Genomic DNA, 56,651 nt, shown 5'->3' with positions numbered 1-56,651 from the left:
CGCCGAGAGCGTCGCCATCAGCCGCTCCAGGGATCCGCCCAGTCCCCAGCGGGCCGCCAGCGCCTCCAGTGCCGCCGGGTCGCGCGGGGTACGCGGCAGCGCCGTGGAAACGTCGGGCAGGGGTACGTCGTCCGCGACCTTGACAACCTTCGGTGCGACCGCCAGATAGGGACGCGCCTCGTCCAGGCGCCTGCGCTGGGTCGGCGTCAACTTCGACCCCCGGTCCTCGATCGCCGCCATGATCCCGGCCAGGTCCCCGAACTCGGCCAGCAGCTTGGCGGCTGTCTTCTCGCCGATGCCCGGCACGCCCGGCAGGCCGTCGCTCGGGTCGCCGCGCAGCAGGGCCAGATCCGCGTACCCGCTGCCGTCGACCCCATACTTCTCACGCAGCACCGCCTCATCGGTGTGCTGCAGCGTGCCCACGCCCTTCAGCGGGTACAGCACGCGCACCCCGCGTGCGTCGTCGACCAGTTGGTACAGGTCGCGGTCGCCTGTGACGATGTCGACCGGGCCCTTCGCCCTGGCGGTGAACGTGCCGATCACGTCGTCCGCCTCGTACCCGGCGACACCCACGCGCGCGATGCCCACCGCGTCCAGCACCGCCTCGATGACCGGCACCTGCGGCGACAGCGTGTCGGGCACCTCCTCCTCGTCCGGGCCGACCGCGTGCTCCTCGGCGACGCGGTGCGCCTTGTAGGAGGGGATCAGGTCCACCCGCCACTGCGGCCGCCAGTCGGCGTCCATGCAGGCCACCAGGAGGTCCGGCCGGTGGTCCTTGACCAGGCGGTCGATGAAGTCGAGCAGTCCGCGCACGGCGTTCACCGGCGTGCCGTCCGGGGCCCGGACCGAGTCCGGGACGCCGAAGTAGGCGCGGAAGTACAGGGAGGCGGTGTCGAGGAGCATCAGTCGTCCGGTCACGCCACGCATCATGCCGTACGCCGCCGACAGCGACTCGCCGCAGCGCAACGCGTTGCGTCCTGCGCGTTCTGTGTGAAGCGCCCCACTTTCGAGTTTGCTGCCGGGGATCGGGGGGAGGCGCCGCCCCGGAGCGAGGCTGGTTGCGCATTTCAACTGTTTGCGCCCTGTCCTCGCTCTGTTCTGTTGCCGTCGAAATAGAGGTGCACGTGTCAGCAACGCTCGAGGCCGAGAGCCTCTACAAAGTGTTCGGCAGAAGACCGGACCGAGCGGTCGAGCGGCTCCGTGAGGGAGCCGACCGTGAGGAATTGCGGGCCGAGGGCACGACCGCCGCCGTGATCGACGCGTCCTTCACCGTGGAGCCCGGCCAGATCTTCGTCGTCATGGGCCTGTCCGGCTCCGGCAAGTCCACCCTGTTGCGCATGCTGAACGGCCTGCTCGAGCCGACCGCCGGGCATGTGCGCTTCGACGGCCAGGACCTGACCACGCTCGGCGCCCGCGAACTGCGCGAGGTCCGCTCCAAGAAGATCAGCATGGTGTTCCAGCACTTCGCGCTCTTCCCGCACCGCAGCGTGCGCGAGAACGCCGCCTACGGTCTGGAAGTGCAGGGCGTGCCCCGCGCCGAGCGCGCACGCCGCGCCGACGAGGCGCTCGCCCTGTGCGGCCTGGCCGGCTGGGAGAAGTCCTGGCCCGACGAGCTGTCCGGCGGCATGCAGCAGCGCGTCGGCCTCGCCCGCGCGCTCGCCACCGACGCCGACCTGCTGCTGATGGACGAGTCCTTCAGCGCCCTGGACCCGCTGATCCGCCGTGACATGCAGGACCAGCTGCTGGAACTCCAGCAGAAACTCAAGAAGACGATCGTCTTCATCACCCACGACCTGAACGAGGCCATGCGCCTCGGCGACCGCATCGCCGTCATGCGCGACGGCCGCATCGTCCAGATCGGCACCGCCCAGGACATCCTGCTGCGGCCGGAGAACGACTACGTCGCCTCCTTCACCCAGGACGTCGACCGCTCCCGCGTCCTGACCGCGGGCGAGCTCATGGACACCTCGGTCACCGCCGACGACCCCGGCTGCCACTGCGAGACCGCCACGCCCGACACCCCCTTCACGGAGCTGTGCGCCATCAGCGCCCGGCTCACCCACCCGGTCTCGGTCGTGGACAAGGACAACAGGCAGATCGGCGTCGTCCCCCGGCAGCGCCTGGTCGGCTTCCTCGGCGACGAGCAGGACGCCACCCCGGAGCCCTGCGACTCCCCGCGGGACAAGGGCGGAGAGAAGGTGACCGCCCGTGCCTAGGATTCAGCTCGGCACCTGGGTCAACGACGCGGTCGACTGGCTCACCACCCACATGGCGTGGCTGTTCGACTTCTGCAAGACCGTCTTCCTCGGCCTGTACGACGGCATCAACGCCGTCCTCCAGGCCCCCGAACCGCTGCTCCTCGCCGGCATCTTCGCCGTGATCGCCTTCTGGCTGCGCGGCACCCTCGCCGGTGTCCTCACCTTCGCCGGATTCGCGTTCATCGACTCCCTCGAACTGTGGGAGAACGCGATGATCACCCTGGCGCTCGTCCTCGTGGCGACCGTCATCGCGCTGGTGATCTCCATACCCGTGGGCATCTGGGCGGCCCGCTCGGACCGCGTCAGCGGTCTGGTCCGGCCCGTCCTGGACTTCATGCAGACGCTGCCCGCGATGATCTACCTCATCCCGGCGATCCTGTTCTTCGGCACCGGCGCCCCCGCGGGCATCGTCGCCACCCTGATCTTCGCGCTCGCCCCGGGCGTGCGCATGACCGAGCTGGGCATCCGGCAGGTCGACAAGGAACTGGTCGAGGCGGCCGAGGCGTTCGGCACCTCGCCCCGCAACACGCTGCTGCGCGTCCAGCTCCCGCTGGCCCTGCCCACCGTCATGGCCGGCATCAACCAGGTCATCATGCTCGGCCTGTCCATGGCCGCGATCGCCGGCATGGTCGGCACCGGCGGCCTGGGCGGCGACGTCAACGAGGCCATCGGCCAGCTCAACGTGGGCCTCGGCTCCGAGGCCGGTGTGGCGATCGTGATCCTCGCGATCTACCTGGACCGCATGACCAGCGCCCTGGGGACCCAGGTCTCCCCGCTCGGCCGCCGCGCCGCCGCCAAGCTGCGCGCCGCCCAGGGGCTGAAGATCTGGTCGTACCGGCCCCGCCCGGTCGTCGCCGTGATCGGCGTCGTCGTCCTCGCGCTCACCGCGGGCGGCATGGGCGCCTTCGGCGGCGGCACCGGCACCGAGGCCGTGGCGGACGGCAAGAACGTCGGCCAGGGCAAGAAGATCACCATCGGCTACATCCCCTGGGACGAGGGCGTCGCCTCCACCTTCCTGTGGAAGGAGGTCCTGGAGCAGCGCGGCTACGAGGTCGAGGCCAAGCAGTTCGACGCCGGCCCGCTCTACACCTCCCTCGCCCAGGGCGACATCGACTTCCAGACGGACGCCTGGCTGCCCACCACGCACGCCCAGTACTGGAAGAAGTACGGCAAGCAGCTCGACGACCTCGGCGCCTGGTACGACAAGACGTCCCTGGAGCTCACCGTGCCCGCCTACATGAAGGGCATCGACTCCCTGGCGGACCTCAAGGGCAAGGCCTCCCAGTTCGGCGGCAAGATCACCGGCATCGAGTCCAGCGCCGGCGAGATGGCCCTGCTGAAGAGCAAGGTCCTCAAGGAGTACGGCCTCGACAAGGAGTACGAGGTCGTCGACAGCTCCACGCCCGCCATGCTGGCCGAGCTGAAGCGTGCCTACGCCCAGAAGAAGCCGATCGTCACCACGCTCTGGTCGCCGCACTGGGCGTACAACGACTACGACCTCAAGAAGCTCAAGGACCCGAAGGGTGCCTGGGGCGAGGGCGACGGCGTGCACACCCTGTCCCGCAAGGGCTTCGCCGGCGACGACCCCACGGTCGCCAAGTGGCTGAAGAACTTCAAGATGAGCGAGAAGCAGCTCACCAGCCTCGAAGCCGAGATCAACAAGGCGGGCAAGGGCAACCAGCAGGACGCCGTCCGCGCCTGGCTGAAGCAGAACCCGGGTGTGGTCGACAAGATGGCCCCGGTGCAGAACGCCGGGGGCGGCCCGCCCGCCGAGGCCGAGCAGCCCCTGGACGTCGCCTGGTTCCCCTGGGACGAGGACATCGCCGTCACCTACCTGTGGAAGAACGTCCTGGAGCGGCGCGGCTACAAGCTGAACCTGAAGCAGATGGACGTCGGCCCGGTCTACACCGGTCTGGCCTCGGGCGATCTCGACCTCAACTTCGACGCCTGGCTGCCCTATGCCCAGAAGAACTACTGGGACAAGAACAAGGACCGGCTCAAGGACCTCGGCACCTGGTACGAACCGACCTCCCTGGAGCTCGCCGTACCGTCCTACGTGAAGGGCGTCGACTCCCTGGAGGACCTCAAGGGCAAGTCCTCCACCTTCAAGGGGAAGATCATCGGCATCGAGCCGGGCACCGGCGAGATGGACCTGCTGAAGAACAAGGTCCTGCCCGGCTACGGCCTGGACAAGGAGTACGAGGTCGTCGACGGCTCCACGCCCGCGATGCTGGCCGAGCTGAAGCGCGCGTACGCCAAGAAGGAACCGATCGCCGTCACCCTCTGGTCGCCGCACTGGGCGTACAGCGACTACGAGCTGACCAAGCTGAAGGACCCCAAGAAGGCCTTCGGTGAGGGCAACACGATCCGCACCATCTCCAACGAGAAGTTCCCCGAGGAGTACCCGCAGCTCACGAAGTGGATCAAGAACTTCAAGATGAGCGAGGACGAGCTCGGCACGCTGGAGAGCGAGATCAAGGACCGCGGCCAGGGCCATGAGGAAGAGGCCGTGGCCGAGTGGCTCGAGCAGCACCCGGACATGGTGCAGCGCATGACACCGCAGTAGGGTTCCGGGGTGGGACGCGCGACACGCCGCGCCCCACCCCGCCCCCGATCCCACGAGCGGGATCCGGACAACCACAGAGCGCTACGCGACCCCCTGACCCCTCTCTCCCCGCCTGTTCCTCCCGCGGGAGGAACACCCGCCCGCCCCCTTCGGCGGCGGATCCCCTGGCGCGAAGTGTGAGGTCGTGCACCGTCCCGTATGACGTCGATGTGACGGGCGCATGAAACGGTTTGCCGAACGTGCGTAGGGTGCAGACAACTCAACAGGAGCAGTGCGCCGGGACACCGCCGCACGGGGAGCGGATCGACGGGCGAAGGAGGGAGCCGGAGCGATGGGCGACCACAAAGAGCAACCCCTGCGGGTGGGCGCGGCCGTGCGCCGGCGGCGCCGCGCTCTGGAGCTCACCCTTGCCGTCGTGGCCGCGCGCAGCGGCCTGTCCGTCCCGTTCCTGAGCCAGATCGAGAACGACAGGGCGAGACCCAGCACCAGCTCCCTGGAGAAGGTCGCCGACGCCCTGCGCACCACCGCCGTGGAGCTCCTCGCCGCGGCCGACCCGGCGTGCAGCGTGGACGTCGTCCGCGCCGACGGCACCGATCCCCAGCCTCAGCCCCGGACCCGCTCCCTGGTCCGCGGCCACCACCAGATGCACGCCTCCGAGTTCACCGGCGACCATGACGCGGGCCGTGAATTCCAGTACCGCAACGACCAGTTGATGTACGTCGCCGACGGCGCGGTGGAGATCGAGGCGGAGGGCCGCGCCTACCGCCTGGGCCGCGGCGACACGCTGTACCTGACCGGTGGCGTACGGCACCGCTGGCGGGCGACCGAGTCGGACACCCGCGTGGTCGTCGTCGCCGTGGCGGAGCACATCGAGGCGGTCCGGGACCGGCCTCGCCGGTGAGAGTCGTCTCGCTGGTCCCCTCGCTGACCGAGGCCGTGGCCCGCTCCGCGCCCGGAGTCCTCGTCGGCGCCACCGACTGGTGCACGCACCCCTCCGGCCTGGACGTCGTCCGCGTCGGCGGCACCAAGAACCCCGAGACCGACCTGATCCTCTCCCTGGCGCCCGACCTGGTGATCGCCAACGAGGAGGAGAACCGCGCACCCGACCTCGCGGCCCTGCGGGCGGCGGGCGCCGAGGTCCTGGTGACGGAGATCCGCGACGTGCCGCAGGCCTTCCGTGAACTGACCCGGGTGCTGGAGGCCTGCGGGGTGACGGCGCGTCCGCGCTGGCTGGACGAGGCGGAGCGGACCTGGTCGTCCCTGCCGGAGCCCGGGACGCGCCGCACGGCGGTCGTGCCGATCTGGCGCAGGCCGTGGATGGTCCTGGGCCGCGACACCTTCGCCGGCGACGTCCTCGCCCGCCTCGGCGTCGACCACGTGCACGCGACGCACCCCGACCGCTATCCGCGCGTCCCGCTCGAGGAACTGCGCGCCTCGGCACCGGACGTGGTGGTCTTGCCGGACGAGCCGTACCGCTTCACCGCCGACGACGGCCCCGAGGCCTTCCCCGGCCTGCCCTGCGCGCTCGTCAGCGGACGGCACTTGACGTGGTACGGGCCGTCACTGGCCGAGGCGCCGCGGGTGCTGGGCGAGGCGCTGCGAGCAGCTCGCCCCTGAGCAGCCCGCGCACGGTGCCGACGACGGCCGTGCCCCACGCCGCGACCAGCACCGCGTAGAGCAGGACCGCCGGGCCCGCGTAGGCGACGAGCCCGGTGTGCCGGGCCAGCGCCTCGGCGCCCGTGACACAGGTGCCGACCGGGAAGGTGAACGACCACCAGGTCATCGAGAACCGCATCCCGTGCCGCCGCGCGCGGACGACATGGGCGCTCGCCAGGCAGAACCAGAGCAGCGCGAACCCCATCACGGGCACGCCGTAGAGCACGGCGAGGGCACCGAAGCCCTCGCTGTACGGCGCCGGCACGACCCCGGGCGCCACGTCCGCGAAGGCGCCGACGGCCGTGGTGGACTGCCCGAGCGGGCCGAGCACCAGGAACAGCGTCGGGGTGAGGGCGAGGGGCAGGGGGCCGCCGGTGAGCGACCGGGCGAAGACCAGGGGCAACATGACCAGGGTCGCGAGCAGGCTGAGCCCGAACAGCGCGAAGCAGCCGAGCAGCAGCGTCTGACGGGCCTGACCGGGCGGCAGGTGCGGCACCAGCAGCGGCCCGACGGCGGCCGACACCATGGGCGCGACGAGCGGCAGCAGCCAGACGGGCGTGGCCTGCCCTGGCTCCACCCGATGCCGTACGGCCATCAGATACGGCACCACGACCGCCGCCGCGAGCCCGAGAGCCGTGCCGGCGGTGAACAGCACCGCGTCGAGCGCCACGGCCGTCCGCAGCCCGATCCAGTCCCGGCCGACGGTGAGGGCACCGCCGCCCACGGCGAGCAGGGCCATGGCGAGGCAGCCGTAGAAGGGCGCCGCCGCCGGGTCGAGGAAGTGGGCGCGGGCCTGGTCCCGGTGCCGTCTCCAGTGCACGGCCCGCGCGCCGAGCAGGGTCACCAGCAGCGCGAGCGACAGCGCCCAGACGGCCGCGAGCACGCCGCGCAGCCCCGGGACGTGCGGTGCCAGGGAGCCCCCGGCGGTGGCGACTACGGCGGTGCCCATGACGGTGGCGTACCAGTTGGGTCCGAGATGACGGACGGAGAGCGGATACGCGGGGGGCCGGGCTGCGGTGACCATGACTCCACGGTCGGGCCGGGGGAGACCCACCACCAGGGATCATGCCTCTATGGCGGCATAAGCTGGGTTTATGAGCAACGCGGATGAGCAGACCGGGCCGGCCGTCACCGGCTCCGTGGCGCACCGGGTGCCGGATCTGGGCGCCCTGGAGCTGCTGCTGGCTGTGGCGCGACTGGGCAGCCTCGGTGGCGCGGCGCGGGAGCTCGGCATCACCCAGCCCGCGGCCAGCAGCCGGATCCGGTCGATGGAGCGGCAGCTCGGTGTCGCGCTGGTCGACCGGTCACCCCGCGGGTCCCGGCTGACGGACGCCGGGGCGCTGGTGACGGACTGGGCGCGGCGGATCGTGGAGGCGGCGGAGGCGTTCGACGTGGGGGCGCAGGCGCTGCGCGACCGGCGCGACTCCCGGTTGCGGGTCGCCGCCAGCATGACCATCGCCGAGTATCTGCTGCCGGGCTGGCTCCTCGCGCTGCGCGCGCAGCGGCCCGACACGGCGGTGTCGCTGCACGCGGGGAACTCGGCGGCGGTGGCGGAGCGGCTGCTGTCGGACGAGGCGGATCTGGGGTTCGTGGAGGGGCTGTCGGTGCCGGCCGGTCTCGACTCGGCGGTCATCGCCCATGACCGGCTGATAGTGGTGACCGCGCCGGGGCATGCGTGGGCCAGGAGGCGGCGGTCGCTGGCGGCGGAGGAACTGGCGTCGACGCCGTTGATCCTCCGCGAGAAGGGATCGGGGACGCGGCAGGTGCTGGACGCGGCGCTCGGCGGACTGGCCCGGCCGCTGATCGAGCTGTCCTCGACGACGGCGGTGAAGGCGGCGGTGGTGAGCGGGGCGGGTCCGGCGGTGCTCAGTGAGCTGGCGGTGGGGGAGGAGCTGGCGATGCGGCGGCTGGTGTCGGTGCCGGTGGAGGGGGTGGCCCTGGCGCGGGACCTGAGGGCGGTCTGGCCGACGGGGCACCGCCCGACGGGCCCGGCGCGGGACCTGCTGTCGCTGACGAGGGGGTAGGTTTTTCGCCCCCGCCGCCCATACCCGTAGGAGCGCGGCCCCGCCCTCACCCGTCCAGTCCCAAGGGGCGCTGCCCCCCTTCGGGTAAGGGCGGCGGGGGCTGCGCCCCCAGACCCGCTTCGGCCCGGACGGCCTCGTCCTCAAGCGCCGGACGGGCTGACTCCGCCGGTGCTCGCCGCCTCCATCAGCGCCCTCATCACCCGCACGTCCTCGCCCATCTCCGGATGCCACTGCACGCCCAGCACCCAGTCGGCAGAGGGCAGTTCCACCGCCTCCACCGTGCCGTCCGCCGCGTACGCCGAGGGGACCAGGCCCTCGCCCAGGCGGTCCACGGCCTGGTGGTGGTACGTCGGTACGAACGTCTCCTCCGGGACGACACCGGCGTACAGACTCCCCGGCACCGGCTTGACGGCATGCCCGCCGAAGACGCCCACGGCCTCGGCGTGCCCGTCGATGTGCTGCACGAGCGTCCCCCCGAGAGCGACGTTCAGCAGCTGCATGCCCCGGCAGATCCCCAGCAGCGGCACCCGGGCCGCCAGCGCCGCCTCGATCAGCGCCAGCTCCCAGGCGTCCCGCTCCGGCGCCGGCGGCCCCGTCCGCGGCTCGCGCTCCGCCCCGTAGCGCACCGGCTCGACATCCGGTCCGCCCGCGATGACCAGCCCGTCCAGCCGGGCCACGGCCTCCGCGGCGTACCGCGTGTCGTCCGGCGGCAGCATCGCGGCCAGGCCGCCGGCCCGCTGGATCAACCGGGGGTAGCCGACCGGCAGCAGGGCGGCCTCCAGCTCCCACACGCCCCAGCGCGCACCGGACTCCAGGTAGGTGCTGACCCCGATCAACGGCCTGCCCACGACAACTCCCTCACGGTCGAACCACTCAGTCCCTTGCCAACTCTGCCTCGGCCGCCGCCAGCGCCGCGAACTCCTCCTCCGGCGCCGTCGCCACCAGCCGCTTGCGGCTGTACAGGCCGAAGTACCCGAGCGCCACGACGTACACCGCGAGGGCGATCAGTGCCGCCGTCACGTCCACCAGGAACGTGGCGACCAGCGCCGCGCAGGCCAGCACCAGGGCGACCGAGGAGGTCAGCACCCCACCCGGCGTCCGGTACGGCCGCTCCAGCTCGGGCTCCCTGCGGCGCAGCACGATGTGCGACAGGGACATCAGCGCGTAGGAGATGGTCGCGCCGAAGACGGCGATGTTCAGCATCCGTGCGCCGTTGCCCGAGATCGCCGCCAGCAGGAAGCCGATCGTGCCGGGGACCAGCAGGCCCAGGTACGGCGCCTTGCGGCCGCTGGTGAGCGACAGGAAGCGGGGCAGGTAGCCCGCGCGGGACAGGGCGAACAGCTGGCGCGAGCCCGCGTAGATCAGGGAGAAGAAGGACGCCACCAGGCCGGCGAGCCCCGCGTAGTTGACGATCCGGCTCAGGGTCGTCGCCTTGCCGTTCGGCTGGAGCGCCTCGACCAGCGGGTTGCCCGCCTCCTGGATCGCGGCGGAACCGCGTGCCCCGGCCGCCGCGAAGAACGTGACCACCGCCAGCACCACCAGGATGCCCATCGACCAGCGGATGGCCTTCGGCAGCGTACGGGCGGGGTCCTTGGTCTCCTCGGCCGCCAGCGGCACGCCCTCGACGCCGAGGAAGAACCACATGCCGAAGGGGAACGCCGCCCAGATGCCGAGCAGGCCGAACGGCAGCCAGGAGTTCGAGCCCGCGGCGGCGGTGTCGACCGGGATGTCGTCCAGCGACGCGAAGGAGAAGTCGGGCAGCGCCGCCAGCGCGAACACGATCAGCGCGGCCACGGCTATGCCGGTGACGACGAAGCTGAAGCGCAGCGCCTCGCCGACGCCCCACAGGTGGATGCCGAGGAAGATCGCGAAGCAGACCAGATACATCGGCCAGCCGGACTCCAGGCCGAACAGGCCCAGCGACTCGACGTAGTCGCCGATGAAGATGACGATGGCGGCGGGCGCGAGGACGTACTCGATGAGGATCGCCGTGCCGGTCAGGAACCCGCCCCAGGGGCCGAGCGCCCGCCGGGCGAAGCCGTAGCCGCCGCCCGCGGTGGGCAGGATCGAGGACAGCTCGGCGAGGGCGAAGACCATGCACGCGTACATCGCGCCCATGAGCACCATGGCGATCGCCAGGCCTCCGAAACCGCCCTCGGCCAGGCCGAAGTTCCAGCCCGAATAGTCGCCGGAGACGACGTAGGCGACGCCGAGGCCGGTCAGCAGCACCCAGCCGGCGCTACCGCGGCGCAGCGCTCTGCGTTCGAGATAGTCCTCGCCCTCCGGGGCGGCGGGTGTGAGAGTGGGTTCCTGGGACATAAGCAGACTCCCGACGGGGCGGCGGCGGTCACGGGGGCGAGCGGGCTCCGACTCAATGGAATGGAGCCATACCTTTGCGGTGCCGACCCGGGAAGGCAATACCCCTGCGTTAATCGCCCGTAAATCCTCACCGCGCACACCGCGCCCGGCTCAGCCGAGGAACCCCCGCAGCAGCGCCGCCGTGCCCCCGCAGTGCTCGCGCATGATCTCCCGCGCCTGATCGGCCTCGCCCTCGATCACCGCCTCCACCAGGGCGGTGTGCTGCCGCTGGGAGTGCTCAAGGTTGCGCACCAGCAGCGGGATGCAGTCCAGCAGGTCGTTGACCCTCGCGCGGACGGCCGCGTACTGGGCGGTGAGCGTGGGGGAGCCGGACAGTTCGGCGATCGTGAGGTGCAGCAGCGTGTCCAGGCGGCGGTACTCGGTGAGCGGCGCGTCGTGCGTGCGCGCCAGGGCCTCGCGCAGCCGGTCCGCCTGCTTCTCCTCCAGCCCGTGCGCCGCGCACAGCCCGGCCGCGCCCACCTCCAGCACCTCCCGGAACCGCAGCACGTCCTCTATGTCGACCTCGGCGACCCGGCGCCGCAGCTCGTCCTCGCCGACGGCCTCGGCGCGCGGCAGCACGAACGTCCCGCCGTACCGGCCGCGCCGCGACTCCACGAGCCCCTGGTCCTGGAGCACCTTCAGCACCTCGCGCAGCGTCACCCGGCTGATCCCCAGCCGCTCCGCCAGCTCCCGCTCGGCCGGCAGCCGCTCTCCCCCCGGCACCAGACCCAGCCGTACGACCTGGAGGATCTGCTCCAGCGCCTCCTCGAAGCCGTTGCCCGCGCGCACCGGCCGCAGCACCGGCGTCAGCCCGTCCCGCACCTCACCGCCACCCGCTTCCTCCGACATGTGGCCGCACCCCCTTCCCAAGCAATGGTTCTCGGCAATACCTTATGGCTCCCGGCGGATCCAAGGCAGCGGATCCAAGGAGCCTAGGAGGCCTTCCCGTGGCAGACCGCACAGCCCCGCTGAGCGTCGAGGAACTGCACACCCTCGTCGCCGGCGGTGAGATCGACACTGTCGTCCTGGCCTTCCCCGACATGCAAGGGCGGCTCCAGGGCAAGCGGTTCGCCGCACGCTTCTTCCTCGACGAGGTCCTCCAGCACGGCACCGAGGGCTGCAACTACCTGCTCGCCGTCGACACCGAGATGAACACGGTCGACGGCTACGCCATGTCCTCGTGGGACCGCGGCTACGGCGACTTCGCCATGCACCCCGACCTCACCACCCTGCGCCGCGTCCCCTGGAACGCGGGCACGGCCATGCTCCACGCCGACCTCGCCTGGAGCGACGGCTCCCCGGTCGTCGCCGCCCCCCGCCAGATCCTGCGCCGCCAGCTGGAGCGCCTCGCCGAACTCGGCTACACCGCCCAGGTCGGCACCGAGCTGGAGTTCATCGTCTTCAAGGACACCTACGAACAGGCCTGGGACGCCGGCTACAAGGGCCTGACCCCGGCCAACCAGTACAACATCGACTACTCGGTCCTCGGCACCGGCCGCATCGAGCCCCTGCTGCGCCGCATCCGCAACGAGATGGCCGGCGCCGGCCTCACCGTCGAGTCCGCCAAGGGCGAGTGCAACCCCGGCCAGCACGAGATCGCCTTCCGCTACGACGAGGCCCTGGTCACCTGCGACCAGCACTCCGTCTACAAGACCGGCGCCAAGGAGATCGCCGCCCAGGAGGGCATGTCGATCACCTTCATGGCCAAGTACAACGAGCGCGAGGGCAACTCCTGCCACATCCACCTCTCGCTCGCCGACGCCGACGGCACCAACGCCATGGCCGGCGACCTCGAAGGCGGCATGTCCGAGGTCATGCGGCACTTCCTCGCCGGCCAGCTGGCGGCCCTGCGCGACTTCTCCCTCCTCTACGCCCCCAACATCAACTCCTACAAGCGCTTCCAGCCCGGCTCCTTCGCCCCGACCGCCGTCGCCTGGGGCCAGGACAACCGCACCTGCGCGCTGCGCGTGGTCGGCCACGGCCGCTCCCTGCGCTTCGAGAACCGCCTGCCCGGCGGCGACGTCAACCCCTACCTCGCCGTCGCCGGACTGGTCGCGGCCGGACTGCACGGCATCGAGCAGAAGCTGGAACTGCCCGAGCCCTGCCCCGGCAACGCCTACGCCGCCGACCTCGACCACGTCCCCACCACCCTGCGCGAGGCCGCCGAGCTCTGGGAGAACAGCACCGTCGCCCGGGCCGCCTTCGGCGACGAGGTCGTCGCGCACTACCGCAACATGGCGCGTGTCGAACTGGACGCCTTCGACGCCGCGGTGACCGACTGGGAGCTGCGCCGCTCCTTCGAACGCATGTGAGGTCCTTTGTGTCTTCCGAGCACCTTCTGGAAGTACTGAACCCCGCGACCGAGGAGGTCGTCGCCGCCGTCGCCGGGGCGAGCCCGGCCGACGTCGACGCGGCCGTCACCCACGCCGCCAGGGCACAGCGGATCTGGGCCGCCCTCGCCCCCGGCGACCGTGCCCGGCTGCTGCGCCGCTTCGCCGCCACCGTCGACGAGCACCTGGACGAGCTGGCCCGCCTGGAGGTCCGCGAGGCCGGTCACCTCATCGGCAACGCCCGCTGGGAGGCCGGCAACGTCCGCGACCTGCTGGACTACGCGGCCGGGGGAGTGGAACGGCTCACCGGCCGGCAGATCCCGGTGCCCGGCGGCCTGAACCTCACGATCCTCGAACCGCTCGGCGTCGTCGGCGTGATCGCGCCCTGGAACTTCCCCATGCCGATCGCCGCCTGGGGCACCGCACCCGCCCTCGCGGCCGGCAACGCCGTCATCCTCAAGCCCGCCGAGACCACCCCGCTCACCGCGCTGCGCCTCGCCGAACTCGCCCTGGAGGCCGGGCTCCCGGAGCACCTCTTCCAGGTCCTGCCCGGCCGCGGCGACATCACGGGCGACGCCCTGGTCCGCCACCCCGGAGTCGCCAAGATCGTCTTCACCGGCTCCACGCGGACCGGGACGCGCGTCGCGGCCCTCGGCGCCGAGCAGGTCAAGCCCGTCACCCTCGAACTCGGCGGCAAGAGCCCCAACATCGTCTTCGCCGACGCCGACCTCAAGACCGCCGTCGACCCCTTCTCCTTCCTGGACAACTCCGGCCAGGACTGCTGCGCCCGCACCCGCGTCCTGGTCCAGGAGTCCGTCTACGACGAGGTCCGCGAGCATCTCGCCGAGGCGCTGGCCGCCGTGGTGGTGGGCGATCCGGCCGACGAGAAGACCCAGATGGGCCCGCTGATCTCCCGGCAGCAGCTCGACCGGGTCCGCGGCTTCGTACCGGACGGTGCCCCGGCCCTGCGCGGCAGCGCACCCGAGGGCCCGGGCTTCTGGTTCCCGCCGACCGTCCTCACCGGGGAGAGCCCCGACTCGGCGGCGGCCTGCGAGGAGATCTTCGGCCCCGTCGCCGTCCTCCTGCCCTTCACCGACGAGCAGGACGCCATCCGCCTCGCCAACGGCACCCCCTACGGCCTCTCCGGCTCCATCTGGACCCGCGACGTCGGCCGCGCCCTGCGCGTCTCCCAGGCCGTCCGCGCCGGCAACCTGTCCGTCAACTCCCATGCCAGCGTCCGCTACTGGACCCCGTTCGGCGGCTACAAGCAGTCCGGCGTCGGGCGCGAGCTCGGCCCCGACGCCCTGGCCGCCTTCACCGAAACCAAGAACGTCTTCATCAGCACGGAGGGCCCCGCACAGTGACTGCCCAGGAAAACATCTGCCGCCGCCTGGTCGGCCGCACCGCCGTCGTCACCGGAGCCGGCAGCGGCATCGGCCTCGCCGCCGCCCGCCGCCTCGCCTCCGAGGGCGCCCACGTCGTCTGCGGCGACGTCGACGACACCCGCGGCAAGGCCGCCGCCGAGGAGGTCGGCGGCACCTTCGTGAAGGTTGACGTGACCGACCCCGAGCAGGTCGAGGCCCTCTTCAAGACCGCCTACGACACCTACGGCAGCGTCGACATCGCCTTCAACAACGCCGGCATCTCCCCGCCCGACGACGACTCCATCCTGGAGACCGGCCTGGAGGCCTGGAAGCGCGTCCAGGAGGTCAACCTCACCTCCGTCTACCTGTGCTGCAAGGCCGCCATCCCCTACATGCGGAGCCAGGGCCGGGGCTCGATCATCAACACCGCGTCCTTCGTCGCCCGGATGGGTGCGGCGACCTCCCAGATCTCGTACACGGCCTCCAAGGGCGGCGTGCTCGCCATGTCCCGTGAACTGGGCGTGCAGTTCGCCCGCGAGGGCATCCGCGTGAACGCCCTGTGCCCCGGCCCGGTCAACACCCCGCTCCTCCAGGAGCTGTTCGCCAAGGACCCGGAGCGGGCCGCGCGCCGCCTGGTGCACATCCCGCTGGGCCGGTTCGCCGAGGCCGAGGAGATCGCCGCCGCCGTGGCCTTCCTCGCCAGCGACGACTCCTCGTTCGTGAACGCCACCGACTTCCTGGTCGACGGCGGGATCGCGGGGGCGTACGTCACACCCCTGTAGCCGCGTGTCCGGACGGCCCGGGCCGCGCCCTACAGTGCCGGGATGAGCATGATGCCTCCGCCCGGCTGGTATCCCGACCCGCACGCCCCGCACCGGCAGCGCTGGTGGGACGGCACGGCCTGGACCGAGCACCGCCGCGCGCCCGAGGCCCCCGCCACCCCGCCGCCGGGCGGCGGCACCGGCCGGACGAAGGCGGTCGCCCTGACCGCCACGGGCGTCGTCCTGGCCGCGGCGATCGTCACCGGAGCCGTCGTCCTCGGCGGGGGCGACGGCGACGGCACCACGACCAGGACGGCCCCGACCACGACCCCCGCCCACACGCCCGGCCCGCCGGAGCCGACCCCCGAGTCGTCCACCTCCGAGCCCTCCGCCGACGACCCCGCGGTCGTCGAGGACCAGCTCAACGGCATCACGTTCCCGCTGCTCGACGGCTGGGTCCGCCCGCAGCACGTCGCCCAGGACGACGTCGTCATGACGACCGACGGCACCTACGACTGCCCCGGCGGCGTGGGCCTGTGCCGCCACGGCATGGTCGTCTCCCGCACGGTGACCGAGAACGACGAGAAGTCCCCCGAGGCCCTCGCCAAGGCCGACATCTCCGAGGCGGCCGACGAGGCCTACGACCGCGACAGCCTCGGCCGCGAGCTCCACGGCGGCATGACGTCGCACCAGGTCGTCAGGTCCGGGCCGGTCGCGGTGGCGGGCCGCGCCGGGTTCCTGGTGCGCTGGCGCGTCACGACCGCCAAGGGACCCGGCGGCTACGTCCAGTCGCTCGTCTTCCCGTCCAGCGTCGGCACCGAGTCGCCGGTCCTCGTCCGGTACGTCTTCGACGCCGGCGAGGACGGACCGCCCCTCGCCGACATGGACCGCGTCACCAAGGGCATCCGCCCGTTCGGCGACGCGGACACCGGCGGCGGCGTCGGCAGCAGCATCGGCCCGACCCACTGACGCCCCGCGGGCCTCAGAGGAACGTGTGGCCCTCGCCTCGGTAGGTGGGCGCGGTCGCCGTCACCGTGTCGCCCTCGATCAGGTGCAGCGTGTCGAACCGCTCGCACAGCTCACCGGCCTTCGCGTGCCGGAACCACACCTTGTCCCCGATCAGCAGATCGTCGGCGGGCGAGCCGAGCAGCGGCGTCTGCACCTCACCGGCACCCTCCTGCGGGTCGTAGCGCAGCCCCTCGGGCAGATACGGCACGGGCGACCGGTCGGTTCCGGCCGCACCCGAGGCGGGATACCCACCGCCGAGGACGGTCACGACCCCGACCCCCGGCCGCCGCACCACGGGCATGGCGAAGAGGGCCGCCGGACGGCCTCTGAACGACGTGTAGTTGTCGAACAGACGCGGCACGTACAGCCCCGACCCGGCGGCGATCTCCGTCACCGCGTCCTCGGCCGCCGTGTGCTGCACCGAGCCGGTGCCGCCGCCGTTGACGAACTCCAGGCCCGGCACGACGGCCCGCACCGCGCGCACCACCTCCGCACGCCGCGCGGCGAGTTCACGCCTGGCCGCGGCCTGCATCAGCCGGATGGCACGGGACCGCAGCGGACGCCCGGCCAGCGAGTCCCCGACCCCGGCGACATGCCCCTCGTACGCCATGATCCCCACGACCTCGAAGCCGGGACGGCGGGCCACCGCCCGTGCCACGTCGGCGACCTGGGCGGGGGAGTGCAGCGGTGAACGCAGGGCCCCGACCCGCACCCGCCCGCCGAGCAGCTTCAGGGAGGTGTCCAACTCCAGGCACACCCGCACCACTTCACGCCCGCCACCCCGGGAGGCGTCGATCAGGTCCAGCTGGGCGACGTCGTCGACCATGACGGTCACGGCGGCGGCGAGCTTGGGATCACCGGCGAGTTCGGCGTAGGCCGCACGGTCGGCGGACGGGTAGGCGAGCAGCACGTCGTCGAACCCCGACCGGGCCAGCCACAGCGACTCGGCGAGCGTGAACGACATGATCCCCGCGAAGCCGTCCCGGGCCAGGACGCGCTCCAGCAGCGCCCGGCAGCGCACGGACTTGCTGGCGACCCGGATCGGCTTGCCCCCGGCGCGGCGGACCAGATCGGCGGCGTTGGCGTCGAAAGCCTCCAGGTCCACGATCGCGAGAGGGGCGTCGAGATGGGCGGTGGTCCGGTCGTAACGGGCCCGGTCGGCGGCGCGCGCAGTCATGAACGCAGCCTGCCAGACTGGATTACCGCAGGGTAGGGGGACGTTCCGGGCAGATGCCCCGGCATCGTGGACTGGTTCCCGTTCGCCCAGGAACAAGCCGTAGAGTGACGCGCACGTACGGGGGGCGACGCCGGCCGGGGATCCGCGCCGGGGTGACGCCCCGTCCGTGCGGGTATGTGTGCCCGGGACGCTTTGGTGCCGGGCCTCGGGCAGGACGACACCGCCCGCGTCGGACGAGCGGCCCGGGCATCAGGAAACGGGGGGTGCATGAGCACGGAAGCGCCACGTGCCTCCTTCCCCCCGCGCCCCGCCACCCCACCCCGCCCGTCCCACCCCCCGGCGCCGGATTCCGCTACGACGGACGAGCGGGACACCCCGGGCACAGCCTCCGGCCCCGCGACGACCCCGCTCGGAAAGGACGCCGCGCGCTCCTCCGACCGACCGAACGGCCACCCCCGCTTCCCGACCCTCGACGCCGCGTCCCGTCTCTCCGAGCCCACGCCGCCCGGCCGCTCCGAGCCCACCGCACCGCCCCCGCCCCGAGCCTCCACCCGCTTCCCGGACACGCCGCCCACGGTCGGCCGCGAGGCCCGTCTTGAGTCGGACGCGGCGTCCGGCGTCGGCCGCGGGGCTCGCTCGGGGACGGACGCGGCGTCTGGTGTCGGTCGTGGGACGCGTCCTGAGTCGTCCACGGCGTCCGGCATGGGCCGCGAGGCCCGCCCTGGGACGGACACCGCTCCCGGTGTCGGCGGTCGTGGGACGCGCCGCCCTGAGTCGTTCACGGCGTCCGGCGCAGCCCGCGAGGCTCGCCCGGGGACGGACGCGGCGTCTGGTGTCGGTCGTGGCACGCGTCCTGAGTCCTCCACCGCGTCCGGCGCCGGCCGCGGGGCCCGCCCCGAGTCGACCACGGCGCCCGGCACAGGCCGTGCGACCCGCCCCGGCCCGGACACGCCCTCCACCGCCCCGGCACCTGACGTCCCCCCGCGGCCGCGTCACCTCCCCCCGTCGGGATTTTCCGGCCGCGCGGGTCATTCGGACACCTCGGACGGGACCTCGTCGGAGACCTCCGGCAGGCCCTTCCGCCTCTCCGCGCCCGGCCGTTCGGACGCACCGGCCGGGGCGGTGTCGGAGACGACCGGGCGGCCGTTCCGTCTGCCCGCGCCCCGCCGTACCGGCGCACCCGGCGAGCACTCGTCCGAGACCACCGCGCGCCTTCGCCCGGTCCCCGCCGACCCGACGCCGGACGAGCCCGCCGCACCCTTCGGCCGCCCCGCCGCGCAGGGGACGACGACCACTCGCCCCGCCACACCGCCGCGTCCCGCGCACCAACCGCCGGCCCCCACCGCCCCTGTCACTCCCGACCCCGCCCTCTCCTGGAGCGCCACGCGCCCCCTGGTGTCGTTCGGTGAGCCCGAGGGCTACGACGGCGACGCCCGGCCCCGGCCGCTCGGCCGCCGCGGGGCGTCGCAGGCCGCCGCGGCAGCCGTCTGCCTCGTGCTCGGGCTGGGCCTCATCTCGGGAGCGGTCACCGGCAGCTGGCTCGTCGGCGACTCCGGGGCAGAAGGCTCGCCCAGCAGCTTCGCCGCCGCCGGAAGCCTCTGGCACAGCGTCCCCGTCGACCAGCTGTTCCCGCCCACCGTGCAGGGCCGGGGCGCCGGCCCCGGCGGAGCCGACCGCACCTGGACCCGCATCGCCGTCGCCCCCGACAGCGGCTGCAAGGACGCCTTCGACCCGCTGCTGCGCAAGGCCCTCGCCCCCGTCGGCTGCGACCGTCTCCTGCGCGCCACCTACACCGACGCCACCGAGAGCTACGTGACCACCGTCGGCCTGCTCTTCACCACCGCCGACGCCCCCGGCATGACCGCCCTCGCGAACCGTTTCCGCAAGGAACGCCTGGACCGCCGCAGCGACCTGATGCCCCTGCCGTACGCCGCGAAGGGCACGCCCGCCGCCGGCTTCGGTGCCCCGCAGCGCGCCTCCTGGACCGTCTCCGTGCTCACCGAGGCCCCGGTCGTCGTCTACGCCGTCTCCGGCTGGGCCGACGGCCGTACCGTCGACGACCCCCAGCCCGCCGGGGACGCCGTCGAGGCCGACGCCACCACCGCCCCCGCACAGGCCGGCCTCGGCAACGAGGCACAGGGCCTGGCCGACCGCGTCGAACGCGACTTCCGCAGAAACGTCCGCTCGGCCTCGGAGCAGCCGTCGTGAACGCCGACCACACACCCGCCGGGAAACGCCCGCGCAAGCCCTCCCGCGCGGCCGTCGCCCTCGGCGCCCTGCTCACCGCCGGCCTCGTCCTCCTCCCCGCCGCCACCGCGCACGCCGACGGCATCCGCGCCCAGCAGTGGGCCCTCGACGCCATGCACACCGAGGAGGCCTGGCAGACCACGAAGGGCCGGGGCATCACCGTCGCCGTCCTGGACACCGGCGTCGAGGCCGACCACCCCGATCTGGCCGGCAACGTCCTGCCCGGCAAGGACCTGGTCGGCTTCGGAGCCGAACCCGGGGACCGCGCCTGGGCCAGGCACGGCACCGCCATGGCCGGCATCATCGCCGGCCACGGACATGGCCCCGGCGACGCCGACGGCGTCCTCGGCATCGCACCCGAGGCGAAGATCCTGCCGGTCCGCGTGATCCTCGAGGACGGCGACCCCTCCCGCGCCAAGGCCCGCTCCACCCGCGGCAACGCCCTCGCCGAGGGCATCCGCTGGGCCGCCGACCACGGCGCCGACGTCATCAACCTCTCCCTCGGCGACGACTCGGCCTCGGCGCATCCCGAGCCCAGCGAGGACCAGGCCGTGCAGTACGCGGTGAAGAAGGGCGTGGTCGTCGTCGCCTCCGCCGGGAACGGCGGCGAGAAGGGTGACCACATCTCCTACCCGGCCGCCTACCCGGGCGTCATAGCCGCCACCGCCGTCGACCGGGCAGGCACCCGCGCCTCCTTCTCCACCCGCCGCTGGTACGCCACCGTCAGCGCCCCCGGCGTCGACGTCGTCATCGCCGACCCCGACCACAAGTACTACGAGGGCTGGGGCACCAGCGCCGCCGCCGCCTTCGTCTCCGGCGCCGCCGCCCTGGTCAAGGCCGCCCACCCCGGCCTCGCCCCCGCGCAGATCAAGTCGCTGCTGGAGGACACCGCCCGCAACGCCCCGTCCGGCGGCCGCGACGACTCCCGCGGCTTCGGCTTCATCGACCCGGCCGCCGCCATCGAGGCCGCCGGCCGGATCGAGCCCGAGGGCCTCCGGTCGGCGTCCTACGGTGCGAAGTACTTCGGCAGCGGACCGGACGCCGACGCCTCCGACGACGACACCGCCGACTGGGCCGCCCCCCTCGCGGGCGGCGCCGGTGGCGTCCTGCTGGTCGCGGCGGTCGTCCTGTGGCGCGGCCGGCGTACCGGCCGCGAGGACTACTGAGCCGCTGCCGGACGCGCACCATCCGGCCGATAGGGTCGACGTGTGGCGAACAAGAACATCCCGGACTCCGGCTTCTCCGACGACGACGGCTCCGCCGACCCCCGGCTGAGCGCGGCACTCGCCGCCTGGTCCGCGGACCGGAGCGCCGTGGCTCCGGTCCTGGCCGCCCTCAAGGGCGCCCGGTTGCTCGTCCCTGTCGTGGCCGTGCTCGGCGAGGTCGAGGAGGACGAGCGGGGACTGCGCCGCGAGAAGACCAGCGACATGGCCGTCCCCACCCTGAAGGCCGGCGACCGCACCGCCCTGCCCGCCTTCACCTCCACGGACTCCCTCGCCCGCTGGGACCCGCAGGCCCGCCCCGTCGCCGTGCCGCTGCACCAGGCCCTGCAGGCCGCGGCGCACGAGAAGGCGGACACGGTCGTGCTCGACATGGCCGGACCGGTGCCCTTCGAGCTGACGGGTCCCGCGCTGCTGTCACTCGCCGAGGGCCGTACCACCACGGACCCGCTCGCCGACCCGGCGGTCGTGGCCGCGGTGCGCGCAGTCGTCGCCGACGTGCGCGCGGTGGTGCGGGCCTACCTCGGACCGGGCCAGGCCGACGGCACCCTCGCCCTGGTCTTCGAGCCGGCCGTACCGCACGAGGCCGGCGTCCACGCGGTCGCGCGCCGCCTCGCCGCCGACGAAACACTGAGGGCCCGCCTGGTGCGTGGCCTCGACCTGGCAGTCCTGCCGGCCGGGGCGACGCCGCCGGGCGAGCCCTTGTACGTACGCGGATGAAGCGGATGAACTAGCCGTAGACCGGACCCGTGTACTTCTCGCCCGGCCCCTGGCCCGGCTCGTCCGGGACGAGGGAGGCCTCGCGGAACGCCAGCTGCAGCGACTTCAGGCCGTCGCGCAGGGGAGCCGCGTGGAAGGAGCTGATCTCGGTCGCCGTAGCGTCCAGCAGACCGGCCAGCGCGTGGACCAGCTTGCGGGCCTCGTCCAGGTCCTTGTGCTGCTCGCCCTCCTCGGTCAGACCGAGCTTCACCGCGGCGGCGCTCATCAGGTTGACGGCGACCGTCACGATCACCTCGACCGCCGGGACCTCGGCGATGTCGCGGGCCATGGCGTCGAAGTCGGGGGACTCAGGAGGGGTGTCACTCATGCCCCACACGATAGGCGCAGGGAGCGGGCGAACCCCACGTGACCCCGGCTCGCCCCAATTGGCCGTTCCTGGCCCTTGCTGGTAACCTCGTGTAACGACCGGTCGGACACGTGTGCCTCACAGCCCGCGCGTCCGGCCCACAAGTGGAGGCTTTCGAACTCCCACCCGATCACCCTCAGGGCGGCGGGTCACCGGTCAGGCGGTCCCGTCCCAGCGGCGGCGATCCGTCCGAAAGCGCGCCCCGCGGCTACCCGCGGCGGTGCTCCGGTAGTTCGAGGAGCCCCGCCTGGGAATCGTCCGGGGCATTTTTTGTGCTTCGGCGCGGTTAGGTCTATCGAATAGAGACGTTACGCGGCCGTCCGCCAGACCGTCGCGTGGTGCTACCGAGGAGGATCCATCAGCGCCGAGCCCCGCATCAACGACCGGATTCGCGTTCCCGAGGTGCGACTTGTCGGTCCCAGTGGCGAGCAGGTGGGCATCGTCCCCCTGGCCAAGGCACTGGAGCTTGCGCAGGAGTACGACCTGGACCTGGTCGAGGTCGCGGCGAACGCCCGTCCGCCTGTGTGCAAGCTCATGGACTACGGGAAGTTCAAGTACGAGTCGGCCATGAAGGCCCGTGAGGCGCGCAAGAACCAGGCGCACACGGTCATCAAGGAGATGAAGCTCCGGCCGAAGATCGACCCGCACGACTATGACACCAAGAAGGGTCACGTCGTTCGGTTCCTCAAGCAGGGCGACAAGGTCAAGATCACGATCATGTTCCGTGGTCGCGAGCAGTCCCGGCCCGAGCTGGGCTACCGACTGCTGCAGCGGCTCGCGGAGGACGTGGCCGACCTCGGTTTCGTTGAGTCGAACCCGAAGCAGGACGGCCGAAACATGATCATGGTTCTCGGTCCGCACAAGAAGAAGACCGAGGCGATGGCCGAGGCTCGCCAGGCGCAGGAAGCCCGCAAGGCGGAAGCGAAGGCCAACCCCGGCAAGTCGCAGAACGCCGCGGAGGCCGAGGCGATGGCCGAGGCGCCGGCTGAGGAGCCCGCCGAGGCGTGACTCCCGGGACGCCAGTCCCAGGAAGCAACCGATACAAGACGACGCTCCACCGTGCCCGGTTTCGCGACCGGGCACCGGAGCGCCACCGACGAGGAGAGAACGGCGCTATGCCGAAGAACAAGTCGCACAGCGGTGCCAGCAAGCGCTTCAAGATCACCGGCTCCGGCAAGGTGCTGCGCGAGCGCGCCGGCAAGCGCCACCTGCTCGAGCACAAGTCGTCCCGTGTGACGCGTCGCCTCACCGGCAACGCCGAGATGGCCCCGGGCGACGCCGCGAAGATCAAGAAGCTTCTCGGCAAGTGACGTCCGGGCGCGTGAGCGCCGGACGTACGTCAGACCGGGACCCAATCGATTTCGGGTCGTGTGAGCACCCCCACGGCCCCGCTACAAGGAGTTAACAAGTGGCACGCGTCAAGCGGGCAGTCAACGCCCACAAGAAGCGTCGGGCGATCCTCGAGCAGGCCTCCGGCTACCGCGGTCAGCGCTCGCGCCTGTACCGCAAGGCCAAGGAGCAGGTCACCCACTCGCTGGTCTACAACTACAACGACCGCAAGAAGCGCAAGGGCGACTTCCGTCAGCTGTGGATCCAGCGCATCAACGCCGCTGCCCGCGCCAACGGCATGACCTACAACCGCTTCATCCAGGGTCTGAAGGCCGCCAACGTCGAGGTCGACCGCAAGATCCTGGCCGAGCTGGCCGTCAACGACGCCGGTGCGTTCGCCGCGCTCGTCGAGGTCGCCCAGAAGGCGCTGCCGAGCGACGTGAACGCGCCGAAGGCTGCGTGACGCCGGCTCCGAGCCGATGTGACTGAAGGACCCGCAGGCCGGACGGTCTGCGGGTCCTGCTGTGCAGCTACCCAGAAAGCGAACCGGATGCCTCCCGCCACCCCCGAGCTCATCTCCCCCCGCTCCCCCCGCGTTCTGGCCGCGCGGCGGCTGGCCAAGCGGAACTTCCGGGGGAAGGACCGGCTGTTCCTCGCGGAGGGACCGCAGGCCGTGCGGGAAGCCGCCGGGCACCGGGCCGGGGACACCGCCACCCTCGTGGAGCTCTTCGCCACGACGGAGGCCGCAGAGCGCTACGCCGACATCGTCGGAGCGGCCCGGGACGCCGGAGCCCGCGTGCACCTCGCCGCCGAGCAGGTCATCGCCGACATCTCCACCACCGTCACCCCGCAGGGCCTCGTCGGGGTCTGCCGGTTCCTGGACACTCCCTTCGAGGAGGTCCTCGCGGCCCGCCCGCGGCTCGTCGCCCTCCTCGCCAACGTCCGTGACCCCGGCAACGCCGGGACCGTGCTGCGCTGCGCCGACGCCGCCGGAGCCGAGGCCGTCGTGCTGACCGATGCCTCCGTCGACGTGTACAACCCCAAGGCCGTCCGCGCCTCCGTCGGTTCCCTGTTCCACCTGCCCGTCGCCGTCGGCGTCCCCGTCGAGCAGGCCGTCGAACGGCTGCGGGACGCCGGCGTCCGGGTCGTCGCCGCCGACGGGGCGGGCGACCGCGACCTCGACGACGAGCTCGACAAGGGCACCATGGGCGGGCCGACCGCCTGGGTCTTCGGCAACGAGGCATGGGGCCTTCCGGAGGAAACCCGCGCCCTCACGGACGCCGTCGTGCGCGTTCCGATCCACGGGAAGGCCGAGAGCCTGAACCTCGCCACCGCCGCCGCCGTATGTCTCTATGCGTCGGCGCGTGCACAGCGCGCCTCCGGAGGGTGCCGCTCCGTCACCGGGAACTAGTAGGGTGACCAGCTCAGGGACCCCTCTGCGGAGCCTTGGAGGTGGGGTACGGGGATGAGTGTCGGCACGAGCAGCGCACCGGGAGCCCAGGACGCCGGGGACCCGCCCGCCGCGTCCCGGCCACCCGGTGATCCCGCCGGACTCGGTATCGACCCCGACCAGCTGCCCGACGGACTCGTCGTCGCCGACGAGCAGGGCCACGTCATCTGCTTCAACGCGGCCGCCGAGCGCATCACCGCCGTCCGTGCCCAGGACGCCCTCGGGCAGCGCCTGGAGAAGGCCCTGCCGTTAGAGGACCTGGAGGGCCGGCGCTGGTGGCAGCTGACCGACCCGTACGGCGGCCTCGCCATCCGCGTCGCACAGCCCGAGCGCAACCTGCTCCTGCCCGGCGGCCGTGAGGTGCTGGTCTGCGCGCGCTACGTCCGCACCCGGCCCACCGGACCCCTCCGGCGGCTGGTCGTCACCCTGCGCGACACCGAGGCCCGCCGCCGCACCGAGCGCAGCCACGCCGAGCTGATCGCCACCGTCGCCCACGAACTGCGCTCCCCGCTGACCTCCGTCAAGGGCTTCACCGCCACCCTGCTCGCCAAGTGGGAACGCTTCACCGACGACCAGAAGCGGCTGATGCTGGAGACCGTCGACGCCGACGCCGACCGGGTCACCCGCCTCATCGCCGAGCTGCTCGACATCTCCCGGATCGACTCCGGCCGCCTGGAGGTGCGGCGCCAGCCCGTCGACATCGGCGCCGCCGTCGGACGGCACATCCAGGCCTACGTCGCCGCGGGGCAGCCCGCCGACCGGTTCCTGCTGCGCGTCCAGCAGCCCCTGCCCGACCTGTGGGCCGACCCCGACAAGATCGACCAGGTGCTCAGCAATCTGCTGGAAAATGCCGTGCGGCACGGCGAGGGAACTGTCACGATCGACGTCACGGCCACGGCGTCCCCCCGCGAGGACGAGGACACCGGTACGTCGGTCACGGTGAGCGACGAGGGGCCCGGCATCCCGGAGGAGTCCATGAACCGCGTCTTCACCCGCTTCTGGCGGGGCAGCAAGCGCGGCGGGACGGGCCTCGGGCTCTACATCGTCAAGGGCATCGTCGAGGCCCACGGCGGCACCATCACGGTCGGCCGCGCCCCCGGCGCAGGCGCCGAGTTCCGATTTACGTTGCCCGTGAGCGCTCCGGCCTATCTCGCCTGAGCACCGCGGGCGCATTCGCGTACCTCCACCCCGTTAGACTCGGCCATTGGCACCTTTGTGTCCCTTCAGGCGGCCGTCCGAGTCGGAGACGGGGACCTCCAGCCAGCCAATCGGAAGCACGGGAAGAGATGTCGGCACCGAATAAGTCGTACGACCCTGTCGAGGTCGAGACGTTGAAACCGGAAGAGATCGAGCGCATGCGGGACGAGGCGCTCGCCGCCTTCGCCGCCGCGGACTCCCTCGACGCGCTCCACGAGGCCAAGGTCGCCCAGACCGGCCCCACCTCCCCGCTGGCCCTCGCCAACCGCGAGATCGGCGCCCTGCCCCCGCACGCCAAGGCCGAGGCCGGCAAGCGCGTCGGCCAGGCCCGAGGCGCCGTGAACAAGGCCCTCGCCGCCCGCCAGGTGGAGCTCGAGGCCGAGCGGGACGCGCGCGTGCTCGTCGAGGAGGCGGTGGACGTCACGCTGCCGTACGACCGCGTGCCGTCCGGCGCCCGGCACCCGCTCACCACCATGATGGAGCGGGTCGCGGACGTCTTCGTGGCCATGGGCTACGAGGTCGCCGAGGGGCCGGAGGCCGAGGCGGAGTGGTTCAACTTCGACGCCCTGAACTTCCTGCCCGACCACCCGGCCCGGCAGATGCAGGACACGTTCTTCGTCCAGGGCCCCGAAGGCACCGACGAGTCCGGGTCCGGCGTCGTCCTGCGCACCCACACCTCCCCGGTGCAGGCCCGCGCGCTGCTCGACCGTGAGCTGCCCGTCTACATCGTCTGCCCCGGCCGTGTGTTCCGCACCGACGAGCTGGACGCCACGCACACGCCCGTCTTCCACCAGATCGAGCTGCTGGCGGTCGACGAGGGCCTGACGATGGCCGACCTCAAGGGCACCCTCGACCACATGGTCCAGGCCCTGTTCGGCGCGGACATGAAGACCCGGCTGCGGCCGAACTTCTTCCCGTTCACCGAGCCCAGTGCCGAGATGGACATGCTCTGCTACGTCTGCAAGGGCGAGTCCATCGGCAACCCCGACCGCCCCTGCCGCACCTGCTCCTCCGAGGGCTGGATCGAGCTCGGCGGCTGCGGCATGGTCAACCCGCGGGTGCTCACCGCCTGCGGCGTCGACCCCGAGAAGTACAGCGGCTTCGCCTTCGGGTTCGGCATCGAGCGGATGCTGATGTTCCGCCACAACGTCGAAGACATGCGAGACATGGTCGAGGGTGACGTCCGGTTCACCCGGCCGTTCGGGATGGAGATCTGATGCGGGTCCCGCTTTCTTGGCTGCGGGAGTACGTCGACCTGCCGGAGACGGAGACCGGTCGCGACGTGCAGGCCAAGCTCATTTCGGCCGGTCTGGAGGTCGAGACCGTCGAGCAGCTCGGCGCCGACCTCAAGGGTCCGCTGGTCGTCGGCCAGGTGGCGACGATCGAGGAGCTGACGGACTTCAAGAAGCCGATCCGCTTCTGCACCGTCGACGTCGGCCAGGCCAACGGCACCGGCGAGTCGCAGGAGATCATCTGCGGCGCCCGCAACTTCGCCGTGGGCGACAAGGTCGTCGTGGCCCTGCCCGGCGCCGTCCTGCCCGGTGACTTCCAGATCGCCGAGCGCAAGACCTACGGCCGGATGTCGCGCGGCATGATCTGCTCCAGCGACGAGCTGAACATGGGCGACGACGGCACCAAGGGCATCATCGTCCTGCCGCCGGAGACCGAGATCGGCAAGGACGCCGTCGAGCTGCTGGAACTGGTCGACGAGGTCCTCGACATCGCCGTCACGCCCGACCGCGGCTACTGCCTGTCGCTGCGCGGCGTGGCCCGCGAGACCGCCATCGCCTACGGCCTGCCGCTGCGCGACCCGGCGCTGATCGACGTGCCCGGCCCGAACGCCTACGGCTACCCGGTCCAGATCTCGGACCCCACCGGCTGCGACCGCTTCACCGCCCGCACGGTGACCGGCCTGAGCGCCGAGGCCCGCTCCCCGATCTGGCTCCAGCGCCGCCTGCAGAAGGTCGGCATGCGCCCGATCTCGCTCGCCGTCGACGTCACGAACTACGTGATGATGGAGCTCGGCCAGCCCCTGCACGCCTACGACCGCGGTCTGGTCCAGGGCACGATCGGCGTACGCCGGGCCGAGGCGGGCGAGAAGCTCACCACCCTCGACGGCGTCGAGCGCACGCTGGACGCCGAGGACCTGGTGATCACCGACGACCGCGGCCCGATCGGGCTCGCCGGTGTCATGGGCGGCGCCAACACGGAGATCGCCGACCACGACAACGTCGAGAGTGCCACGGCGGACGTCGTCATCGAGGCCGCGCACTTCGACGCGGTGTCGATCGCACGCACGGCCCGCCGGCACAAGCTGTCCTCCGAGGCGTCTCGGCGCTTCGAGCGCGGCACCGACCCGCAGGCCGCGGCGGCCGCCGCACAGCGCACCGTCGACCTGCTGGTCCTGCTCGCGGGCGGCACCGCCGAGGCCGGCGTCACCGAGGTCCTCGCCCCGTCCGCGCCGCGCACCATCACCGTCCCGGCCGACCACCCGGACAAGGTCGCGGGCGTCGCCTACGGCCGCGAGACCGTCGTGCGCCGCCTCCAGGAGGTCGGCTGCGACGTGTACGGGCAGGACGAGCTGATCGTCACCGTCCCGTCCTGGCGGCCCGACCTCACCGACCCGAACGACCTGGCCGAAGAGGTCATCCGGCTGGAGGGCTACGAGAACCTGCCCTCCACGCTGCCCAAGCCGCCGGCGGGTCTCGGCCTGACGGACCGGCAGCGGCTGCACCGCCGCGTCGGCCGTGCCCTGGCCGGTGCCGGATACGTCGAGGCGCTGAACTACCCGTTCATCGGCGAGCAGGTCTTCGACCAGCTCGGCCTCGAGGCGGACGACCCGGCCCGCCGTGTCGTCAAGCTGAGCAACCCGCTGAGCGACGAGGAGCCCGCGCTGCGCACGTCGCTGCTGCCGGGTCTGCTCGCCGCCCTGCGGCGCAACGACGGCCGGGGCTCGCACGACCTCGCGCTGTTCGAGTCCGGTCTGGTCTTCCGGCCGCGCGAGGAGCAGCGGGTCGCGGCCGTGCTGCCCGTCGACGGCCGCCCGACCGACGAGGAGCTCGCCGAGCTGAACGCGGCGCTGCCCGACCAGCCGCGGCACATCGCCGTCGTCCTCGCCGGGGCGCGCGAGCAGGCCGGCTGGTGGGGCAAGGGCCGTCCGGCCGACTGGGCCGACGCGGTCGAGGCCGCACGGACCGTCGCCCGTGAGGCCGGCGCCGAGCTCGTCATCCGCAAGGGTCAGTACGGACCCTGGCACCCCGGGCGGTGCGCCGAGCTGGCGGTCACCGTGGACGGCGCCGAGCGGGTCGTCGGGCACGCGGGCGAGTTGCACCCGCGGGTCGTGAAGGCCCTCGGGCTGCCCGCGCGCACCTGCGCGATGGAGCTCGACCTGGACGCGGTGGAGACCGCCGGTGACGCCACCGCGGCGGCACCCCGGATCTCCACGTTCCCCGTCGCCACGCAGGACGTCGCCCTGGTCGTCGACGCGTTCGTGCCGGCCGTGGACGTCGAGGCGGCACTGCGGGACGGAGCCGGGGAACTGCTGGAGTCCATCCGGCTGTTCGACGTGTACGAGAACGCCGAGCAGCTGGGCGAGGGGCGGAAGTCGCTGGCGTACGCGCTGCGGTTCCGCGCCGCCGACCGGACGCTGACCGTGGACGAGGCGTCCGCGGCCCGGGACGCGGCGGTCGCCCTCGCGGGTGAGCGTGTGGGGGCGGAGCTGCGGAGCTGAGCCCCCAAGGGGCGGGGAGCTGCGACGGGTTGGCGGCTGCGGGTTCGTCGTGGCCGTTCGGGCAGTTCCCCGCGCCCCCAAAAGACGGCCGGGTCACCTCACTCGTTTGAGTGGTAAAGGTGGGTGATCTCCCCGTTTGCGGCGTGCTGTCGACAGAATCGGACCGGCCTTCTCGGGCCGGTCCGATTCTGTGTGTCAGGGCCTATTGGGGGGCCATCGGCATGATCCGCGTCAGGGGTCGGGTGCGCAGCCTCGGTCTTGCCATCGCGTGGGGCGCTGCGGCCGTCGCGTACAAGCTGCTCTGTCCGCTCGCCCGGGAGACCGGTCTCCCGGCGCGGATCGTCACCAGCGCCGTGTTCTTCGCCGTCGGGACCGTGCTGATCCTGCACGTGCGGCACTCGCTGATGCGGGAGCTGCGCCAGTTGCGCCGGGTCGCCGGCGCAGCGCAGCGCGCACTGCTGCGGCCGCTGCCCTCACGGATCGACGGGCTGGACGTGGCCGCCGCCCAGGTGTCGGCGGAGCGTGGCGCCGCTGTCGGGGGCGACCTGTACGAGGTCGTCGCCACCGAGCACGGCGTGCGAGCCGTGATGGGCGACGTACGCGGGCACGGGATCGGTGCGTTCGGGACCGTCGCCGCCGTGCTGGGCTGCTTCCGCGAGGCCGCTCACGACGAGCAGGACCTCTACGGGGTGCTGCGCCGGCTCGATCGCGCCCTGGCCCGTCATCTGCGCCAGGAGCATCCCGCGGGCGCCGCCGAGGAGTTCGTGACCCTGCTCCTCGTGGAGATCCGGCCCGATGGCGAGATGCTCGCGCTGAACTGCGGCCATCCCTGGCCCTACCTGCTGAGCGGCGCCCGGGCGGACCAACTCGCCCCCGGCGACCCGCAACCGCCCCTGGGCCTGTTCCCGCTCCCGCCGGTGCTGCCGACGGTGGGACTCGGCCGCCTGGAGCCCGACGACGCGTTGTTGCTCTTCACCGACGGCGCGCAGGACGCCCGGGACGCCCGTGGCCGCTTCTTCCCCCTGGCGACCGCGCTGTCGAGTGCGGTGGCGGAAGGCCCGCTCTTCGCGCAGGCGGTCGTCGGCAGGATCTCGACCGCTCTGCGACACCACACCAGGGGCACACCGCCGGACGACATCGCGCTGCTGGTACTGAGAAACGGGGGGCCTGCCAACCTGGGGGCGCGGGGAACTGGGCGAACGGCCACGACGCACCCGCAGACCACGACGGCACCTTAGACACCACGGCGAGAGAAGACACGGCCGGCGGAGCCGTCCGCCCCGCCACGGAGTGTCGGGCAGGCAGCTGGGCGGACGGCGGGTGCGGGCCGCCGCACTGTACGAGGGGGAGCCGGCGGCCCGGCCGGCCTCTTTCGAGGCAATTCAGTCAACCGGTCGGCGACTCTGAGCGACAGTGCGCACACCGTGCGGATTCGAGCACTCCGTTCACACCCCGTGTGAACGCGGAACCACTAACCTGTCCGCACCGAGCCATCCGGGGGGCCCACATGCAGCCCAACACTCTGCTCGACGCGATCCTGGACGAGGCGGGGATCTCGCACGCGGGGCTGGCCGCACACGTCAACCAGGCGGGACGGGCACGGGGTCAGTCCCTGAGGTACGAACACACCGCCGTCGCCCGGTGGTTGAAGGGGCAGCGGCCCCGGGGTCAGGTGCCCGACCTGATCTGCGAGGTGCTCGCGGGCCGGCTGCAACGGCAGGTCACCCTCGACGACATCGGCCTCGGCGTGCCGGGTGAGCCGTCCGCCCCGCACACCGGCTCGCTGTCCGGGTTCGTCGAACGGGCCACCGCCCTGTGGCGATCCGACCAGCAGCAGCGGCCGCACATCCTGGGCGCGCCCGCGCTCACCGGCACGCCCGCCGTGATGCCGGTGTGGGAGTGGGAGAACCCGCCCGAGGACGTGGACGTCTCACGCGGCGGCAGACACCGGGTCACCACGGGCGACCTGGAGATGCTGCGGGCCGCCCGCGCGCACTACGAGCAGATGTACCGCAAGGCCGGGGGCATCGCGACGCGAGCCCGGATCGTCGGCTTCCTCAACGCCGAGGCCGCCCCGCTGCTGCGCGGCAGCTACACCGACGAGACCGGCCGGCAACTGCACCGGGCCACCGGCGGGTTGGTGGCGGTCGCCGGCATCTGCGCCTACGACTCCGACGCCCACGGACTCGCCCAGCGCTACTTCCACCAGGCGCTGCGGCTCGCCAAGGCCAGCGGGGACCGGGGGCTCGGGGCGTATGTGATCGCCCTGCTCGTCAACCAGTCGCTGTTCATGAGGGAGTACCGGCAGTCGGTGGCCTTCGCGGAGGCCGCGCTGCGGGCCGCCGGCAAGCACATCACCCCGGCGCTCGCCTCCGACCTGTACGCGATGCAGGCCAAGGCGTACGCGCACCTCGGCGACGGCAGCAGCGCCCTGTCCTGCATCCGGCGGGCCGAGCAGTCCGCCGAGCGCATCCGGCGCGGCTACGAGCCCGACGAGACCGGTTATGTCCAGCCCGGGCTCGTCAACGTGCAGGTGGCGGAGGCGCTGCTGAGCCTCGGGGAGATCGCGGCCGCAGGAGAGCATGCCGCGGCCGCCGTCGACAACCCGGCGCACGACCGCGGCCGGGTGCACCGGTTGGCGATGCTCAGCACCATCGAGCTGCGGCAGGGCAACGCCGACAAGGCGGTGGCCATCGCCGTGCAGATGGCCGAGCAGGCCCGGGGCATGGAGTCCCAGCGGCTGCGCGACCGGCTGCGCGCGGTGCGGGAGCACCTGGTGCGCAGCGGTTGCGCGGGCACGACCGAGGCGGCCGAACTCATCGACGGGGCCTTGCGCGTACCGTTGTAGATCCGGGCGGTGGTGCCCGTGTCGCTCCGAGGCGCTTCCCGTGCGCCTGCTCTCCCTCCGTCCCTGCTGCGATATTGCCACTTACTCGACGGAAGGTGGCAGAACCGTGCAGTGGACGAAACACAACGAACAAACTGTGTACTCAAACCGCTGGTTCAGCGTCAATCTCGCGGATGTCGAACTGCCCGACGGCCGGCATCTGGACCACTACCTCATACGGCTGCGGCCCGTTGCGGTGGCCACGGTCGTCAACGAGGCCAACGAGGTGCTGCTGCTCTGGCGGCACCGCTTCATCACCGACAGCTGGGGGTGGGAACTCGCGGCCGGCGTGGTCGAGGACGGCGAGGACATCGCCCGCGCGGCCGCCAGGGAACTGGAGGAGGAAACCGGCTGGCGGCCGGGACCCCTGCGCCACCTCATGAGCGTGGAGCCGTCCAACGGGCTCACCGACGCCCGGCACCACGTGTACTGGGCCGACGAGGGCGACTACGTCGGGCACCCCGTGGACGACTTCGAGTCGGACCGCCGGGAATGGGTGCCTCTCAAACTCGTCCCCGACATGGTCGCCCGCGGCGAGGTCCCGGCCGCCAACATGGCGGCCGCGTTACTTCTGCTGCACCATCTCAGGCTCGGACAGGACGCGTTGCCTTAGGCCGTACAGGGCCTCAGCGTCCCAGCGCCTGCCAGATCGCCAGGACGAGGGCACCCACGGCGGTGAGGGCGGCGACCGCGGGCAGCGGCCAGCGCGTGTGTTCGAGCGTGTGGATCCGGGTGTTGAGCTCGTCGATCTCCTTGGCGGTCTCCTCGGTGCGGTGGCTGAGCAGAGCCAGCCCGCCCTCGACGCGGGCGTAGGCCACGTCGAGGCGGCGTCGTAACTCTGCGAGTTCTCCATGGACGACGGGATGCTCGGGATCGGCGGTCACGAGTCCGCTCCTTTCCGTAGTCGTTTCACATCCCTTGCATGCGCATGAGGAGTCAACTCGCCTGGTGGGCGCCTGGGGAGAGTGTGCGAGGGGCATATGCGAGCCCGGCACGCACACGGTGTGTGAATGCAGTGGGCCCGGCACCTGAACAGGTGCCGGGCCCACTGCATGGCCGAAATCTGACCGTCCGTAATCGGCCTCGGTCGGCGGTCAGGCGTACGTGTAGAAGCCCGAGCCCGTCTTGCGGCCGAGCCGGCCCGCGTCGACCATGCGCTGCAGGAGCGGGGGAGCGGCGTACAGAGGCTCCTTGTACTCCTCGTACATGGACTGGGCGACCGAGGCGACCGTGTCCAGGCCGATCAGGTCGGAGAGCTTCAGGGGGCCCATCGGGTGGGCGCAGCCCATCTCCATGCCGTTGTCGATGTCCTCGCGGCTGGCGATGCCCGTCTCGAACATCCGGATCGCGGAGAGCAGATACGGGATCAGCAGCGCGTTGACGACGAAGCCGGAACGGTCCTGGGCGCGGATGGCGTGCTTGCCGAGCAGCTTCTCGGTGAACAGCTGGGCGCGGCTGATCGTGCCCTCGGACGTGGTAAGCGCCGGGATCAGCTCGACGAGCTTCTGCACCGGGGCCGGGTTGAAGAAGTGGATGCCGATGACCTGGTCGGGCCGCGACGTCGCCACCGCGAGCTTCACCAGCGGGATCGAGGAGGTGTTGGAGGCCAGGATCGCGTCAGGCCGGGTCACGACCTGGTCGAGCACCTGGAAGATCTCGGTCTTGACCTGCTCGTTCTCGACGACGGCCTCGATCACCAGGTCACGGTCGGCGAACTCGCCGAGGTCCGTGGTGAAGCTCAGGCGGGCCAGCGTGTCCTCCTGCTCCTCCTCGGTGATCTTGCCGCGCTCTGCTGCCTTGGCCAGGGAGGTGAACAGCCGGGTGCGGCCGATCTCCAGGGCCTCGCCGGTGGTCTCGGCGACCATGACGTCCAGGCCGGCCCGGGCGCACACCTCGGCGATGCCCGCGCCCATCTGACCGCAGCCCACGACTCCGACGCGTGCAATGTCTCCCGCTGGGATGTCCGTCACATCGTCCCTTTCGCTGCTGATCCACGTCCGGGCAGGCTCGCCGGGTCCCGGCGCCTGCTCCGTTCGAGCACGTTACTCCGAAGTATCGATGATCGATCGCGGGGGTCGGGTCCGCTTCGGGCATGCTGGGTCCGGAGCGATCCGCGACCGGGCGGATCCGCGGCTTTTTGGGGCATGCGGATGGGACGAGTCTCACGCAGGGCGTTCGCGGTGGCGGCGCTGTCGGCTTTCACGATGATGCCTCGGGCGTCGGCCGCGACCGGGCACCGGGGCGGGGCGGCGGACTCCGAGATGCGGGGCGTCTGGATCGCGTCCGTGGCCAACCGCGACTGGCCGTCGAAGTCCGGGCTGACCGCGTCGCAGCAGCGCGCCGAACTGCTCACCCATCTCGACACGGCGGCCGACAACCGCCTCAACACCGTGTTCTTCCAGGTCCGGCCCACGGCGGACGCCATGTGGCCCTCGCCGTACGAGCCCTGGTCGCAGTACCTCACCGGCACCCAGGGCAAGGACCCCGGCTGGGACCCGCTGGGCACGGCCGTCGAGGAGGCCCATGCCCGGGGTCTTCGGCTGCACGCCTGGTTCAACCCGTACCGGATCGCCGTGCACGCCGACCCGTCCCGCCTGGCGGCCTCCCACCCCGCCCGCGAGAACCCCCACTGGGTGGTGACGTACGGCGGGAAGCTCTTCTACAACCCGGGGCTGCCCGAGGTCCGCGCCTTCGTCGAGGACGCGATGCTCGACGCGGTGGCGAAGTACCCCGTGGACGGCGTCCACTTCGACGACTACTTCTACCCGTACCCCGTGGCCGGGCAGACCTTCGACGACGAGGCCGCCTACGACGAGCACGGCGGCGGCTTCCCGAACCGGGCCGCCTGGCGCCGGGACAACATCGACCTGCTGGTGCGGGAGACGGCGGACCGCGTCAAGGAGGTCCGGCCGGACGCACGCTTCGGCATCAGCCCCTTCGGCGTGTGGCGCAACGCCGGGACCGACCCGCTCGGCTCGGACACCAAGGCGGGTGTGGAGACGTACGACGATCTGCACGCGGACACCCGGAAGTGGGTGCGCGAGGGCTGGATCGACTACATCGTCCCGCAGCTGTACTGGAACATCGGCTTCGCCGCCGCCGACTACGCGAAGCTGGTGCCCTGGTGGGCGGAGGTCGCGCGCGGCAGCTCGACGCAGCTCTACGTGGGGGAGGCGCTGTACAAGGCGGGTGACCCGGCGCAGCCCGCGGCGTGGCAGCAGACGGGCGAGCTGTCCCGGCACCTGACGCTGGCCAAGGAGCACGCGCAGGTGCGCGGGCACGTCTATTTCGCCGCCAAGGACGTGGCGGCCGACCGGATCGGGGCGATGGCGCGGGTCGTCGCCGACCACTACGGGCAGCCGGCGCCGCCCCCGCGCTGAGTCATGGCCCGGTGGTGGTCTCCCGGTGCCGGATCTCGGTGTCGGGTCCCGGGGAGCACACGCCCTCGTGCCCGTCCTCGAACCGGACGCGGTACGGGGGGTTTCCCTCGGGGCCGAGCACTTCGACGATCTCGCCGACCTTGTCGTGCTGACCGACCACCCTGCCGTGCTGGACAAGCTGGTCGCCCGCGGTTGCGCGCATCTGGGGCCTCCTCACGATGTGTGGAGCAGCGGTCCGTGGCCTCCGAGTCTACGGCGGGGGGCGCCCGTTGGCAGTGGCCGTGCGCGCTCCCGCTCAGCCGCCTGATCGCTGCGTGACGGCGATGCAGACCAGCACCGCCGCGGCCGTCAGCGGGGCGGCGACCGTGAGGTGCTCGCCCAGCAGCAGCACCGACCACACCAGTGTGAGCAGCGGCTGGGCGAGCTGCAACTGGCTGGCTTTGGGGATGCCGATGGCCGCCATGCCTCGGTACCAGACGATCAGACCGACGAACTGCGAGCCGGCCGCGACCCACAACAGGCCGGTGACGCTGTGCGCGGTCAGCCGCACGGGTTCGTGCGCCAGGGCGAGCACGGCGAGCGGCACGGTCAGCGGCAGGCACAGCACCAGTGCCCAGCCGATCACCTGCCAGCCCGGCATGATCCGGGCCAGCCGGCCGCCCTCGGTGTAGCCGGCCGCGCAGACCAGCAGCGCGGCGAAGAGGTACAGGTCGGCGGTGGTCAGAGTGCCGCCGCTCTGCTGCACGGTGAAGGCCAGCACCGCCGTCGCGCCCGCCAGGGCCGCGACCCAGAAGGTGCGCGAGGGCCGGGTGCCGACGCGCAGCGCGGAGAAGAGCGCGGTGGTCAGCGGAAGCAGTCCGACCACGACGGCGGCGTGCGCGGTGGTGGAGGTCTCCAGCGCCAGCGTGGTCAGCAGGGGGAAGCCGAGGACGACACCGGCCCCGACCACCGCGAGCCCCGCCCAGTGCCGGCGGGCGGGCAGCGGCACGCGCAGGGCCAGCAGACAGCCGCCCGCGATCACCGCTGCCAGAACGCTCCGCACGGCGACCAGCGACCAGGGCCCGAAGCCCTCCAGCCCCCAGGCGGTGGCCGGGAACGTGAGGGAGAAGGCGACGACGCCGAGGGCGGCCTGGAGGGTGCCGAAGCCGGGACGCTCCGGTTCCGAGCCGGCGACCGCTATCGAAGGTGCGGCAGTAGCGCTACTCTGTGCTGTCATGCACGAGCGTAGCAGCGTAGGTGAACTGGCGGAACAGCTGAAGCGGGAGCTCGACCGCTACTCTCCCGGTGGAAAGCTGCCGTCGAGCCGTGCTCTGGTGGAGCGGTTCCGGGTGAGCCCCGTGACGGTGTCGCGGGCTCTGGCACAGCTCGCCGCCGAGGGTCTCGTGGTCACCCGGCCCGGGGCGGGCGCGTTCCGCGCACAGGCCCGGACGGCACCGGCCCCCGCCGGGGACACCTCCTGGCAGGAGGTCGCCCTCAGCGCCGACGGCGCAGCCGACCTCGTCCCACGCTCGGTCGACGCCTCCGGGGTGCTGGTGTCGCTGGCCGCCCCGCCGCCCGGCGTGATCGAGTTCAACGGCGGCTATCTGCATCCGTCGTTGCAGCCGGAGCGGGCGATGGCAGCGGCCCTCTCGCGGGCCGGGCGGCGTCCCGGTGCCTGGGGGCGCCCGCCCATGGAGGGGCTGCCGGAGCTGCGCGAGTGGTTCGCACGCGGCATCGGCGGGTCCTTCACCGCCGCCGAAGTGCTGGTCACCGCGGGCGGACAGTCCGCGCTCACCACCGCCCTGCGCGCCCTCGCCCCGTCCGGCGCCCCCGTCCTGGTCGAATCGCCCACCTACCCCGGCATGCTCGCCATCGCCCGGGCCGCCGGTCTGCGCCCGGTGCCGGTCCCGGTGGACGCCGACGGCGTGAAACCGGCGCTGCTCGCCGACGCCTTCCGCGCCACCGGCGCCCCGGCCTTCGTCTGCCAGCCGCTCTTCCAGAACCCCACCGGCGCGGTGCTCGCGCCCGAGCGGCGCGCCGAGGTGCTGCGCATCGCCCGCGAGGCGGGCGCGTTCGTCGTCGAGGACGATTTCGTGCGCAGGCTCGTGCACGAGGACGCCGGGCCCCTGCCGCGCCCGCTGGCCGCCGACGACCCCGACGGCGTCGTCGTCCATGTCTGCTCGCTGACCAAGGCGACCTCGCCGAGCTTCCGGGTGAGCGCCCTGGCCGCGCGCGGGCCGGTGCTGGAGAGGCTGCGCGCCATCCAGGTCGTCGACACGTTCTTCGTGCCGCGCCCGCTCCAGGAGGCCGCACTCGAACTCGTCGGCTCGCCCGCCTGGCCGCGTCATCTGCGGGCCGTCGCCGCGGAGTTGAAGACCCGGCGGGACGCGATGACCGGCGCGCTCGCCCTGCACCTGCCGGAGCTGGCCCTGCCGCACATCCCCTCCGGCGGCTACCACCTGTGGCCCCGCCTGCCCGACGGCACGGACGAGTCGGCCCTGACCTCCGCGGCCCTGCGCGCCGGCGTCGCCCTCACACCCGGCCGCCCGTACTTCAGCGCCGAACCTCCGGCCGCGCACGTCCGACTGAGCTTCGCGGCGGTCGCCGGGACCGGAGAGATCGCGGAGGGTGTACGACGGCTGCGCAGGGCCTGTGACGAGGTGCTGGGATAACCGCTCGACGCACCTTCGGGCGGCCTGCGAGCATCGCGGACATGACCGAAACGCCGAGCCTGCCCGAGGGCTACGAGATCTCCACCGACCCCGGCCGCGTCGACCGCGCGCGCGTGCACCACTGGCTGTCCACCGACGCGTACTGGGCGCTGGGGCGTTCGAGGGAGAAGCAGGACCGGGCGATCGAGGGCTCGCTCAACTTCGGCGTCTACGAGACCGTGTCGGGGGAGCAGGTCGCGTACGCCCGGGTGATCACGGACCGGGCGACCTTCGGGTGGCTGTGTGACGTGTACGTCGATCCGTCGGTGCGCGGCAAGGGCGTCGGCAGCGCGCTCGTGGCCGCGGTACGGGACGAGATGCGGCAGTACGGGGTGCGGCGCGTCCTCCTCGCCACCCACGACGCGCACGGGGTGTACGCGAAACTCGGGTTCGCGCCGCTGGAACGGCCCGAGCACTGGATGGCGCTCATCTTCGGCCAGTGAAGGCCGGCACACCCTCGGTAACTCGTAGGTAACACCTCTTGACCTGCGCACTTGCTGCGCCCACGATCGCCGCATGCCACTTCGGGTCACGTTCGTCGCCTCCGCGCGCAGCTCTCCGCTGCTCGCCGAGCGTTTCGAGGACGACCGGCCGCTGGACCAGGCCGGCTGGGGTGAGGTGGAGCGCCTCGCCCAGGAGCTGCTGCCGCTCGCCGCGGCCGAACTGCGCTACTGCTCGCCGACTCCGCGCAGCCGGTCGACGGGGGAGGGGCTCGGGTACGCGCCGCTGGTCCAGTTGGGCCTGCGCGACTGCGACATGGGCCGGTGGCGTGGGCTGACCCTCGGCGAGGCGATGGCCCGGGAGCCGGACGCCGTGGACGCCTGGCTCGCCGACCCCCGCGCCACACCGCATGGCGGTGAGTCGCTGGTCGACTTCATCACGCGTGTCGGCGGCTGGCTCGACACCCGGCCCGTCGAGGACGGCTGCCGGGTCGTGGCGGTGGCCGAGCCGTCCGTGATCCGGGCCGCCCTGGTGTACGCCCTGAAGGCACCGCCCTCGACGTACTGGAACATCGACGTCCGCCCGCTGTCGACGACCGCCGTGACGGGCCGGGCGGGTCGCTGGAACCTGCGCTTCGACGGGGCGGCCGCTCAGCCCTCGCGCGCGTAGTCGGTCCGCAGGACGAGGTCCTTGGAGGGGCCGCCGACGCGCCACACCGTCCGCCAGTGGGCGCAGTCGTGGACGGTGAACTCGCCGCGGTAGAGGTCCGCCGCACAGGGGTGGGCGGCGACATGCCGACCGGACGTCAGATCGAGGTCGTGGAACGGCCGCCCGTCGGCGAACCGCACCTGAGCCGTGCCGCCCGGGCCCCGCAGGAACCGCAGCGTCCGCTCGGCGGGCCGGGCGACGCCCTGCCAGACGAAGGTCCCCGACTCGTGGTGCAGCAGCCCGCCGGGCGCCTCTCCGTCCTCGCGGAACTCGGTGGTTCCGGTGAACTCGCCTTCCGCGCCGCTCGCGAGATCCCGCACCGACCGTGACACCCGCCAGCGCCCGGCCAGATACGCCAGCGCGTCCGGCACTGGCCAGAACTCGCCCATCCTGCCCCGCTCTCCGTTCCCACCGTTCCTGCGCGACCCATTGACGCGCATCCGCCCCCTCCCTATCTTGCCGTTCGAAGTGCTGACCAATGTCTGATATTTCGAACACTCCTCTACCGAGAGCCGCGGAGTATCCATGCCACGCACCGCCGCCCGCCCCCGATGGAGACTGGGTCTCACGACCACCGCTCTCCTGACGGCGACAGCCCTCGTACCGGCCCCCGCGCAGGCCGAGGACGCCACCGACTACGCGATCACCGTCGACCCGTCCGCCCAGGGCGCGAAGATCGACGACACGATGTACGGCGTCTTCTTCGAGGACATCAACCGGGCCGCCGACGGCGGTCTGTACGCCGAGCTCGTGCAGAACCGATCCTTCGAGTACTCCACCGCCGACAACGGCTCCTACACGCCTCTGACCTCCTGGTCGGTGGGCGGCACGGCCCAGGTCGTCGACGACTCCGGGCGGCTCAACGAACGCAACCGCAACTACCTCTCCCTGGGCGCCGGTTCGTCCGTCACGAACTCCGGCTACAACACCGGCATCAGGGTCGAGCAGGGCAAGCGCTACGACTTCTCCGTGTGGGCCCGCGCCGCGAGCGGCAGCACGCTCACCGTCTCGCTGAAGGACGCCGCGGGCAGCCTCGCCACCGCCCGCCAGGTCACCGTGAAGGGCGGCTGGGCCAAGTACAAGGCCACCTTCACGGCGACCCGCACCAGCAACCGCGGCCGGCTCGCCGTCGCCTCGGCGGACGCCGCCGCGCTCGACGAGGTGTCGCTCTTCCCGCGCGAGACCTACAAGAACCAGCCGAACGGCCTGCGCAAGGACCTCGCCGAGAAGATCGCGGCCCTGAAGCCGGGCTTCGTGCGCTTCCCCGGCGGCTGCCTGGTCAACACCGGCTCCATGGAGGACTACAGCGAGGCCTCGAACTGGCAGCGCAAGCGCAGCTACCAGTGGAAGGACACCGTAGGCCCGGTCGAGGAGCGCGCCACCAACGCCAACTTCTGGGGCTACAACCAGAGCTACGGCCTCGGCTACTACGAGTACTTCCGCTTCTCCGAGGACATCGGCGCCATGCCGCTGCCCGTCGTCCCCGCCCTGGTGACCGGCTGCGGCCAGAACAAGGCCACCGACAACGAGGCGCTGCTCAAGCGGCACATCCAGGACACCCTCGACCTCATCGAGTTCGCCAACGGCCCGGCGACCTCGACGTGGGGCAAGGTCCGCGCGCGGATGGGCCACCCCAAGCCCTTCCACCTGACCCACGTCGGGGTCGGCAACGAGGAGAACCTCCCCAAGGAGTTCTTCGCCCGCTTCGAGCAGTTCCGGACCGCCATCAAGGCGAAGTACCCGGACATCACCGTCATCTCCAACTCGGGCCCGGACGACGCCGGCTCGACCTTCGACACCGCCTGGCAGCTGAACCGCGAGGGCAAGGTCGACATGGTCGACGAGCACTACTACAACAGCCCGAACTGGTTCCTGCAGAACAACGACCGCTACGACTCCTACGACCGCAAGGGTCCCAAGGTCTTCCTCGGCGAGTACGCCTCGCAGGGCAACGCCTGGAAGAACGGCCTGGCCGAAGCCGCCTTTATGACGGGCCTGGAGCGCAACGCGGACGTCGTCAAGCTCGCCTCGTACGCCCCGCTGCTCGCCAACGAGGACTACGTCCAGTGGCGGCCGGACATGATCTGGTTCAACAACCGGGCCTCCTGGAACTCGGCCAACTACGAGGTCCAGAAGCTGTTCATGAACAACGTCGGCGACCGCGTGGTCCCCTCCAGGGCCACCGGGACCCCGGACGTCAGCGGTCCCATCACCGGCGCCGTCGGCCTGTCGACGTGGGCGACCAGCGCCGCGTACGACGACGTGAAGGTCACCTCCGACGACGGCTCGACCCTCTTCGGCGACGACTTCTCCGGTGACGCCTCGAAGTGGAAGCACGCCGGCACCGGCAGCTGGAGCGTCCAGGACGGGGCCTACGTCCAGACCGACACCGCCGCCGAGAACACCATGGTCACGGCGGGCGACCCGGCCTGGAAGGACTACGACCTGCATGTGAAGGCCACCAAGAAGTCCGGCAAGGAGGGCTTCCTCGTCGCCTTCGGCGTCAAGGACACCGGCAACTACTACTGGTGGAACCTGGGCGGCTGGAACAACACCCAGTCCGCGATCGAGCAGGCCGTGGACGGCGGCAAGGGCACCCTGATGACGAAGGCCGGGTCGATCGAGACGGGCCGGGCCTACGACATCGACATCAAGGTGCGCGGCCGCCAGGTCACCCTGTTCCTCGACGGCAAGGAGTGGGGCAGCTTCAAGGACGACAAGCCGGCCGAGCCGTTCCGCCAGGTCGTCACCCAGGACGCCCGGACCGGGGACCTGATCGTCAAGGTCGTCAACGCCCGGTCGGCCGAGGCCCGTACGGCCGTCGACCTCGGTGGCGCCAAGGTCGCCTCCACGGCCCGCGTCACCACGCTGGCCGCCGACGAGACGGCCGTGAACACCGAGACGGACACCCCGGTGACGCCGGTGACGTCCACCTTCCGGGGCGTGGCCGAGAAGTTCACGTACACGTTCCCGGCGAACTCCGTGACGTTCCTGCGGATCAAGCAGAGGTAGGACCCGGACCTCGCGGGGCGGGCTCAGCCCCGCGAGGTCCACCCCGGGAGTGTCTGAAGCACCCGCTCCGCGACCCGCAGCAGCACCGCGTCGTCCGGCACGGCTCCGTCCGCGCGCCACAGGGTGACGTCGACTGAACCGCCGCGGTCCTTCGGGTTTTGGGCGACGGAGAGGGCCCGGGCCGGAACGCCGGGACCGCTGTCCGCGTCGCCGCCGTCCAGCCGGAAGCTGATGCTGATGGTGCGGGTGGAGTAGAGAACCCCGGGGCGGCCCAGTACCTTCTGCGGGCGGGCGTAGCTACCAAGCAGTCCTTCCGACCCGGCCACGGGAAGGCCGTCGTAGGTCGCCGAGAGCGTCACGGTGTACGTCTCGAACTCGACCTGGGCCTGCGGGGTGGCGATCTGCTTGCCGCCCGGGGACCCGATGGAACCGTCGCTGCCGGAGGCGGTCTTCGCGATCTCCGTCGGCGTGCCCAGCAGCGCCGCCAGGTCGGGCCGGTTCAGCGCCTCGCACAGCCGCGCGCCGGTCAGGCGCTTGCCCTTCGGGCCGGGGGTCTCCTCGGCGGAGCAGGTGGCGGGCTTCGGCTCGCTCTCCGCGGCCGATGTCTTCGCGAGCCACCAGAAGCCGCCGCTGAGCGCCCCCACCAGCGCCACCGCCGCGAGCGCCTGCCCCCATGCGCTCGGGCTCTCGCTGTGCGCGTCGTTTTCCTCGGCCATGTCCCCCACCCGCCGTGATCCCCTGAAATGTGCCCGGGGACCTTACCCTGTGGTCATGGCCAGGACAAAGCCGGTTTCCCGAGCCGCCGTTCCGGCCGCCGCATCGCTCATGCATGGGATTGCATAAACGTGCAGAGAAACGTATAGTCATGCCCTCTAAGGAGGAGGATCCATGGCGGTACGAGCGGCAGTGGCCGGAGCGAGTGGGTACGCGGGCGGGGAACTGCTGCGTCTGCTCCTGGCACACCCCGAGGTCGAGATCGGCGCCCTGACCGGCAACTCGAACGCGGGACAGAGGCTCGGTGCGCTCCAGCCCCACCTGCTGCCCCTGGCCGGCCGGGTGCTCCAGGAGACCACCCCGGACGTCCTCGCCGGCCACGACGTCGTCTTCCTCGCCCTGCCGCACGGGCAGTCCGCCGCCGTCGCCGAGCAGCTCGGCCCGGACGTGCTCGTCGTCGACATGGGCGCCGACTTCCGGCTGACCGACGCCGCCGCCTGGGAGCGGTTCTACGGCTCTCCGCACGCCGGAACCTGGCCCTACGGCCTTCCCGAACTGCCGGGTGCCCGCGCCGCGCTGGAGGGGTCCAAGCGCGTCGCGGTGCCCGGTTGCTACCCCACCGCCGTCTCCCTCGCCCTCTTCCCGGCGTACGCGGCGGGCCTGGCCGAACCCGAGGCCGTGATCGTCGCCGCGTCCGGCACGTCCGGCGCGGGCAAGGCGGCCAAGCCGCACCTGCTCGGCAGCGAGGTCATGGGCTCGATGTCCCCCTACGGCGTCGGCGGCGGGCACCGGCACACCCCCGAGATCACCCAGAACCTCAGCGCGGCGGCGGGGGAGACGGTCTCCGTGTCCTTCACACCGACCCTCGCGCCGATGCCCCGCGGCATCCTCGCCACGTGCAGCGCCAAGGCGGCCGACGGCGTCACGGGCGAGTCCCTGCGCGCCGTCTACGAGAAGGCCTTCGCCGACGAGCCGTTCGTGCACCTGCTCCCCGAGGGCCAGTGGCCCGCCACGGCGTCCGTCTACGGTTCGAACGCCGTTCAGGTGCAGGTCGCGTACGACGCGGACGCCGGCCGGATCATCGTGATCAGCGCCATCGACAACCTCACCAAGGGCACCGCGGGCGGTGCCGTCCAGAGCATGAACATCGCCCTGGGTCTCGACGAGACCACCGGACTGACGACGATCGGAGTTGCGCCGTGAGTGTGACGGCAGCAAAGGGATTCACGGCGGCGGGCATCGCCGCCGGGATCAAGGAGAACGGCAACCCCGACCTGGCCCTCGTGGTCAACACCGGCCCTCGCCGCGCCGCCGCGGCCGTGTTCACCTCCAACCGGGTGAAGGCCGCGCCGGTCCTGTGGTCCGAGCAGGTGCTGAAGAGCGGCCAGGTGTCCGCCGTCGTCCTCAACTCCGGTGGCGCCAACGCCTGCACGGGGCCGAAGGGCTTCCAGGACGCGCACGCGACGGCCGAGAAGGTCGCCGAGGTCCTCGGCCGCGGCGCCATCGAGGTGGCCGTCTGCTCGACCGGCCTCATCGGCCTCCTGCTCCCCATGGACAAGCTGCTCCCGGGCATCGAGACGGCCGCCGGCTCCCTGAGCGAGCACGGCGGTGAGAAGGCCGCCATCGCCATCAAGACCACCGACACCGTCCACAAGACGTCCGTCGTCACCAAGGACGGCTGGACCGTCGGTGGCATGGCGAAGGGCGCGGGCATGCTCGCCCCCGGCCTCGCCACCATGCTCGTCGTCCTCACCACCGACGCGGCCCTCGACGACGACGTCCTCGACAAGGCCCTGCGCGCGGCCACCCGCACGACCTTCGACCGGGTCGACTCCGACGGCTGCATGTCCACCAACGACACCGTGCTGCTGCTCGCCTCCGGCTCCGCCGAAGTCACCCCGGAGTACGAGGAGTTCGCCGAGGCGGTACGGCAGGTCTGCGACGACCTCGGCCAGCAGCTCATCCGGGACGCCGAGGGCGCCAGCAAGGACATCAAGGTCGAGGTGGTCAACGCCGCGACCGAGGACGACGCCGTCGAGGTGGGCCGCTCCATCGCCCGCAACAACCTCCTCAAGTGCGCCATCCACGGCGAGGACCCCAACTGGGGCCGCGTGCTCTCCGCGATCGGCACGACGAGCGCCGCCTTCGAGCCCGACCGGCTGAACGTCGCCATCAACGGCGTCTGGGTCTGCAAGAACGGCGGTGTCGGAGAGGACCGCGACAAGGTCGACATGCGCTACCGCGAGGTGCACATCGTCGCCGACCTCGCCGCCGGGTCCGAGACCGCCACCATCTGGACCAACGACCTCACCGCCGACTACGTCCACGAGAACAGCGCGTACTCGTCATGAGCAGTGGAGCGACACGTAAGCACACCGCCCTGCCCAAGGCGCAGATCCTCATCGAGGCCCTGCCCTGGCTGGTCCGGCACAACGGCAAGACGGTCGTCATCAAGTTCGGCGGCAACGCCATGATCGACGAGGACCTCAAGGCCGCCTTCGCCCAGGACGTGGTGTTCCTGCACCACGCCGGCCTCAAGCCCGTCGTCGTGCACGGCGGCGGCCCGCAGATCAGCGCAGCCCTCGACCAGCACGGCATCGTCAGCGAGTTCAAGGCGGGCCTGCGGGTGACCACCGAGGACGCCATGGACGTCGTGCGGATGGTGCTGGCCGGGCAGGTCCAGCGCGAACTGGTCGGGCTGCTCAATCAGCACGGGCCCCTCGCCGTCGGCCTGACCGGCGAGGACGCGCACACCATCACCGCCACCAAGCACCAGCCCGAGATCGACGGCGAGCTGGTCGACATCGGGCGCGTGGGCGAGATCACCGCGATCGACACGGGCGCCATCGAGGCCCTGCTCGCCGACGGCCGGATCCCGGTCGTCTCGTCGATCGCCCGCTCCCAGGACGACGGACATGTCTACAACGTCAATGCTGATACGGCGGCTGCGGCACTCGCTGCTGCTCTGGACGCCGAAACCCTCATGGTCCTCACGGACGTCGAGGGCCTCTACGAGGACTGGCCGCACAGCGACGAGGTGATCAGCCGCCTCACCGCGACCGAGCTGGAGCGGCTGCTGCCGGACCTGTCGTCCGGCATGGTGCCGAAGATGGAGGGCTGCCTGCACGCCGTACGGGGCGGCGTCACCACCGCCCGCGTCATCGACGGCCGGGTCCAGCACTCGATCCTGCTGGAGATCTTCACCGACGAGGGCATCGGCACGATGGTCGTGCCCGACGAGCCAGAGGGGGAAGCCGTATGACCGCCCATCAGGAGTACGCCGAGCGGTGGCAGGGCGCGCTCATGAACAACTACGGCACCCCGCTGCTGCCCCTGGCACGCGGCGAGGGCACCCGCGTCTGGGACGCCGACGGCACCTCCTATCTCGACTTCGTCGGCGGCATCGCCACCAACGCCCTCGGCCACGCCCACCCGGCGATCGTCGAGGCCGTCACCCGGCAGATCGGCTCCCTCGGCCACATCTCCAACTTCTTCATGGCCGAGCCGACCGTCGCCCTCGCCGAGCGGCTGCTGCGCCTCTTCGGCCGGGACGGCAAGGTCTTCTTCTGCAACTCCGGCGCCGAGGCCAACGAGGCCGCGTTCAAGATCGGCCGGCTGACGGGCCGGACCCACATCGTGGCCACCGAGGGCGCCTTCCACGGGCGGACCATGGGCGCCCTGGCCCTGACCGGCCAGGCCGGCAAGCGCGAACCGTTCCTGCCGCTGCCCGGCGACGTCACCCACGTGCCGTTCGGCGACGCGCAGGCGCTGGCCGCCGCGGTCACCGACGAGACCGCGCTCGTCATCCTGGAGCCGATCCAGGGCGAGCTCGGCGTGGTCGTCCCGCCCGCCGGCTACCTCAAGGCCGCCCGGGCCATCACCGCGGCGAACGGGGCGCTGCTCGTCCTCGACGAGGTGCAGACCGGCATCGGCCGGACCGGGCACTGGTTCGAGTACCAGGCGCACGAGGGCGTCCTGCCCGACGTCGTCACCCTCGCCAAGCAGCTCGGCGGCGGACTGCCGCTCGGCGCGACCGTCGCCTTCGGCCGGGCCGCCGACCTGCTCCAGCCCGGCCAGCACGGCACGACGTTCGGCGGCAACCCCGTCGCCTGCGCCGCCGGGCTCGCCGTCCTCGACACCATCGAGAACGAGGGGTTGCTGGAGAACGTCAAGCGGCAGAGCGAGAGGTTGCGGGACGGAATCGAGGGCCTCGGCCATCCGTTGATCGATTTCGTCCGGGGTACGGGACTCCTCCTGGGTATCGTGCTCACCGAGCCGCTCGCGCCCCAGGTGCGCCAGGCGGCTCAGGAGGCCGGATTCCTGGTGAACGTGCCCGCCCCCGACGTCGTCCGGCTGATGCCGCCGCTGAACCTCGGCGACGACGAGGTGGACGCGCTTCTCGGGGCGCTGCCCGGCATCCTCCAGGCAGTGAGCGGGGACGGACGATCCGGGGAATGAGACGACGATGAGCCAGGCGCAGGACCACGAGCAGCCGGGGGCGAACGGGCCCGCCGTGCCGCAGACCCGCACCGCCCGCCACCGCCGGATCGTGGACATCCTCAACCGGCAGCCGGTCCGCTCGCAGAGCCAGCTGGCGAAGCTGCTCGCCGACGACGGGCTGAGCGTCACGCAGGCGACGCTCAGCCGGGACCTGGACGAGCTGAACGCGGTGAAGATCCGCAACGACGACGGCGATCTGATCTACGCGGTGCCCAGCGAGGGCGGGTTCCGTACGCCCCGGGCTCCGCTGGGCGGGTCGGCGAAGGAGGAGCGGATGCGGCGGCTCTCCCAGGAGCTGCTGATCTCCGCGGAGGCCTCGGCGAACCTCGTGGTCCTGCGGACCCCTCCGGGGGCAGCGCAGTTCCTGGCCTCGGCCATCGATCAGGCCGAGCTGCACGACATCCTGGGGACGATCGCGGGTGACGACACGCTGATGCTGATCAGCCGGGACCCGACGGGTGGGCAGGCCCTGGCGGATCATCTGCTGAGGCTGGCGCAGAACGGCCACTGAGGCTCGTCGTTCGGGTGCGGGTGAGCAGTGGCTGTTCGCGCAGTTCCTCGCGCCCCTGAGGGCCGTAGCGGTGCGGGCGGGTGGTTGTGTGCGGGTGCGTTGTGGCTGTTCGCGCAGTTCCCCGCGCCCCTGGGTCGGCCCCGTTGCGGGCATGCGTGCCGCTGGGGGCGGCACGGGTGGGCGCAGCGGCACCCCGTTCCGCCGGGTTGCGGACGCCCCCAGCCACAGCTCACCCCAGCCTCGCTGCCAACCCCCCGGTGCAGCGCACCTCGTCGCCGGCCGTGATCAGCAGTGCCTCGACGCCCGGCAGGGACTCCAGCCACGCCAGCCCCTCCCGTGAGCCCATCGCGAACGCCGCCGTCGCCCAGCAGTCAGCCCACGTCAGCCGGGGCCCGACCACGGTCACGGCGACCAGGTCGGTCACGGCCGACCGCCCCGTCCGCGGATCCACGATGTGCGCGCCGCGCTCCGCCGTGCCGGACGTGGCCACGGACAGCTCGTCCACCCCGGCCGCCGAGATGACCGCCGCCAGGCCCCCCGGCCGCAACGGGTCGGCCACCCCCACGCGCCACGGACGCTGCCCGCCCGGTGTCCCGAGCAACTGCACATCGCCGCCGCCGTTCAGGTTCACCCCGCACACCCCGGGCACCTCCGCCAGCAGGCGTGCCGCCCGCTCGACCGCCCAGCCCTTGACGATGCCGGTCGGGTCGAGGCGGCCTTCGTACGACGTGCTGAACCAGCCCTCGCTCAGATGCTCCGCCTCGGCGGCCAGTTCCAGCACCTCGGCGACCTCGGGATCGCACTCCGCGACGGTCACCTCCCCGCGCTGCAGCCGTGAGATCTGGCTGTCCTCGCGGTACGTGCTGAACACCTCGTCGACCCGGTGCAACCCGGCGACGGCCTCGTCGAGGGCCGCGCGCACGACGGCCGGTTCCCCGCCGCGGACGTCGAAGGAGAAGACGGTCCCCATCGTCTCCTCGGCATGACGTACCGCGGCGGGAGCCTGTGCGGAGTCGGCCACCGTGTCAGCCACCGGCCTGGTCCAGCGCCGACTGGAGGGACTGCTTGTAGCCGGCACTGGTGTACGTCGCACCGGACACGGCGTCGATCTGGGCGTTCCCGGCCGCGACGGCCGCCTGGTTGAGGCGGGGGACGGACGAGGAGGTGATCTGGTCGCTGCGGCCGCCCTTGGGGGCCTGGACCGCCTCGGCCTTGGTGATCTTCCCGCCGGTCACGGTCACCCGGACCTGGACCGGCCCGTACTGCGTCTGAGCCGCCTTGCCGGTGAGGGTCTGCGTCGCGGCCTGGCCGCCTCCGGAGCCCGCGGCCTGGGAGGAACCGCCCCCGGCCGGAGCCTTGTCCAGGGCGGACTGGAGCGACTTCTTGTACCCGGCACTGGTGTACGTCGCGCCCGAGACCGCGTCGACGTCCGCGTTCCCGGCCGCCACGGCCGCCTGGTTGAGGCGGGGCACCGAGCTCGCGGTGATCTGGTCGCTGCGGCCGCCCTTGGGCGCCTGGACCGCCTCCGCCTTGGTGATCTTCCCGCCCGCGACGGTCACGCGCACCTGGACCGGCCCGTACTGCGTCTGCGCGACATCGCCGGTCAGCGTCTGCGCGCCACCCGAGCCCTGCTGCGCTCCGGCGGACGCCTTCGCCTTGTCCAACGCGGACTGGAGCGACTTCTTGTACCCGGCGCTGGTGTACGTGGCGCCCGAGACCGCGTCGATCTCCGCGCCCTGCGCCGCGACCACGGCCTGGTTGAGGCGGGGCACCGAGCTGGCCGTGATCTGGTCGCTGCGGCCGCCCTTGGGGGCCTGGACCGCCTCGGCCTGGGTGATCTTGCCGTTGCTCATCGTCAGGCGGACCTGCACGGCGCCGTACTGCGTCTGCGCCGCGTCACCGGTGACCGCGCCGTTCACGCCGCCCTGCGGGGCCTGCCCGGCCGCAGCGGGCGGCGCCTGCCCCGCAGCCTGGGCGGAGCCCGGGTCGGAGGCCGGCTTCAGCGACAGCAGCAGCACGATCCCGGAGACGGTGGCTGCGCCGGCGAGCACGGCACGCCGGACGGGGTGAGACTTCCTCATCGTTTCCCAAACTCCTGAAGGGCTGTTGGTGTCCCGTCGCTCACATCTCGAACGACTCGTGATGGATACGGCGGGCGGGTACGCCCGCGCCGCGCAGTGCCTCGTAGACCGACTGGGCGAAGCCGGGCGGCCCGCACATGAAGACGTCGTGGTCGTCGATGTCCGGGATCTTGCGCTGGAGGGACTCCGCCGAGATGTCGGGGCGTTCGCCCTCCGGGCTGTTGACCGCGTACATCAGCCGGGCGCCGCGCTCATCGGCGATCTTGGCGAGCTCACCCCACAGCGCCAGGTCCTGGGTCGTGTTGGCGCGGTAGAGAAGGGTGATGTCGCCGGACGCGCCCGGCAGCGTCTCGAACAGCGCCCGCATCGGGGTGATGCCGACCCCGCCCGCGACCAGCAGCACCTTGCCGCGGCTGCGGCGCTGCGCGGTCATCGCGCCGTACGGCCCCTCGGCCCACACCTTGGTGCCGGGTTCGAGGTCACGCAGCCGGGAGGTGTGGTCGCCGATCGCCTTGACCGTGATCCGCAGCATGTCCGGGCGGGGCGCCGCCGACAGCGAGTAGGGGTGGGAGCTGAAGCGCATGCCCGGCGCCTTGAACCGCCAGCGGAAGAAGTGCCCCGCCTCCGCGCCCATCCGGTGCAGCTTGCGCCCGCTGATCAGCACGGACACGATCCCCGGGGTCTCCTCGATGACCGCCTCGACCCGCATGCGGTGCCGCAGGTTGAGCCGGATCGGGGTGAGGATCCGGTACCAGACGACCAGCGCGGTCACCACGCCGTACAGCCCGTACCAGAAGGTCTTCGCGGCGGGCTCGACGGCGAACTCGTTGCCGGTGGTGATCTGGTGCCAGAACGTCAGGTACACGGCCGCGTACGTGAGCAGGTGCACGTGATACCAGGTGTCGTAGCCGATCAGGCGGCGCACCCCGCCGATCGACAGGATCCCGATGAGGAACAGCAGGCCCGTGCCGATGGCGGCCTTGCCCATGTCCGGCAGCTGGTTGATGGAGTCGGTCGTCTGCTGGACGATGTCGCCGAGCCCCTTGCCCGCCTGGAGGGCGTAGCCCCACATGATGAGGAAGACGTGGGCGAGGACCAGGCAGAGGGTGTAGCGGCCGGTCATGGCGTGCCAGCGCGCGACCCGGTCGGTGCCCACCCGGCGCTCCAGCGCGGGCACCCGGGCCATCTGGAGCACCACCAGCGCCATGAGGTAGCCGGCGAGCAGGCCGGTGATCCGGCCCGCGGCCAGGATCTTGCTCGTGTTGTCCGCGAGGGACGGTGTGTTGTCCCACCACAGCCACAGCACGGCCGCGGCACCCGCCCACAGGGCGATCAGCAGCGGGACGGCCGGGGAGCGGCGCGGGCGGATGCGGCGCATCGTCTGGCGGCGGGCGGCACGTCCGCCTGCGAGCGTGGTGGTCACGGTTCCTCCGTGGGGACTTGACCCTTGGCCCACAGATACGTGCCGCGGCACGGGAGTGTTCAGCCGCGTACCGAGTCGGGCGCGAACAGGAGTGACCGCCGGTAACACTCAGGCGGCCGCCGGGCCGTCACAGGCGGGTGACGGCCGTGCTCCCGCTCCGCGTCCCCACGGCGATGTGCGGCCGCCGCGCGGGGTCGGCCCAGCGCAGGATCCGCCGCATCGCGTCCTCGGAGACGGAGACACAACCGGCCGTCGCCCCACGCCCGTTCACGTGGAGGAAGATGCCCGCGCCCCGCCCCCTGACGGGACGCTCGTAGTTGAAGCCGATGACCAGCGCGTGCGCGTACTGCGCGCGATACGTGATCAGGTGCTCGGACTCGGCGGCCCGGCAGTCGGCCGCGCGCGGCTCGGTCCAGCGGTTGTAGGAACGGGAGTCGTTGTCCTGGCACCACCAGGAGTCCTGGCGCACGCGGCGGTAGGGGTAGGCCGTTCCGGGCGGCGCCGCCTCGATGCCGAAGGCGTACGGCAGGCCGTAGAGGCCGGTGGGCGTGGTGTTCGTGCCCTGCCTGCGCGAGGTGCCGGCGGCGAGGCCCTTCGCCCCGAACCGGGCGGGCGCGGAGCCCCTCTTGACCCAGCGCCCGCCCTCCCGGTTCCACCAGGTCACCGTGCCCGTCGTCGAGGCCCGCTCCGGGGCCACCGCGGTGATCAGCTGGGTGCCGCCGCCGGTGTGCGCCATCCGGGCCGGCAGTGGCGGCGGGGGCGGCGGGGAGCCGAGCACGACCAGGGCGGAGAGGGCGAGGGCGACGGCACCGGGGCGCATGCCTCAGACGGTAGAGGGGGGCAGCGGCAGCGGCAGCCCGGGTAGGCCGTCCAGGCTGGTGGCGATGTGCTCCTTCTTGGTGAAGTAGGCGCTCAGCGACGCGTCGTCCTCGCGGGCGAAACGCTTGCCGTGCAGATCCCGGTCCTCCTCGTACGCCATGAACGGCACCCCGTAGCCGCAGGTGTCGCGGACGAGTTCGGCGGTGACCACGATGATCGCCCGCAGACCGTGCGGCGTCGGGTCGATGCCGGGGAAGCGCGCGAGCAGTTCCCCGAAGCGGGGGTCGTCACGGAAGACCGGCTCACCCCTGCCGTGCACGCGGACGATGTTCGGCGGCCCTTGGAAGGCGCACCACATCAGGGTGATGCGCCCGTTCTCCCGCAGATGGGCGATGGTCTCGGCGTTGGAACCGGCGAAGTCGAGGTAGGCCACCGTGAGCTCGTCGAGCACCACGAAGGAGCCCGTCAGGCCCTTCGGGGAGAGGTTGACCGTGCCGTCGGCGGCGAGAGGTGCGGTGGCGGTGAAGAAGACCGGCTGCGCCTCGATGAAGGTGCGGAGCCGGCCGTCTATGCGCTCGTAGGTCTTTCCCATGTCGAACGATTATTGCCGTAAGTCTTTCGACTGTCTAAGGAATTGCGGGGCCCGGTCACCTCTGCCGGACCCCGCCGGCAGGCGTCTGCGTGGCCGCCCCGGCCGGCGCTCACACGGGGCGGCCACAGCGCCTGTCACCTCACTTGGTGAGCGTGCAGGCGGCCAGGGAGTCCAGCCCGGCCGGCTTCTCGGCCGTGCGGCCGATGGCCGTGGCGATGCGGTTGACGGTGGAGATCCGCTTGTCCTCCAGCGGGCCGAGGATGGCGTTCTGGACGAAGTTGGGCCCGCCCTGGCCGACCGTGTCGACCAGACGCTTGTTGGCCTCGGCGACCTGCGTGTCCAGCAGCGTCAGGTTCCGGTCGACCTCGGCCTGCGCCGAGGCGGGGATCGCCGGCAGCTGGGAGGCGACGTCCGGGCAGCTGATCGTGCCGACACCGGCGTTGCCCGCCTCGCCCGCACCGGCGCCGCCCTCCTGGGCACCCCCACCGGCCTCCGCGCCGGCGCCCGCCTCGGCACCCGCGCCGCCCTCTTCGGCGCCCGCACCGGCTCCGGCGTCACCGCCCGCCTCCGCGCCGGCGCCGGCCTCCGCACCGGAGCCCGCCTCGCCACCCGCCGCCTCGCCCGCTCCGGCATCGCCACCGGCGTTGAGCTGGCAGGCCGCGAAGGCCTCCAGGCCCTCGGGCTTCTCGGCGGCCCGCCCGATGGCCGTCTCGATGCGGTTGAGGGCGGCGACGCGCTTGTCCTCCAGCGGGCCGAGGATGGCGTTCTGGACGAAGTTGGGCCCGCCCTGGCCGACGGTGTCGACGAGTCGCTTGTTGGCCTCGGCGATCTGCTTGTTCAGCTCGGCCAGGTTGCGGTCGACCTCCGCCTTCGCCGAGGCGGGGACCGCGGGCAGTTGGCCGGTGACGTCCGGGCAGCTGATGGTGCCGGGACCGGCCAGCGTCCGGGCGTTCGCGGCGCCGCTGTCGGGCGTCTCCCCCGCGAGGGCGAAGCCGGCGATCACCGTGCCGGACAGTGCCACCGCGGCGGCGCCGCCGATGAACGTGACGCGACGCTTGTTGTACTTCGGAAGAGCCCTGGACATGCGGATGCCTCACTAGGGGTCGGGGGTGTCGTCGGTGTCGTAACGCGGCGCCTGCGTTCGGCGAGAGGTACGGGTAAGCGGTTTCCCGTGTTCAAGGAATCTTCAAATTCCTCTCGCGTGACCGGAAACCGGCCGCCGGTCGCCTGACCGGAGACCGCCGGTCTGCCCGGATTGACGAATCATGCAGAGCTCTGCATACTCATGCATGTCGGTGATCTGCCCTGAGCAGTAGCGTGATGACCGTCTCCACGCCCCCGGGCGGGAAGGCGGTGGCACATCCACACCCATTGAGGAGCGCAGCAGGTGAGCAGCAACAGCGGTGATGTCCGGCTCTGGGGCGGCCGTTTCGCCGACGGCCCCGCCGAGGCCTTGGCGAAGCTGTCCGCGTCCGTCCACTTCGACTGGCGGCTCGCGCCGTACGACATCGCCGGTTCGCGTGCCCACGCGCGCGTGCTGCACAAGGCCGGCTTGCTCACGGCCGATGAGCTGACCCGCATGATCGCCGGGCTGGACCAGCTGGAGGCGGACGTCGCCGACGGCTCCTTCGTGGGCACGATCGCCGACGAGGACGTCCACACCGCCCTGGAGCGCGGCCTCCTGGAGCGTCTCGGCCCCGACCTCGGCGGCAAGCTGCGGGCCGGCCGCTCCCGCAACGACCAGGTCGCGACGCTCTTCCGCATGTACCTGCGCGACCACGCCCGGATCGTCGGCGGCCTGATCGCCGAGCTCCAGGACGCGCTGATCGGCCTCGCCGAAGCACACCCGGACGTGGCCATGCCCGGCCGTACGCACCTCCAGCACGCCCAGCCCGTCCTCTTCGCCCACCACGTCCTGGCCCACGTCCAGTCCCTCTCCCGGGACGCGGAACGGCTGCGCCAGTGGGACGCCCGTACGGCGGTCTCGCCCTACGGCTCGGGCGCCCTCGCGGGATCCTCCCTCGGGCTGGACCCGGAGGCGGTGGCGAAGGACCTCGGCTTTGAACACGGCTCGGCCGGCAACTCCATCGACGGCACGGCCTCCCGCGACTTCGTCGCCGAGTTCGCCTTCATCACGGCGATGATCGGGGTCAACCTCTCCCGCATCGCCGAGGAGGTCATCATCTGGAACACGAAGGAGTTCTCCTTCGTGACCCTGCACGACGCGTTCTCCACGGGCTCGTCGATCATGCCGCAGAAGAAGAACCCGGACATCGCCGAGCTGGCCCGCGGCAAGTCGGGCCGCCTCATCGGCAACCTGACGGGCCTGATGGCCACGCTCAAGGCCCTCCCGCTCGCGTACAACCGCGACCTCCAGGAGGACAAGGAGCCGGTCTTCGACTCCATCGACCAGCTGGAGGTCCTGCTCCCGGCCTTCACCGGCATGATGGCCACCCTCACCGTCCACCGCGAGCGCATGGAGGAACTGGCCCCGGCCGGCTTCTCCCTCGCCACGGACATCGCCGAGTGGCTGGTCAAGCAGGGCGTCCCGTTCCGTGTGGCCCACGAGGTCGCCGGCGAGTGCGTGAAGGTCGCCGAGGCCGAGGGCAAGGAACTGGACGGGCTGACGGACGAGCAGTTCGCCAAGATCTCCGCCCATCTGACCCCCGAGGTCCGCACGGTCCTCAACGTCCCCGGCGCCCTGGCCTCGCGCAACGGCAGGGGCGGCACGGCCCCGAGCGCGGTCGCCGTCCAGCTGGCAGAGGTGAAGGCCGACGTGGCGGCCCAGCACGAGTGGGCGGTGGCCAAGCAGCAGGGCTGAGGTCAGCGCCCTCGGGGGCGGCGCGGGGCTGTATCGATGTGCGGCTCCGCCGCGTGGGCGCGAACAGGCGCATCCGACCCGCACGCGCCGAGACACCGCAACGGTCGAGCTCAAAGGCGAAGGTCATCGCGGGTTACGTTGGTCGTCAGCCGTCGACCGAACGGAGCCAGCGATGCCCTTCGCCCGTCTCGCGAACGCCACAACCCCCACCTGTCACATCGGCCTTGGTCTCGCCGCCGTGGGGCGCCCCGGCTATATCAACCTCGGCCGG

Annotated in this window: 53 protein-coding genes (2 of these 53 running past the window's edge); 34 read left to right on the top strand and 19 right to left on the bottom strand. The window is 72.0% G+C overall.

Going from position 1 to position 56,651, the window contains the following annotated elements:
• Positions 1-927, bottom strand: the 5' portion of a protein-coding gene (locus IE153_RS10590; protein WP_229828967.1) for a 5'-3' exonuclease. Its footprint begins 3 nt before the window's first position; only the first 927 of its 930 coding nucleotides appear in the window; it begins with the start codon at positions 925-927; the stop codon falls past the left edge of the window.
• 197 nt (positions 928-1,124) lie between these two features.
• Between IE153_RS10590 and IE153_RS10585 the strand changes: the two genes are divergently transcribed.
• The 4 genes from IE153_RS10585 to IE153_RS10570 all read left to right on the top strand — a co-directional run bounded on the left by IE153_RS10585 (position 1,125) and on the right by IE153_RS10570 (position 6,441).
• Entirely contained in the window at positions 1,125-2,216 is a 1,092-nt protein-coding gene (locus IE153_RS10585; RefSeq protein WP_189589478.1) for a quaternary amine ABC transporter ATP-binding protein, read from the top strand.
• Positions 2,209-4,824, top strand: a complete 2,616-nt coding sequence (locus tag IE153_RS10580) for an ABC transporter permease/substrate binding protein (RefSeq protein ID WP_189589477.1) — start codon at positions 2,209-2,211, stop codon at positions 4,822-4,824. Before IE153_RS10585 ends, IE153_RS10580 begins: the two co-directional genes overlap by 8 nt.
• A 331-nt stretch (positions 4,825-5,155) precedes the next feature.
• Positions 5,156-5,725 carry a helix-turn-helix domain-containing protein gene (locus IE153_RS10575; RefSeq protein WP_031108946.1) on the top strand — a complete coding sequence of 190 codons (570 nt, stop codon included), beginning with the start codon at positions 5,156-5,158 and terminating at the stop codon, positions 5,723-5,725.
• The gene (locus tag IE153_RS10570) at positions 5,722-6,441 is read left to right on the top strand and encodes a helical backbone metal receptor (protein ID WP_189589476.1); all 720 of its coding nucleotides are present in this window, start codon (positions 5,722-5,724) and stop codon (positions 6,439-6,441) included. The genes IE153_RS10575 and IE153_RS10570 overlap by 4 nt, the downstream gene beginning before the upstream one ends.
• On the opposite strand, the gene IE153_RS10565 is transcribed toward IE153_RS10570, so the two are convergent.
• Positions 6,353-7,504, bottom strand: coding sequence for a TDT family transporter (locus IE153_RS10565; RefSeq protein WP_189589475.1), 1,152 nt, complete (start codon positions 7,502-7,504; stop codon positions 6,353-6,355). The genes IE153_RS10570 and IE153_RS10565 overlap by 89 nt on opposite strands.
• Before the next feature lie 70 nt (positions 7,505-7,574).
• On the opposite strand from IE153_RS10565, the gene IE153_RS10560 reads away from it, so the two are divergent.
• Positions 7,575-8,504 (top strand): LysR family transcriptional regulator, encoded by a 930-nt coding sequence (locus IE153_RS10560; protein WP_189589474.1) that lies wholly within the window; start codon positions 7,575-7,577, stop codon positions 8,502-8,504.
• Between the two features lie 140 nt (positions 8,505-8,644).
• On the opposite strand, the gene IE153_RS10555 is transcribed toward IE153_RS10560, so the two are convergent.
• The 3 genes from IE153_RS10555 to IE153_RS10545 form a co-directional block, all read right to left on the bottom strand.
• Positions 8,645-9,352 (bottom strand): gamma-glutamyl-gamma-aminobutyrate hydrolase family protein, encoded by a 708-nt coding sequence (locus tag IE153_RS10555; RefSeq protein ID WP_435811988.1) that lies wholly within the window; start codon positions 9,350-9,352, stop codon positions 8,645-8,647.
• A 25-nt stretch (positions 9,353-9,377) separates the two neighbouring features.
• Positions 9,378-10,823: an ethanolamine permease gene (gene eat / locus IE153_RS10550; RefSeq protein WP_189589473.1), complete on the bottom strand. Its 1,446-nt coding sequence runs from the start codon at positions 10,821-10,823 to the stop codon at positions 9,378-9,380.
• A gap of 150 nt (positions 10,824-10,973) precedes the next feature.
• Positions 10,974-11,711 (bottom strand): FadR/GntR family transcriptional regulator, encoded by a 738-nt coding sequence (locus tag IE153_RS10545; protein ID WP_189589472.1) that lies wholly within the window; start codon positions 11,709-11,711, stop codon positions 10,974-10,976.
• Positions 11,712-11,809: 98 nt separating this feature from the next.
• On the opposite strand from IE153_RS10545, the gene IE153_RS10540 reads away from it, so the two are divergent.
• From IE153_RS10540 to IE153_RS10525, 4 genes are read left to right on the top strand one after another with little or no spacing between them, the layout of a single operon-like run.
• Positions 11,810-13,174: a glutamine synthetase family protein gene (locus IE153_RS10540; protein ID WP_189589471.1), complete on the top strand. Its 1,365-nt coding sequence runs from the start codon at positions 11,810-11,812 to the stop codon at positions 13,172-13,174.
• An 8-nt stretch (positions 13,175-13,182) separates the two neighbouring features.
• Complete coding sequence (locus IE153_RS10535; RefSeq protein WP_189589470.1) at positions 13,183-14,556, top strand: aldehyde dehydrogenase family protein; 1,374 nt, start codon at positions 13,183-13,185, stop codon at positions 14,554-14,556.
• A complete protein-coding gene (locus tag IE153_RS10530; RefSeq protein WP_189589469.1) occupies positions 14,553-15,338 on the top strand; it encodes a 3-oxoacyl-ACP reductase in 786 nt (261 codons plus the stop codon). Before IE153_RS10535 ends, IE153_RS10530 begins: the two co-directional genes overlap by 4 nt.
• 48 nt (positions 15,339-15,386) lie before the next feature.
• Positions 15,387-16,286 (top strand): DUF2510 domain-containing protein, encoded by a 900-nt coding sequence (locus IE153_RS10525; RefSeq protein WP_189589624.1) that lies wholly within the window; start codon positions 15,387-15,389, stop codon positions 16,284-16,286.
• Positions 16,287-16,299: 13 nt separating this feature from the next.
• Here the strand turns inward: IE153_RS10525 and IE153_RS10520 are convergent, their stop codons facing one another.
• Positions 16,300-17,502, bottom strand: a complete 1,203-nt coding sequence (locus IE153_RS10520) for an amino acid deaminase/aldolase (protein ID WP_189589468.1) — start codon at positions 17,500-17,502, stop codon at positions 16,300-16,302.
• Positions 17,503-18,624: 1,122 nt separating this feature from the next.
• Here IE153_RS10520 and IE153_RS10515 point away from each other — a divergent pair.
• The 3 genes from IE153_RS10515 to IE153_RS10505 are packed head-to-tail and all read left to right on the top strand — an operon-like array spanning position 18,625 to position 21,689.
• Entirely contained in the window at positions 18,625-19,710 is a 1,086-nt protein-coding gene (locus IE153_RS10515; RefSeq protein ID WP_229828960.1) for a hypothetical protein, read from the top strand.
• Positions 19,707-20,915 carry a type VII secretion-associated serine protease mycosin gene (gene mycP / locus IE153_RS10510; RefSeq protein WP_438817910.1) on the top strand — a complete coding sequence of 403 codons (1,209 nt, stop codon included), beginning with the start codon at positions 19,707-19,709 and terminating at the stop codon, positions 20,913-20,915. The genes IE153_RS10515 and mycP overlap by 4 nt, the downstream gene beginning before the upstream one ends.
• A 42-nt stretch (positions 20,916-20,957) precedes the next feature.
• The gene (locus tag IE153_RS10505) at positions 20,958-21,689 is read left to right on the top strand and encodes an SseB family protein (RefSeq protein ID WP_189589467.1); all 732 of its coding nucleotides are present in this window, start codon (positions 20,958-20,960) and stop codon (positions 21,687-21,689) included.
• 10 nt (positions 21,690-21,699) lie between these two features.
• Here IE153_RS10505 and IE153_RS10500 read toward each other — a convergent pair whose 3' ends face one another.
• Positions 21,700-22,056: a DUF1844 domain-containing protein gene (locus IE153_RS10500; protein ID WP_030848736.1), complete on the bottom strand. Its 357-nt coding sequence runs from the start codon at positions 22,054-22,056 to the stop codon at positions 21,700-21,702.
• A gap of 396 nt (positions 22,057-22,452) precedes the next feature.
• Here IE153_RS10500 and infC point away from each other — a divergent pair, with 396 nt between their 5' ends.
• From infC to IE153_RS10450, 10 genes are all read left to right on the top strand, one after another.
• Positions 22,453-23,103: a translation initiation factor IF-3 gene (gene infC / locus IE153_RS10495; protein ID WP_185009647.1), complete on the top strand. Its 651-nt coding sequence runs from the start codon at positions 22,453-22,455 to the stop codon at positions 23,101-23,103.
• Positions 23,104-23,210: 107 nt separating this feature from the next.
• Entirely contained in the window at positions 23,211-23,405 is a 195-nt protein-coding gene (rpmI, locus tag IE153_RS10490; RefSeq protein WP_003977225.1) for a 50S ribosomal protein L35, read from the top strand.
• Positions 23,406-23,503: 98 nt separating this feature from the next.
• Entirely contained in the window at positions 23,504-23,887 is a 384-nt protein-coding gene (rplT, locus tag IE153_RS10485; RefSeq protein WP_003989074.1) for a 50S ribosomal protein L20, read from the top strand.
• An 87-nt stretch (positions 23,888-23,974) separates the two neighbouring features.
• A complete protein-coding gene (locus IE153_RS10480) occupies positions 23,975-24,835 on the top strand; it encodes a TrmH family RNA methyltransferase (RefSeq protein ID WP_189589466.1) in 861 nt (286 codons plus the stop codon).
• A 54-nt stretch (positions 24,836-24,889) separates the two neighbouring features.
• Positions 24,890-26,032, top strand: coding sequence for a sensor histidine kinase (locus tag IE153_RS10475; RefSeq protein ID WP_189589465.1), 1,143 nt, complete (start codon positions 24,890-24,892; stop codon positions 26,030-26,032).
• A 128-nt stretch (positions 26,033-26,160) separates the two neighbouring features.
• Positions 26,161-27,288: a phenylalanine--tRNA ligase subunit alpha gene (gene pheS / locus IE153_RS10470; protein ID WP_189589464.1), complete on the top strand. Its 1,128-nt coding sequence runs from the start codon at positions 26,161-26,163 to the stop codon at positions 27,286-27,288.
• Positions 27,288-29,801 (top strand): phenylalanine--tRNA ligase subunit beta, encoded by a 2,514-nt coding sequence (gene pheT / locus IE153_RS10465; RefSeq protein WP_189589463.1) that lies wholly within the window; start codon positions 27,288-27,290, stop codon positions 29,799-29,801. Before pheS ends, pheT begins: the two co-directional genes overlap by 1 nt.
• A gap of 221 nt (positions 29,802-30,022) precedes the next feature.
• Complete coding sequence (locus IE153_RS10460) at positions 30,023-31,039, top strand: PP2C family protein-serine/threonine phosphatase (RefSeq protein ID WP_189589462.1); 1,017 nt, start codon at positions 30,023-30,025, stop codon at positions 31,037-31,039.
• 269 nt (positions 31,040-31,308) lie between these two features.
• Complete coding sequence (locus tag IE153_RS10455) at positions 31,309-32,649, top strand: NsdA family TPR-like regulatory protein (protein ID WP_189589461.1); 1,341 nt, start codon at positions 31,309-31,311, stop codon at positions 32,647-32,649.
• A 106-nt stretch (positions 32,650-32,755) separates the two neighbouring features.
• The gene (locus tag IE153_RS10450) at positions 32,756-33,301 is read left to right on the top strand and encodes an NUDIX hydrolase (protein WP_189589460.1); all 546 of its coding nucleotides are present in this window, start codon (positions 32,756-32,758) and stop codon (positions 33,299-33,301) included.
• Positions 33,302-33,314: 13 nt separating this feature from the next.
• Here IE153_RS10450 and IE153_RS10445 read toward each other — a convergent pair whose 3' ends face one another.
• Entirely contained in the window at positions 33,315-33,572 is a 258-nt protein-coding gene (locus tag IE153_RS10445; protein WP_031108713.1) for a hypothetical protein, read from the bottom strand.
• Between the two features lie 210 nt (positions 33,573-33,782).
• On the bottom strand, positions 33,783-34,658 hold the full coding sequence (locus IE153_RS10440) for a 3-hydroxybutyryl-CoA dehydrogenase (RefSeq protein WP_031108714.1): 876 nt from the start codon (positions 34,656-34,658) through the stop codon (positions 33,783-33,785).
• Positions 34,659-34,838: 180 nt separating this feature from the next.
• On the opposite strand from IE153_RS10440, the gene IE153_RS10435 reads away from it, so the two are divergent.
• Positions 34,839-36,068, top strand: coding sequence for a glycoside hydrolase family 10-like protein (locus tag IE153_RS10435; RefSeq protein ID WP_189589459.1), 1,230 nt, complete (start codon positions 34,839-34,841; stop codon positions 36,066-36,068).
• A 1-nt stretch (position 36,069) separates the two neighbouring features.
• Here the strand turns inward: IE153_RS10435 and IE153_RS10430 are convergent, their stop codons facing one another.
• Both IE153_RS10430 and IE153_RS10425 read right to left on the bottom strand, forming a co-directional pair.
• The gene (locus IE153_RS10430; protein ID WP_189589458.1) at positions 36,070-36,270 is read right to left on the bottom strand and encodes a DUF1918 domain-containing protein; all 201 of its coding nucleotides are present in this window, start codon (positions 36,268-36,270) and stop codon (positions 36,070-36,072) included.
• Positions 36,271-36,363: 93 nt separating this feature from the next.
• Positions 36,364-37,284: a DMT family transporter gene (locus IE153_RS10425; RefSeq protein WP_189589457.1), complete on the bottom strand. Its 921-nt coding sequence runs from the start codon at positions 37,282-37,284 to the stop codon at positions 36,364-36,366.
• Here IE153_RS10425 and IE153_RS10420 point away from each other — a divergent pair.
• From IE153_RS10420 to IE153_RS10410, 3 genes are all read left to right on the top strand, one after another.
• Positions 37,283-38,719: an aminotransferase-like domain-containing protein gene (locus IE153_RS10420; RefSeq protein ID WP_189589456.1), complete on the top strand. Its 1,437-nt coding sequence runs from the start codon at positions 37,283-37,285 to the stop codon at positions 38,717-38,719. The two genes, IE153_RS10425 and IE153_RS10420, sit on opposite strands and share 2 nt — an antisense overlap.
• Positions 38,720-38,760: 41 nt before the next feature.
• Entirely contained in the window at positions 38,761-39,201 is a 441-nt protein-coding gene (locus IE153_RS10415; protein ID WP_189589455.1) for a GNAT family N-acetyltransferase, read from the top strand.
• 73 nt (positions 39,202-39,274) lie between these two features.
• On the top strand, positions 39,275-39,868 hold the full coding sequence (locus IE153_RS10410; RefSeq protein ID WP_189589454.1) for a histidine phosphatase family protein: 594 nt from the start codon (positions 39,275-39,277) through the stop codon (positions 39,866-39,868).
• On the opposite strand, the gene IE153_RS10405 is transcribed toward IE153_RS10410, so the two are convergent.
• Positions 39,850-40,296 carry a DUF6314 family protein gene (locus IE153_RS10405; protein WP_189589453.1) on the bottom strand — a complete coding sequence of 149 codons (447 nt, stop codon included), beginning with the start codon at positions 40,294-40,296 and terminating at the stop codon, positions 39,850-39,852. The two genes, IE153_RS10410 and IE153_RS10405, sit on opposite strands and share 19 nt — an antisense overlap.
• 136 nt (positions 40,297-40,432) lie before the next feature.
• On the opposite strand from IE153_RS10405, the gene IE153_RS10400 reads away from it, so the two are divergent.
• Positions 40,433-42,919, top strand: a complete 2,487-nt coding sequence (locus tag IE153_RS10400) for an alpha-L-arabinofuranosidase family protein (RefSeq protein ID WP_189589452.1) — start codon at positions 40,433-40,435, stop codon at positions 42,917-42,919.
• A gap of 23 nt (positions 42,920-42,942) precedes the next feature.
• Here the strand turns inward: IE153_RS10400 and IE153_RS10395 are convergent, their stop codons facing one another.
• The gene (locus IE153_RS10395) at positions 42,943-43,635 is read right to left on the bottom strand and encodes a DUF6215 domain-containing protein (protein WP_189589451.1); all 693 of its coding nucleotides are present in this window, start codon (positions 43,633-43,635) and stop codon (positions 42,943-42,945) included.
• Positions 43,636-43,807: 172 nt separating this feature from the next.
• Between IE153_RS10395 and argC the strand changes: the two genes are divergently transcribed.
• Genes argC through IE153_RS10370 form a run of 5 tightly spaced genes read left to right on the top strand, consistent with a single transcriptional unit; the run spans position 43,808 to position 48,644 of the window.
• On the top strand, positions 43,808-44,836 hold the full coding sequence (gene argC, locus IE153_RS10390) for an N-acetyl-gamma-glutamyl-phosphate reductase (protein WP_189589450.1): 1,029 nt from the start codon (positions 43,808-43,810) through the stop codon (positions 44,834-44,836).
• Positions 44,833-45,984, top strand: coding sequence for a bifunctional glutamate N-acetyltransferase/amino-acid acetyltransferase ArgJ (gene argJ / locus IE153_RS10385; RefSeq protein WP_189589449.1), 1,152 nt, complete (start codon positions 44,833-44,835; stop codon positions 45,982-45,984). The genes argC and argJ overlap by 4 nt, the downstream gene beginning before the upstream one ends.
• The gene (gene argB / locus IE153_RS10380; RefSeq protein ID WP_189589448.1) at positions 45,981-46,895 is read left to right on the top strand and encodes an acetylglutamate kinase; all 915 of its coding nucleotides are present in this window, start codon (positions 45,981-45,983) and stop codon (positions 46,893-46,895) included. Before argJ ends, argB begins: the two co-directional genes overlap by 4 nt.
• Positions 46,892-48,091 (top strand): acetylornithine transaminase, encoded by a 1,200-nt coding sequence (locus IE153_RS10375; RefSeq protein ID WP_189589447.1) that lies wholly within the window; start codon positions 46,892-46,894, stop codon positions 48,089-48,091. Before argB ends, IE153_RS10375 begins: the two co-directional genes overlap by 4 nt.
• Positions 48,092-48,098: 7 nt before the next feature.
• The gene (locus IE153_RS10370) at positions 48,099-48,644 is read left to right on the top strand and encodes an arginine repressor (protein WP_031103981.1); all 546 of its coding nucleotides are present in this window, start codon (positions 48,099-48,101) and stop codon (positions 48,642-48,644) included.
• Positions 48,645-48,873: 229 nt separating this feature from the next.
• Here IE153_RS10370 and IE153_RS10365 read toward each other — a convergent pair whose 3' ends face one another.
• From IE153_RS10365 to IE153_RS10340, 6 genes are all read right to left on the bottom strand, one after another.
• Positions 48,874-49,677: an FAD:protein FMN transferase gene (locus tag IE153_RS10365; RefSeq protein ID WP_229828959.1), complete on the bottom strand. Its 804-nt coding sequence runs from the start codon at positions 49,675-49,677 to the stop codon at positions 48,874-48,876.
• The gene (locus tag IE153_RS10360) at positions 49,670-50,725 is read right to left on the bottom strand and encodes an FMN-binding protein (RefSeq protein WP_189589446.1); all 1,056 of its coding nucleotides are present in this window, start codon (positions 50,723-50,725) and stop codon (positions 49,670-49,672) included. The genes IE153_RS10365 and IE153_RS10360 overlap by 8 nt, the downstream gene beginning before the upstream one ends.
• Positions 50,726-50,765: 40 nt before the next feature.
• Positions 50,766-52,148 carry a ferredoxin reductase family protein gene (locus tag IE153_RS10355; RefSeq protein ID WP_189589445.1) on the bottom strand — a complete coding sequence of 461 codons (1,383 nt, stop codon included), beginning with the start codon at positions 52,146-52,148 and terminating at the stop codon, positions 50,766-50,768.
• 127 nt (positions 52,149-52,275) lie between these two features.
• A complete protein-coding gene (locus IE153_RS10350) occupies positions 52,276-52,968 on the bottom strand; it encodes a L,D-transpeptidase family protein (protein ID WP_189589444.1) in 693 nt (230 codons plus the stop codon).
• A gap of 3 nt (positions 52,969-52,971) precedes the next feature.
• Positions 52,972-53,559 (bottom strand): pyridoxamine 5'-phosphate oxidase family protein, encoded by a 588-nt coding sequence (locus IE153_RS10345; protein WP_189589443.1) that lies wholly within the window; start codon positions 53,557-53,559, stop codon positions 52,972-52,974.
• A 139-nt stretch (positions 53,560-53,698) separates the two neighbouring features.
• Positions 53,699-54,643, bottom strand: a complete 945-nt coding sequence (locus tag IE153_RS10340) for a hypothetical protein (protein WP_189589442.1) — start codon at positions 54,641-54,643, stop codon at positions 53,699-53,701.
• Between the two features lie 303 nt (positions 54,644-54,946).
• Between IE153_RS10340 and argH the strand changes: the two genes are divergently transcribed.
• Both argH and IE153_RS10330 read left to right on the top strand, forming a co-directional pair.
• Positions 54,947-56,380 carry an argininosuccinate lyase gene (gene argH / locus IE153_RS10335; protein ID WP_189589441.1) on the top strand — a complete coding sequence of 478 codons (1,434 nt, stop codon included), beginning with the start codon at positions 54,947-54,949 and terminating at the stop codon, positions 56,378-56,380.
• 172 nt (positions 56,381-56,552) lie between these two features.
• A protein-coding gene (locus IE153_RS10330; RefSeq protein WP_189589440.1) for an aldo/keto reductase crosses the window boundary here: on the top strand, positions 56,553-56,651 show its beginning. Its footprint extends 873 nt past the window's final position; 99 of the gene's 972 nt are visible here — the first part of the coding sequence; it begins with the start codon at positions 56,553-56,555; its stop codon lies off the right edge, out of view.

The organism is Streptomyces massasporeus, assembly GCF_014648995.1.
GTDB classification, from domain to species: domain Bacteria; phylum Actinomycetota; class Actinomycetes; order Streptomycetales; family Streptomycetaceae; genus Streptomyces; species Streptomyces massasporeus.
This window is presented reverse-complemented; position numbering and strand designations above follow the sequence as displayed.

Coding starts and splice junctions, on each gene's coding strand:
- IE153_RS10575 (WP_031108946.1), top strand. CDS start 5,156: ATGGGCGACCACAAAGAGCAACCCCTGCGGGTGGGCGCGGCCGTGCGC.
- IE153_RS10565 (WP_189589475.1), bottom strand. CDS start 7,504: ATGGTCACCGCAGCCCGGCCCCCCGCGTATCCGCTCTCCGTCCGTCAT.
- IE153_RS10560 (WP_189589474.1), top strand. CDS start 7,575: ATGAGCAACGCGGATGAGCAGACCGGGCCGGCCGTCACCGGCTCCGTG.
- eat (WP_189589473.1), bottom strand. CDS start 10,823: ATGTCCCAGGAACCCACTCTCACACCCGCCGCCCCGGAGGGCGAGGAC.
- IE153_RS10545 (WP_189589472.1), bottom strand. CDS start 11,711: ATGTCGGAGGAAGCGGGTGGCGGTGAGGTGCGGGACGGGCTGACGCCG.
- IE153_RS10525 (WP_189589624.1), top strand. CDS start 15,387: ATGATGCCTCCGCCCGGCTGGTATCCCGACCCGCACGCCCCGCACCGG.
- IE153_RS10520 (WP_189589468.1), bottom strand. CDS start 17,502: ATGACTGCGCGCGCCGCCGACCGGGCCCGTTACGACCGGACCACCGCC.
- IE153_RS10500 (WP_030848736.1), bottom strand. CDS start 22,056: ATGAGTGACACCCCTCCTGAGTCCCCCGACTTCGACGCCATGGCCCGC.
- rpmI (WP_003977225.1), top strand. CDS start 23,211: ATGCCGAAGAACAAGTCGCACAGCGGTGCCAGCAAGCGCTTCAAGATC.
- IE153_RS10480 (WP_189589466.1), top strand. CDS start 23,975: ATGCCTCCCGCCACCCCCGAGCTCATCTCCCCCCGCTCCCCCCGCGTT.
- IE153_RS10475 (WP_189589465.1), top strand. CDS start 24,890: ATGAGTGTCGGCACGAGCAGCGCACCGGGAGCCCAGGACGCCGGGGAC.
- pheS (WP_189589464.1), top strand. CDS start 26,161: ATGTCGGCACCGAATAAGTCGTACGACCCTGTCGAGGTCGAGACGTTG.
- pheT (WP_189589463.1), top strand. CDS start 27,288: ATGCGGGTCCCGCTTTCTTGGCTGCGGGAGTACGTCGACCTGCCGGAG.
- IE153_RS10460 (WP_189589462.1), top strand. CDS start 30,023: ATGATCCGCGTCAGGGGTCGGGTGCGCAGCCTCGGTCTTGCCATCGCG.
- IE153_RS10455 (WP_189589461.1), top strand. CDS start 31,309: ATGCAGCCCAACACTCTGCTCGACGCGATCCTGGACGAGGCGGGGATC.
- IE153_RS10435 (WP_189589459.1), top strand. CDS start 34,839: ATGGGACGAGTCTCACGCAGGGCGTTCGCGGTGGCGGCGCTGTCGGCT.
- IE153_RS10430 (WP_189589458.1), bottom strand. CDS start 36,270: ATGCGCGCAACCGCGGGCGACCAGCTTGTCCAGCACGGCAGGGTGGTC.
- IE153_RS10420 (WP_189589456.1), top strand. CDS start 37,283: ATGCACGAGCGTAGCAGCGTAGGTGAACTGGCGGAACAGCTGAAGCGG.
- IE153_RS10425 (WP_189589457.1), bottom strand. CDS start 37,284: ATGACAGCACAGAGTAGCGCTACTGCCGCACCTTCGATAGCGGTCGCC.
- IE153_RS10415 (WP_189589455.1), top strand. CDS start 38,761: ATGACCGAAACGCCGAGCCTGCCCGAGGGCTACGAGATCTCCACCGAC.
- IE153_RS10410 (WP_189589454.1), top strand. CDS start 39,275: ATGCCACTTCGGGTCACGTTCGTCGCCTCCGCGCGCAGCTCTCCGCTG.
- IE153_RS10405 (WP_189589453.1), bottom strand. CDS start 40,296: ATGGGCGAGTTCTGGCCAGTGCCGGACGCGCTGGCGTATCTGGCCGGG.
- IE153_RS10400 (WP_189589452.1), top strand. CDS start 40,433: ATGCCACGCACCGCCGCCCGCCCCCGATGGAGACTGGGTCTCACGACC.
- IE153_RS10395 (WP_189589451.1), bottom strand. CDS start 43,635: ATGGCCGAGGAAAACGACGCGCACAGCGAGAGCCCGAGCGCATGGGGG.
- argC (WP_189589450.1), top strand. CDS start 43,808: ATGGCGGTACGAGCGGCAGTGGCCGGAGCGAGTGGGTACGCGGGCGGG.
- argB (WP_189589448.1), top strand. CDS start 45,981: ATGAGCAGTGGAGCGACACGTAAGCACACCGCCCTGCCCAAGGCGCAG.
- IE153_RS10375 (WP_189589447.1), top strand. CDS start 46,892: ATGACCGCCCATCAGGAGTACGCCGAGCGGTGGCAGGGCGCGCTCATG.
- IE153_RS10370 (WP_031103981.1), top strand. CDS start 48,099: ATGAGCCAGGCGCAGGACCACGAGCAGCCGGGGGCGAACGGGCCCGCC.
- IE153_RS10360 (WP_189589446.1), bottom strand. CDS start 50,725: ATGAGGAAGTCTCACCCCGTCCGGCGTGCCGTGCTCGCCGGCGCAGCC.
- IE153_RS10350 (WP_189589444.1), bottom strand. CDS start 52,968: ATGCGCCCCGGTGCCGTCGCCCTCGCCCTCTCCGCCCTGGTCGTGCTC.
- IE153_RS10345 (WP_189589443.1), bottom strand. CDS start 53,559: ATGGGAAAGACCTACGAGCGCATAGACGGCCGGCTCCGCACCTTCATC.
- IE153_RS10340 (WP_189589442.1), bottom strand. CDS start 54,643: ATGTCCAGGGCTCTTCCGAAGTACAACAAGCGTCGCGTCACGTTCATC.